The organism is Mucilaginibacter sp. UYCu711 (assembly GCF_050433825.1).
Taxonomy (GTDB): Bacteria; Bacteroidota; Bacteroidia; order Sphingobacteriales; family Sphingobacteriaceae; genus Mucilaginibacter.
The window spans coordinates 1-57,671 of the sequence record NZ_JBNPWM010000017.1 but is presented as its reverse complement, the minus strand read 5'-3'; the positions used below and the strand labels follow the sequence as shown (position 1 = coordinate 57,671).

Sequence of the window (57,671 nt, the reverse complement as noted above, 5' to 3'; positions counted from 1 at the left end):
TAACGGGTGGCACACCGCTGTTGATACTGGACAACGGCATCAATCCGCGTTTCTCTGCTGATGATAGTAAGATCTATTTCCAAAGCCGCGAGGCTGGCAAAAAAGCTTTTAAAGTGATGGATTTAAGTGGCGCTAATCAACGTACGTTGTATACGTCAACCTATACCACCCAGTTCGAGCCAAGCCCGGATGGCAAGTGGATGGCCTTTACCGAGCTGTTTAACTGTTACATAACCCCAATGGTTACTACCGGCAGCCCGCTTGATCTGTCTGCAACCAATAAATCTATCCCGTTAACAAGGTTAACCAAAGATGCCGGAACTTATTTACACTGGAGCAAAGACAGCCAAAAATTAAACTGGACCCTTGGCCCTAAATATTTTAGCCGCGATATTAAGAACGGGATCCCGTTTGTCGAAGGTGGTACTGATAAAGCTACAGGCTTGGATACCGCAGGTATTGATATCGGCTTAAAATTAAAAACCGATGTACCTGATGGCATGATAGCTTTCACCAACGCGCGCATTATCACCATGAAGGATGATGAGGTGATAGAAAAAGGGACCATAGTTATTGATCATAATAAAATAGTAGCTGTAGGTAAAAGCGAATCCATTGAAATACCTGCCGATGCTAAAGTTTATGATATTGCCGGCAAAACCATTATGCCGGGCATTATTGATGTGCATGCGCATTTACACCCCAGCCCTGATGGTGTTTCGCCACAGCAGGACTGGAACTATTATGCAAACTTATCCTACGGTGTTACCACCTCGCATGACCCATCAAGCAATACCGAGATGGTTTTCAGCCAGTCGGAGATGTTGAAAGCCGGCCGTATGGTTGGGCCGCGGGTATACTCAACCGGTAATATATTATATGGTGCAGATGGTGATTTTAAAGTGGTGATCAATAGCCTTGACGATGCACTATCTCACCTTCGCCGGTTAAAAGCAGTGGGCGCATTCTCGGTAAAAAGCTATAACCAGCCCCGCCGCGAGCAGCGCCAGCAAATTATTGAGGCCGCGCGCCAGCTGCAAATGGAAGTAGTGCCCGAAGGCGGCTCAACCTTCTTTACCAACATGAACATGATACTTGACGGGCAAACCGGCATTGAGCACGGCATACCTGTTTGGCCGATTTATAAAGATGTTAAGGCTTTATGGAACGATAGCAAAACAGCTTACACCCCTACCCTTATTGTTAGCTACGGCACCCAATTTGGCGAGAATTACTGGTATGACCGTACCGACGTTTGGAAAGACGAACACTTGCTTAGCTTTACCCCAAAAGCCATAGTTGACGCTCGCTCGCGCAGGGTAACTAAAGCTGAATATGGCGAATATGGCCATATTGAGGTATCTAAATATGTTAAAGCGATAAATGACGGTGGCACTAAAGTTAATTTAGGTGCTCACGGACAGCTGCAGGGCCTGGGCGCGCATTGGGAAATGTGGATGCTTGAACAAGGCGGGATGACACCGTTACAAGTGATCCGTTGTGCTACTATTAATGGGGCATCTTATTTAGGTATGGATAAAGAGATAGGATCATTGGAAAAAGGCAAGCTTGCAGATCTGATCGTATTAAATCAGAATCCATTGGATAATATCCGCTATAGCAACAATATTAAATATGTAATGATAAATGGCCGCTTATACGACTCTGACAGCATGAACGAAATAGGCAACCACGAAAAATTGCGTCAGCGTTTTTGGTGGCAGTTTAGCCGTGGTGACGGGGTTACGTTACCAATTGGTAACACCGAAACCTATTTATTTACAAGTGAGCATGGCGACTAATCGATCATAAATCACAACGCTATAAAACACCAACGCCCGGTTTCTTTCGATTCCGGGCGTTTTTGGTGCATTTAATCTACCTATCACTACTCACTATTCACTCACAATTATCTTTGATATGCCGGGTTAATTTGCATTAGCCGGTTATTAATAAAGCTTTACTATCATTACGTTTAGTATTGTAACGGGTTGTTTTCGTTTTTATTTTATTAACTGCAGGATTAAATCAAGGACTGCGATGTTTTGTTTCACAAAATAGTGGAACAAATGAAACAAGTGAAACAACATTTCGGATTAACTATTTGGTATATAGATATTTACTAAAAATAAGTGAAACAAAATGAAACAACTTTTAAGTCGGCTTATTTATGCAGGATAACTGGTTAATTTGTTAAAAATCAAACAATTGCAATTTATTAATTTTTGAGGGTGAAACACTTTGGGTTAAACAACATATTCTTCAGGAATTTTATAGTTTATATGTGTTTAATCTAATGATAATAAATAAGTTGAATTAATTGATCTGCACATATCCCCCCCACAATCGGGGCTTTTTAACTTTACCTGTCTGGTTAATGGTTAGCTCAAGGGTTATACAATAAAAATCCTTAAGCCAAAAAGGCACAAATTCCAGTTAAAGTTTGCGTTTCTCTAAATAAAAAAATATATTTATATAAGTTAACTATCTAATTAGCAATTAAATAGCAAGCGACTTGGCTAAACCTTTTATATATTTCACAATGCGAAAAAAAATTTCGTTTGCATTTCTGTTTTTAACTATTTCTTTTCGCTTATACAGCCAGGCCTACAAAATGGGTTGTATTGTAGATGATAAGTTAAAATCCGTTCAAACTCTCCCCGCTTTTAAGGGCCTCGGCGATAGTGGCCCACCAGATTCTTACAGCTTAAGAAAATATTGCCCTACCCCCGGCAACCAGGGTAATATTGGTTCATGTACTGCATGGACCCTTGGTTACGGTGTAATGTCTATTAAATATGCTATTGATCATAACATAACTAATAAAACTGATATAGACGATGCTACATTTTCAAGCATGTTTATTTTCAATTCAATTAAAATCACTTCCTGTTATCCGAACTCCAGGGATGTCTGCGGAGGTTGTGGCTCGTCATTTACTGACGGTATAGATTTTTTGAATATTTATGGCAATGTAAAACATAATGAGTTTGACGATTACTCGTGTAACGGCACGATAGCAAGATCTGTTGCCATGGCTGGGGTAAAGAATAAGATTGTAGGAGCATCTACCTTATTCTTTGATCGTACCTATATTTCACAAGAGGATAAAATATCAAAAATAATAGAGCAGCTTTATTATAACAATCCTGTTTTTACATCGCTGACACTTCCTATGATAAATAGTGAGGATAGCTACTTTGGGCTTGATCAATATTTTTATAAGGGCATTTGGACTCCACCCACTTACGCAAGGCCAACACCCGGTGCATCGCACGCATTAACTATTGTGGGATATGACCGTGTTAACCAATATTTTGAAATATTAAATAGTTGGGGAACACGATGGGGAGATCAGGGATTTTGTAAAATATCATTTCATGATTACTTAAAATATGCTTCCTACGCTGGTGTTGTTTTTACGCCGCCACCAGTTATGGATAACTATAGTAATTTAAAATTACAACTGGCAAAATACAAAAGGGTAGGCGGCATAGTACATGAGGACGGAGAAGTAGCTGCCAAATTTAATGGAAGTTATTATGAAGCTACTGCAGATAAAGGGCAGTTATTTAAAATAAACCTGGCGCAATTGCCCGGCAACTACTATATCTATGTAATGAGCTGCGACGAAAAGAATAATTATAATATTCATTTCCCATCAAAAAATGAAAGCCCATATATTTATAAAGGCAATTTAGGTTATAAGATCCCCCAATCATCTGTACTTGCTTTTAACCAGGAAGCCGACAACCTGATAATTTTGCTTTCAAAAAATCAAATACCCGATTTTGAAAATAAGTTTAACCATGCTGTACAGTATAGAAATAGACTATATGAGCATTTGATTGACGAGTTTAACGCCGATGTTGATGGTGCAAATTACAACTTTGATAAATCCAATATATCTATTAAAGTACCTAACGACGCACAGAAGCCCCTCCTATTATTTGTTAATATTAAACGCACTAAATCTTAATGCCATGAAAATACTTACACACTTTATCCTGTTTTTTTTACTCCCCTATGCAGTTATTGCGCAGTCGCAGCCTCAAAGGCTAAATGCCCTGCCTTTAGACCCGGAACTTGATTTTAAAGATATATGCATGATGGCCACCAGCCATCAATTTGCAATAAGCGAAACTGTGGCTAAAGAGGACTTGTCAAAAATTTTCAGCAGCCTTGGCATTGCCGCCAATAATATAGAAGTGATTAAATGCGACAAGCTAAAAAACTCGGCCCTGGCTTATTATGATGATAAAGAAAATCACTATTACATTTTAGTGAATGAAGACCGGCTGACAAACCTTACCGGTAATTACTATGCACATCTTTTTGTAGTAGCACACGAGTTGGGCCACATCATGAAAAAACACCTGGGCCAAAACACCGTAATTACCCAGCCTTACAGAAGAGCAATGGAACTTGAAGCAGATACATATGCTGCAAGTATTGTTAAGAAATTAGGGGGAACAGTTGACGCTTGCAATTACGCTTTACAGCAAATGATACACCCTGCAGACGATACCTATGCTGATCACCCCACGTTAGAGAAACGAATTGAGGCTGTAAAAAAAGGATTTGAAACTACAGACGCGCCGGTAATTAATAAAAATGGTAAAGATTATTTACCCGACCTTAATATTGTTGGGCTAATAGAATATGCCGGCAGCCCCAATATGTATGATATAAATGCTTACAGTAAAGAAACCGGATTGATACCAAGCTCTGTTGTTTATTTCAAGGATAAATATTGGATTTATTGGAAAAAGGATGAGGATGTACAAAATTACAGACTTTATTGGAATTATGACAAATACCCGGACGATACGCAAACTTATTTTGACCAGGGATACAATATAGAATTCATGGAAAAAGTGAATGACAAGTGGTTTTTAGTAATGTTTAAGCGCGCAACACAACTTCCCCAATATACCCGAATTTTACCCAAACAAAATTTGCAGGCTAATTTGAACCCTTATCTTGAAAAAGGATACGCAGTTCAGAATATAATTAATTATGATTTTAATAATTACATGTTTTTGTTGACGAAAAAAGATAATTATAGTTTAGCAGCCTGGACATTAAGCCCCACTTATGCTGATTTTGAAAAATGGTATAAACAAAAAAATAATGAAGGACATACCTATATGTATTGCATGAAATACATAAACAATTTATTTTTTTCGTTTATGACAAACATGCCCGAGGTGTCTAGTTGGTCGGTTACTGTATTCAACGGTTCTGATGCCAGCAATTTAACGGCAATGCTTAACCAAGGTTACAAGATTGACAACATTACCTGCGACGAGTGGATGCGCTTTACTTTACATAAATAACATTCATAATACCTAATCAAACCTCACAATGAAAAAAATCTTAACCATATGCAGCCTTGCGTTAGTAATGCTTGGCATTTGTTTTACTCCGGCAAAAGCGCAGGTACTTAATTTGCCGCCGCCTGTTGATTTAGGCATACAAAACATTTCGCAACAAGACCCTATGTGGTGTTGGGCCGCGGCGGCGCAGCAAGTAATTTATTGGAAAAAAGGCGGGGCTCCAAACCAATGCGAATTGGTTGCTGTGGCCAAAGGGTTTAACGCTCAGTATTGCTGCACGGGTGGCCAATGCAGCACACCCGGTACCTTCGATAATATACGCGGATTAATTTACAATTACGTCGGTACTTATTCAGCATTAGCGGCCCCGGCAAACCCGGACATTATTTATAGTACGTTACGTAATGGAAAAGCTATCATTCTATATCTGCAAACAAGCCCAACCATTGGGCACTTTATAGTTTTAAGGGGAATGGAGTGGATAAATACGCCTTATGGTGTACAAGCCATATTTTATGTAAACGACCCAATGGCCATATTTACAAAGCCGATACCTTTTAGTAACTTGTTAAGTATTTGGCGGGCTGCCATTGTTGTAAACTAACTATAGCTAAAAAGCCCTCCAACAATGGTTGGGAGGGCTTTCTTATATTATCATCAACGCTATCAGAAAATCATCCAATCAACGGTTCAGAATTATCTTTTATCGATAGCAACATATTCTCTATCCACAGCGCCGTTATAAATTTGGCGCGGGCGGCCAATAGGCTCCTTGTTTTGTTTCATTTCTTTCCATTGTGCTATCCACCCCGGTAAGCGGCCCAGTGCAAAAAGTACGGTAAACATATCAGTAGGGAAACCTAACGCGCGATAAATGATACCTGAGTAAAAATCAACGTTTGGATATAATTTACGCTCAACAAAGTATGGATCTTTTAATGCTACTTCCTCCAGGCGTTTGGCTATTTCCAAAACTTCATCATTAATACCCAGTTTTTCCAATATATCGTCGCAGGCTTTTTTAATGATCTTGGCGCGCGGGTCGAAGTTTTTGTAAACACGGTGGCCAAAGCCCATCAGGCGGAACGGATCGTTCTTGTCTTTAGCTTTGTTTATCCATTTATCGGTATCGCCGCCATCTTCTTTAATCTTCTCCAGCATCTCAATAACCGCCTGGTTGGCACCACCATGCAGCGGGCCCCATAAAGCAGAGATCCCTGCAGATACCGAAGCATAAATATTAGATTCGGACGAACCTACTATACGCACGGTTGAGGTAGAGCAGTTTTGCTCGTGGTCTGCATGCAGTATTAATAAGGTGTTCATCGCGCTAACTACAACCGGGTCTATCACTACTTCCTCGGTCAGCTGGCCAAAGGTCATGTTCAGGAAATTGGTTACGTAGTCGTATTTGTTTAAAGGATACATCACCGGGTGGCCCAATGATTTTTTATAAATCCATGAAACTATGGTAGCCATTTTACTAAGCATTTTAATAATGCTTTGGTTAAGCTCCTCTTTAGTTTGGTTTGGTTTTAACGATTCAGGATAAAATGCAGATAATGAACACACCAATGATGACAATTGCCCCATTGGGTGCGAGTTTGACGGGAAGCCGTCAAAAAACTTCTTCATATCCTCGTGCACCAGTGTATGGCGGCTTATCTCGTACTCAAAGTTCTTTAATTGCTCTGCAGTAGGCAGGTTACCGTATATCAACAGGTAAGCAACTTCAATAAAGGTTGATTTTTCTGCAAGCTCTTCAATAGCGTAGCCGCGGTATTTAAGCACTCCTAATTCGCCATCTAAAAAAGTAATACCGCTTTGGGTAGCACCTGTATTTTTATAACCGACATCAAGCGTTACAAAGCCGCTTTGATCTCTTAACTTAGAAATATCAATAGCTTTTTCGCCTTCTGTACCCTCAATAATCGGAAGATCATATGTTTTATCACCTATTGTTAACTGTGCTGTGCCTGACATAGAAAGAATTTTGTATATGCAACAAATATATGTAAATCTGCGTATAATTTTGTGGTACCTATGGTTGTGTAATTGTAAAAAAGTTGTCTTACAAAACTTATTTTTATTCAATAGTATGCATTTGGTATATTCGTACGTAAAATCTATCGCAAAAAACAACTATTAATGGCAGTAAAAGGCGGGCTATTTTTATTTATCGAAAATTATAGCATATACCTTTCATTAGCTATAACTGCACTCACAGCAGCTACAATGGGCATTTTTTATAAACGCAGTATCCGTAATGCGGTAAAGCGGCATACTGCTCAATTACCCAATACACCCCAACAACTTAACGCGCTTATCAACTCTTTAAATGATATTATTTTTGAGTTTGATGAAAATAAAATATGCCTGAACACCTGGTTTAATGATTTTACCCAACCTGTGGTAGACCCCCGCCAATTAATAGGTAAAAAAATTGAGGATCTTTTAGGCAAAGAACGTGCGCTTAAGTTTAACGACTCGCTGGACTATGTTATAGCCAACAGGAAACCGACGTCGATAGAATACCTGTCTGAACACGGCACAGGTAAGTGGTTAACCGCTAAACTAACACCTGTATTTGACCGGCAGGGTAACTACACTCACCGCATATCAGCCTCGATAAGCGATATATCCGCGCAAAAAAACTACGCCGAGGCTTTAAAAGAAAAAGAGCGTTTATTGCTGGAAGCCCAAACCGTTGCAAAAATTGGCAACTGGCTGTTTGACAGCGACACCCGCGAGACCGATCTATCGGCCAACCTGCTTGCTATATTAGGCACAGAATACATCCCCGACAATATTGAAAAGGTTGACTACTATTTAGGTCTTGTTCATCCTGATGACCGCGAGGCCTGTCATCAATTTTTATTTTCGATGGCTACCTCCGTTCTAAAAGAATTTGAGCACCGCATAATTACGTCTGCAGGCAAATTAAGATATATCAGGATTATATTGGGTAACAAAGTATTAAATGACGATGGTACCCTTAGGCGGATATTTGGGATTATACAGGATATCACCGAGAATAAACTATCAGAAAAAGCAATAAAAAAAGGCCGGGCCGAATTGATAGAGGCGCAAACAATAGCTAAGATAGGTAACTGGAGCCTTTATACCGATACCCGTAAATTAAAATACTCTGATGAGATCCGCGATATTTTTGAAGCAGACCCGGGCGTGCTGGTACACTTAGGTATAATACGCCTGCTTTTAACCTATGTGCATAAAAACGATAGATTTATTTTACAGCATTTATTTAAAAGCGCCACTACCATTGCCAATTATACCTGCGTTTTCAGGATAATAACACCCGGTGGCACCATAAAATATTTAAGTGTGATAATTGGCACCATCTTGAGAAATGATAATGGCGTACGCAAAATAATAGGCACGCTGCAGGATGTCACCGACCGCAAACAGGTAGAAATAGATTATAAACGCACCGAGAATAAATATAAGCTGGTATTGGAGACCATTAAAATGGCTGCAATATCATTAGATAGCACGGGCCACATTACTTTTTGCAACCAACACCTGGCTAATTTACTGGGTTATACCCAAAAAGAAATTTTGGGTATGCAATGGGTAGATAATTTTGTTCCGGACGAATTAAAAGAAAGTATTGGTGCTATGCTTACCAATAATGCCGTACCGCAGCAATACACCAACCCTGTTGTGTGCCGTAATGGCGAGCAACGCATAATTAGCTGGCAAATTACCATGAGCTTTGACGAAAATGGCTTATTAAAAGAAACCACAAGTATAGGCGAGGATATAACGGATCAGCAAAAAGCAACTTTAGAGCTGATATCGGCAAAAGAGCTTGCCGAAAAATCCTCACGGTTCAAATCGGATTTCTTATCCATAATGAGCCATGAGATAAGGACGCCAATGAACGCGGTTATAGGTACCACCAACCTATTGATAAGCGACGACCCGCGGCCCGAGCAAATGGAGTATTTGAATATCCTTAAATTCTCGGGCGAAAACCTATTATCTATTATAAATGACATTTTAGATTATAATAAAATAGAAGCCGGTAAATTAGAATTGAACGAGCTGAAATTTAATGTCCACACGCTCACAAAAAAAATAAACCAAACCTTTGCGGCTAAAGCTCTTGAAAAAGGGTTAACAATTGAGTTGAATATTAACAGCGACGTTCCGGAGTATTTAATAGGCGACCAGATGCGCCTGAGCCAGATATTAAATAACCTGATTAGTAACGCCGTTAAATTTACAGTGAAGGGCAAAATTACGATAGATCTGCGTACCGTACGGATGGACAGTAACCAGGTTACTATTAAATTTACCGTTGCGGATACGGGCGTAGGTATAGCGCCTGATAATATCGACATCATATTTGACCCATTTGTACAAGAACCCGCAATTAACAATCATAACAATAACGGCGGTACCGGCCTGGGGCTGGCTATAACCAAACGGCTGGTAAACCTGCACAAAAGCGATATCTCGGTAGTTAGCAAACCGGGAGAAGGCGCCACTTTTACATTTGCAATAGCATTTAAACTGCCCGAAGCCGAAATTAAAGGCGATTTGCTTGCCGATAACGCGCCAATGCTTAACCTGCATGGCATGAGTGTATTGATAGTTGACGATAATAAAATGAACCTGTTGATAGCATCAAGGTTCCTAAAAAAATGGCAGGCTACTGTAGACGAGGCATTGAACGGACAAATTGCCGTTGATATGGTTAATGAAAAGATTTACGACCTGATTATTATGGACCTGCAAATGCCTGTTATGGATGGCTTTGAAGCTACAGAGGTTATTAAAAAAACGCATCCGCTGGTGCCTGTAATAGCGCTCACGGCCGACGCGATGCCCGAAACCTATACTAAGGCATTAGCCGCCGGCATGAGCGATTATTTAACCAAACCTTTTATACCGGCTATATTTTTCGAAAAAGTGTCGAGGTATTATAAGGAGGTGTTTTGAGTTATGAGTGGTGAGTTTTGAGTGGTAGGCTTTTATTAACTCACCACTCACCACTCACTACTCACTACTAATTAGATCTTATCGCTTCAACCGGGTCAAGTTTTGAGGCGAACCAGGCCGGCACTATCCCTGATATTAACCCGATACCGATAGAGTAAACTATACCTATTATTATATTTTTGGCATACAGCACAATCTCCATATCGGCTGTCCATTTTATAATTAAAGTGCCGGTGTATACCATCAGGATCCCAATTATCCCCCCCATTAAACAAAGTATAATTGATTCGATCAAAAACTGCAATAATATAAAGTAGTTTTTAGCACCCAGTGATTTTTGGATACCGATGATATTGGTGCGTTCTTTTACCGATACAAACATAATGTTGGCAATACCAAAACCGCCTACCAGCATTGAGAACAAGCCAATTATAAAGCCGGCAACGTTAATTATCTTGAATACCATGTCTAATTGGTCAGAGAGCATGGTGCTTTCATTTAAAGCGAAGTTATCATCCTGGTTTGGCCTCAGGCTGCGGATTGAACGCATTAAGCCTTTTAGTTCGCCTTTAACATCTTCTATTGGTATGCCATCCTTACCCCTCACAACAATTGACGGGCGGTACCGCTCATTCTGCACATCAATTATATTATGGGCAAAGTTTAGAGGCAGCAATACTTCTTTATCTGCCGAGATGCCCAGCATATCTTTACCCTCTTTGGCAAACACGCCAATGATAGTAACATACCTGCCCATTACTTTTATTTTTTTTCCAACGCCTGTGCCACCCGGGAAAAGATTCTCGGCAATATCGTTACCAATTATAGTAACCGGCGCGCCCGTTTGCGATTCCATTTCGGTAAAATAGCGGCCGTCCTGGAAATCAAAGTTCCAGGTTTTGTTGTGTTCCTGGGTACAGGCATCAACCTGTGCGCCATCAACTGTATTACTTCCGTATTTTATGGTACGGTTGTCTATCCCTATTTCGTATGATATGGCCAGGGCAGTCTGGCTGCGTTGTTGCAGTTCGCGCCAGTCTTTTAGCTTGGCAACGGGGCGCTGCATAAATTTCCACCACGGGTATTCGCCGTCTGATACCCAAGGCCATTTTTCTACATATACGCTATTGCTGCCCAATTTATTAACGCTTTTTTGCAGGTTGTCACGCAAGGTGTCAACCGCCGAAAAAACCGCTATTATGGTAAATATACCAATGGTAACACCCAATAATGATAGCATTGTGCGCAGCTTGTTTTGCCTTAAAGCATCAAACGCAAATAGAAAGCTTTCCCTGAAAAGTTTTAAAAATATCATATACCGCGATTACACCGATTTTTGATTGATTTCACAGATGGCAAACCCAATCAGAAAAACATTGTTATACCTTAGATGTTTATACAGGCATTAAGTTACACCAATTAGTTAATAAGCCTAAAAATAAATCAGTTTACTTAAATCAGTGCAATCAAATTCAACAATCGGTGCAATCGGCCAAATAATCGGTGCAATCCACAATAATTATTTGTACATTTGCGCCCTGAAAATTCATATATATAAGCATGAAATTATCTCAATTTAAATTCAATTTACCCGAATCATTAATTGCACATTCGCCCGCTGCTACCCGCGATGAATCCCGTTTAATGGTATTACACAAAGATTCAGGCAAAATTGAACATAAGGTTTTTAAAGACGTACTGGATTATTTTGATGATAAGGATGTTATGATCCTTAACAATACCAAAGTATTCCCGGCCCGTATGTACGGTAATAAAGAAAAAACAGGAGCTACTATTGAAGTATTCCTGCTAAGAGAATTAAATAAAGAATTACGTTTATGGGACGTGCTGGTTGACCCTGCACGTAAAATACGCGTGGGTAACAAACTATATTTTGGCGACGACGACTTGTTAATTGCCGAAGTTGTTGACAATACGACCTCGCGTGGCCGTACTATCCGCTTTTTGTTTGACGGCACAGAAGAAGAGTTCCGCCGTAATGTAGAGATATTGGGCGAAACGCCACTACCAAAATATATTAAACGTAAAGCTACTGCCGAGGATAAAGAGCGTTACCAAACCATTTTTGCTAAACACGAAGGCGCTGTTGCAGCACCTACTGCAGGTTTACATTTTAGCCGCGAGCTAATGAAACGCCTTGAATTAAAAGGTGTTGAGTTTGCCGAAGTTACACTGCATGTGGGCTTAGGTACTTTCCGCCAGGTTGAGGTGGAGGATCTGACCAAACATAAAATGGACTCTGAGCAGATCATCATCGAGCAAAAACAAGCCGACATTGTGAACCGTGGCCTTGAGCATAAAAGACGTATTTGTGCTGTAGGTACAACCAGCATGCGTGCTATCGAGTCGGCTGTATCAGCTGCCCATACATTAAAACCGGTTAACGATTGGACCAGCAAATTCATATTCCCACCATACGAGTTTAGCATTGCTAACTCAATGATCACCAATTTCCATACACCAGAGTCGACTTTATTGATGATGGTTTCGGCTTTTGGCGGTTATGAAAATGTAATGAACGCGTATGAGGTAGCGATAAAAGAGAAATACCGCTTTTACAGCTACGGTGATGCGATGCTGATAATATAGTTTTGAGTAATGAGTTTTGAGTATTAAGTTTACATTGATACTCAAAACTCATCACCCATCACTCAAAACTAAATGAAAAACTACGCCATTATAGTAGCCGGTGGTTCGGGTAGCCGTATGTTATCCGCGGTGCCTAAACAGTTTATGCCGTTAAAAGGGGTGCCTGTGTTAATGCATACCATGCTGGCCTTTTATAATAGTAACGCTAAACCGGCAATTATTGTGGTATTGCCCGCCGCCTACCATAACCATTGGACGAAATTATGCGAGATGCATGATTTTACTATTCCCTACCAATTAGTTGCCGGTGGCGATACGCGTTTCCATTCTGTTAAAAAAGGGTTGGATTGGATACCTGATGGTGAGGATGCTATAATTGCAGTGCAGGATGCCGTACGCCCGCTTACCAGCCCCCAGATAATTGATGAGTCATACCAACATGCTGCAACAAATGGCAATGCCGTGGTGGCCGTTAAAAGCCGCGACTCGATAAGACAATTAAAAAATGATGTTTCGGTAGCTTTAACCCGCGATGAGATCTACCTGGTGCAAACCCCGCAAACATTTCAATCAGCGCAGCTAAAAAAAGCCTATCAACAACCTTTCGACCCTAAATTTACTGATGACGCCAGTGTTGTTGAAGAAACGGGGATCAAAATCCATTTAATAACAGGCAGCTACCAGAACATTAAAATAACTTTTCCTGAAGATATCGCTATCGCAGAATTGTTGATGAAAGGTTAGGGTTAATCCTTAGGCGTATCATAATAAACCAGCTTGCCGGTTTTAGAGCCCGCGGCGGCCCAGGTATTTGTATTAAATTCTATTAACGCTACGGCACCCGGCGGCACATCACGTATTTCGCCTGTAAGATAATAAAGCACCTGCCCTATCCCGGGGTTATGGCCAACCAACCCTATAAAATCGTAAGCATCGTTTAACCCGCTAATAATATCAACTAATTGGTTTTGGCCGGCATCATAGATCCCTAAAATTTCTTCGGCAGCCGGTAGCTCCAGGTGCTGCGACAGGACATTAGCTGTGCTTAGCGTACGCAATGCCGGGCTGGCTACCAATAATTGCGGTACATGGCCTGTTTCTTTTAAACGCCCCGCCATTATAGCGGCATCCTGTAAACCCGATGGTTTTAACGGCCGTTCAAAATCAACAAACCCAGTTTCGTGTGTGGCTTTAGCGTGCCTAACCAATAGTAGCTTTTTCATAAAAATCGAATTATTTAAACAGGTAGCCTAAACCGATAGAAAACTCCCTGTTTCTTACAACACTTGTCCCCGTATCTTGTTGCGTGGTTGATGCAATATTATTTAACCCCAATGCAAAAGCCATATTAAAGGTCACCCTGTTGCGAAACTCAAACCCGGTTGTGAAATTAAGCCCGGTATCAAACCTGGTAACATCATCACTTTTGCCGAATTTAATTTTATCTGCAGTGTTTGTGCCCGGTGTTTCGTAATCAAGGGTTCCTCCTATGCCACCCGCCACATATCCGCCTGCGCCTAAATAAAAAATCCCGAGATCTGTAAAGGTAAACTTGCGCAACACGTTAACAGGAATTTCGACATAAGTTAAGTGCGTGGTGGTTGTTAAAGCGTCGTTATACACTCTCGAGCCCTTACCCGCGATACCCAGGCCGGCTTCCAGCCAAAACCTGTTTCCGATGGGCATTTGTGCAATCCCCCGTATGTTAAATGTGGTGATAGAACTGGTTGACAGGATCTCCTTATTTTCTATTTGCTGATAAGCAAAGCCACCCGAAATTTTGAACCCATAGTTTAATTTTTGTGCATTAGCATATAAGCTGGCAACAGCTATAAACAGGGTGATAATTATTGCTTTTTTCATGACAGCTAATTATTTACAAATTGGGTGATACCCTGTTCGGGGATATCATGCATACATTTAAAATGGCCCAGCGGGCAAGCCGGTAATCCAAATTTTGAACATGGCCTGCAAGGCAGCTCAATAGCGGCTACCAATACTTCTTTTACTTTATAAGGTTGTACACCTAATAACTCCGGAACGGTGCCACCCCATATAGATACTATCGGCACGTTAAACGCTTCGGCGATATGAGTTAACCCAGTATCAAAACCAATTACTTTTGCAGCTTTTGATACCAAAAATACAGATTCATCCAATGATGTTAGTCCACAAGCGTTATAAATTTTAGCGCCTATTGCTCTCGCAATAATATCGCCGTTATCTTTCACATCGTTACCCCCTAATAATACAATCGGCTTATCTATCGCATTACATATACTGATGATTTTGTCATTAGGCATCCGCTTGGTAAAATGCGTAGCGCCAATAACAAAAGCAACAAAATTTTCCTGGTGGGACAGCGGCAATAGTTTATTAAGCTGATGATCTGCCTTTATATAATAATCTATCGGCTGGTTATCGTTTGTAACTTTTAAAAATGCTACTGTCTGTAAATACCTGTCAACCAAATGCACGGGCGGCACCAGTTTTAAGTTAAACTTCAGGCTTAACCACTTGCGGATGGTTTGCTTTTTATAGGTTGATGATTTAACACCCGTACGCAATTTAATTACAGCAGTACGCAGATTATTATGCAGATCGATAATATAGTCGTAGCCTTCCGCCTTAATATCGTTTATGGTTTCAGATAAATTTGGTTTTAATAGAAGCAGTTTATCAACGTAAGGATTATTGTCGTATATGTATTTAAAGGCTGGTTTGGTGATGAAATGTATTTCGGCACCGTTTAGCTGTTTTTTAAGGCATCGCACAACGGGTGTTGTGTATATGATATCGCCCATCGAGCTAAAACGGATAACCAGTATCTTCATTTTCTTCTCCCTATGTCTCCTGATTTTTGATGCGTTGTATAATAGATGTTGACGAGTAGCCTTCAACCAAATCAATTGTTAGCACTTCGCCGCCGTTTGCAATTACCTCTTTAGCACCAACTATGTTATCAACGGTATAATCGGCCCCCTTAACTAAAATGTCGGGCAGTAAAGCTTTAATTAAATCTAGCGGTGTATCCTCTTTAAAAACAACAATACCGTCAACAAAAAACAAGGCCGCCAATAATGCCGCGCGATTGGCTTGATCGTTTATCGGGCGATCAGGGCCTTTAAGCCGTTTTACCGAGGCATCGGCATTTAAGCCAATTATCAGTTTGTCGCCTAAATTAGCCGCTTTTGCCATGTAGGTAATGTGTCCTATATGCAATATGTCGAAAACACCATTGGTAAAGACAACTTTTTCTCCCTCACTTTGCCAAAAATCGACTTTACTTTTAAGGGTTTCCAGACTGCATACCTTGGCTAATAACGCGCGTTCAAAATCAATTCCTATCGGCATAACATGTTAATCAAAAAGGTCGTCTACGGCCTGACATAAAATATGGCCGATAAGTATGTGCATTTCTTGTATACGCGCGGTAACTTGTGCCGGCACAATAATATTCAGGTCGCATAAACCATTCATTTTACCACCATCACGACCCGAAAGACCCAATGTTTTGCAACCTATCTCCTGTGCTGATTTGAATGCTCTTAAAACAACCTCGCTGTTACCGCTGGTTGATATACCTATAAACAGGTCCCCCGGCTGAGCCAAAGCCTCCAGCTGGCGGGCAAATACATAATCATACCCATAATCATTAGCAATAGCGGTTAGTGCAGATGTATCGGTAGTTAACGCGATACCTGGTAACGCTTTGCGGTTTTTAACATACCGGCCGCTTAGCTCGGCTGCAAGGTGCTGGGCATCGGCGGCGCTGCCGCCGTTACCTGCAATTAAAACTTTATTGCCGGCTTTTAAAGTAGAAGTCATCATTTCGCAGGCCTTTTCAATATCAGGCACCAGCGTATCAATTACTTTTTGTATGGTATTTTGATGATCTTTAAGTTCTTCAATAATCATTGACTTATTTTTTCTTTGCCTTAAAAACTTCCGTTATTTCCTGCAATGATAACGCATTCAAACATCTTTCTTTGTATAACCCGCCTTTACGGGCTACTATTACGCCATAATGCATATCTAAAAAACCTTCGTTGCGGTGTGCATCGGGGTTAATAGAGAGCCGGCAACCCTTCGCTAAAGCATATTGGTGCCAGCGCCAATCCAAATCAAGACGCAACGGATTAGCATTTATCTCTATAATAACATTGTTAGCCGCGCAGGCATCAATCACCTTTTTATAATCAAGCGCATAACCATTGCGGCTTAATAACAAACGCCCGGTTGGGTGCCCAAGTATGGTGGTGTATGGATTTTCTATAGCTTTTATCAAACGTTCGGTAGCCTTCGCTTCACTCATTTTTAAATTGGTGTGGATTGATGCTACTACAAAATCAAATTTCTTCAGGATCTCGTCCGGGTAGTCCAGCGAACCATCATTTAAAATATCCGATTCTATCCCTTTAAAAACATGAAAACCATCCAGCTTTTTATTTAGGTGATCTATCTCTTCCTGTTGTTGTAAAACCCGCTCTATGCTTAAGCCTTTTGCATAGAATGCGCTCTTGCTGTGGTCGCACATGCCCAGGTATTCCAGTTTTAATTCATCACGACAGTACAGCGCCATTTCTTCAACGGTATTAACGCCATCGCTCCATGTACTGTGATTATGTAGAGTACCTTTCAGATCGTGATAAGATATTAGCTGCGGCAATTCATTTTTGACTGCCCGTTCTATAAACGTTGTGCCTTCGCGCAACTCCGGCTTCATGAACGCCATAGCAGCTTTTTGGTAGATCCTTTCCTCACTCTCCGGCTGGTCTGCATCCTCACCACCACGTGCTAAAACAGCTTCAACATGTTCGTCGTTGCCGGTTTTAATGAATAGGGTTTTGATATAATCTTTTCTGTCAACCACCCATATCACAACCTTTAAACCGTTAGGTGTTTCGCCAACCAAATGACCATCCTCGGTAGCCAGGTTATCCAATATTTCGGATTGCAGTATTGTTTGAAAAGCCACCTCACAATCGCGGCTCCCCACAACTACTTCCAATTGATTAATGATCTCGCACAGTCGTCGGTATTCGCCTGCAAATTCCATCAAGCCGTTCGGGAAAGTATCCTTTAGCTTATCCATTAGCCGGTCGGCCGTTTCTTCTACCTGCGCGTACAAGAACTTGCCGGTGCTGGCCATTTTAAACTCAATAACCTTACGGATCTCGTCCTGGGTTTTAAGTCCAAAACCTTTAGCTTCTATCAGGCGATTCTCGTTACAGGCATAGTAAAGCTCGCCAACGGTTTCTATACCCATTTCACTCCAGATGGTGGCTACCTTTTTGGCTCCTATGCCTTTAATGCCCATCATCTCTACAACCCCGGCCGGTGTGGCAGCTAATATCTCCTCCAGTTCCACCATTGTACCGGTTTGCACCAGCTCAATTATTTTGGTAGCTACGCTTTTACCAATCCCGCTTATTTTCTCTAATTCTTCGAAAGATTTAGACGCAACGGGGTAAGGCAGCTTATCGACATTAAAAGCCGCGTTAGCTATTGATTTAATTTTAAAGGGATTAACCTCATGCAGTTCCATGAGTTGCGATAGCAAGCGAAGTTTACGGGCTATGGGTTTATTTTCCATAATTAGATTAAGAAATCTTAAGCTGAATGTTTATAATGATAAGGCTTCAAATTAAGTTCTTTCGTCTTTTCGGCGGCTAAGTGAAGATTAAACTTAGTCTGCATATTAGCCCAAATATCAGCTGTACCACCAAATACTTTGGCAATTCTAAAAGACATTTCAGGGGTAATGTCTGATTGTTCATGAATAATTTTATTTAAGCTTTGGCGAGATATGCCCAGCATTTTAGCGGCAGCAGTTACAGTTAAGTTATTAGCCGCAATTACTTCTTCCCGCAAAATTTCACCGGGGTGAATATGTCTCATCTGTCTTTTCATAGCTTTATTTTAATGATAATCAATATAATCTACATCATGCACATGCTGTCCATCAAATCGAAAGATAATACGATAGTTCTTATTAACCTTAATGCTCCAAAAATCTTTTAAATCACCAGAAAGTTTATGAATGTTCCAATTTTGATAGGCTCCAAAATCCTCGGGGACCCGCTGTACACTATCAATAATATCCAACATTCTTTCGATCCTATTTATTTGATCAGCAGGCAACTTACTACTATTACCCTGCTCCCATAAAAGCCGAAGTCCTTTGTGCTTAAAACCCTGGATCATGTTAATTGTAAACTGTAAATTTACACTTGTCAAATGAAAAATACAACTTTCCTACAAAAAGAAGTTACAGATTACTTCACCACCACATCATATTCCATCCGCATCAGCGGGGTGCGCATCATGGTGGTAACGTTTTTTATCTGCTCGTAAACTTTGTAGTTTTCGCCAAGCTCTGATTGCAGTATGCGGGTTTTCACGTCGGCGCTAAAGCTTGCGCCCAGTTTGTTTAACACACTTTTTTGCTCGGGATAAGCAACCAGCTTGTAATCTTTTAAACCAGCCTTTTTAGCCGCTGCTTTTATAGCATCGTCAATGTTGCCTAAACGGTCAACAAGGCCAATTTTAACTGCTTGTGCACCTGTCCATACCCGGCCCTGGCCAATGCTGTTAATATAGGTTTGCGTTTTATGACGGCCCGTGGCAACTGCTTTTGTAAAATCGTCATAACCATGATTGATCTCACTTTGCAATATCGCACGTTCTTCGGGGGTTAACGGGCGGCTGGTATTACCCAGGTCGGCAAACTTTCCGGTTTTAACACCATCAAAAGTTACACCTAACTTATCGTTAAATAACTTTTGCATGTTAGGCAAAATGGCAAAGATGCCTATAGAGCCGGTAATAGTATTTGGTTGTGCAAAAATAGAATCGGCCGCACATGAGATATAATAACCGCCTGATGCTGCCACATCCCCCATTGAAACAATAATAGGTTTTACCTTTTTGGTTAGCATAACCTCGCGCCATATCACATCACTGGCTAATGAGCTGCCACCCGGCGAGTTAACCCGTAGCACAACCGCTTTTATTTTTTTATTAAGCCTTACCTTACGCAATGCTTTTGATATGGTTTCAGAGCCTATGCTATTATCATCGCCGGTACCGCCCGCAATATCGCCTGATGCGTAAACCACAGCAATACTATTGCTTGAAACACTTTTAATATCCTCGTCGGTGCTTTTAGTATATTCGGCTATTTCAACAGCGCTTATATCATCGGTTTTCTTGATCTTCAACCGCTCTTTAAGCTCATCTAACAGCTCATCTTTATATTTCAATCCATCTACCAGCTTATACTTCAAAGCGTCCTGGGGCTCTTTAATTCGCATCTGGTTGGCATAGTTAAACAGTGAGTCTTTATTTATGCCACGGCTTTTAGCAATGCCTGTTAAAAAATGATCATACAACGAACCTAAGTAGGAAGTAACCTGCATGCGGTTAGCATCGCTCATTTTAGTTAGCACCAATGGCTCGACAGCGCTTTTATAAGTGCCCACTTTAATAATCTGGGCCTCAATACCCAATTTATCTAACGCGCCTTTTAAAAACGTTACCTGCGAACTAAAGCCGCTAAACTCAATAAAGCCTTTAGGATTAATGTATACTTTATCAGCAACCGATGCCAGGTAATAAAAACCCTGGGTGTATATTTCTGAGTAAGCTATTATGAATTTATCTGATTTTTTAAAGTCGATCAGCGCGTTACGGATCTCTTCGGTAGTGGCCTGCCCGGATAGCATATAGCTTTCGTCCAGGAAAATGCCTTTTATATTATCATCGGTTTTAGCCTTTTTAATGTTGGCTAAAATATCTTTTAAACCAATGGATTTATCGCCGTCAAAACCTAAAAAACTTAAATTTGCCAATGGGTTATTGGCAGTACGTTCTGCAATTGGGTATTTTATATCGATATGTAAAATTGAATTGGCATCAACCACAACATCCTTATCACTCCCCGCCGCGGCTATAATACCAACAATAACTAAAATAATAATTATGGTTGATAAAAGTATGCCGACAACAGTTGCCAACACAAATTTGAAAAATTGCTTCATTTACTATTATAAATATTTATATCTATGCAAACTTAATAAAACCATATGGTATAATATTAAGAGCATAGTCTATAATATTTGTTACAACAATGAATAACGTTTTTTTACTATTGGGCAGTAACCTGGGCGACAGAAAGTTATTTCTGCAGCAAGCTATCCTGCATATTGCTTATGATATTGCTCCTACCCAAAAAATATCATCGGTTTATGAAACACAATCATGGGGAAAAACCGATGAGCCCGATTATTTAAACATGGTAGTTGAATTAAAGACCGAACTATCGGCCCAGGCAATTTTAACTAAAATACTGGCTATAGAGCAGGTTATGGGGAGGGTAAGGGAAGAGAAGTGGGGATCGCGGATTATTGATATCGATATTTTATATTATAACGATGCTATTATTAATGAGCCGGGGCTGCATGTGCCCCATCCGCAATTACATAACCGCCGCTTTACTTTAGAACCGCTTGCAGAGATAGCGCCCGACTTTATCCACCCTGTTTTGAAAAAGAACAACCTGTGGTTGAAAAATGAGCTTAAGGATAGCTTAATTGTAAAAAAGTTATAAATTTGGATATATAACTTATAAAAAATGTCTGTTGATTTAACAAACCTGGATCTTGACCTTACGCTGTTACAAGAAATTGCCGATGGCAGCGACGAGTTTATTGTTGAATCGATAGATATGTTTTTACAGCAAACGCCACCTGCCTTGCTGGATATAAGCACTGCTTTTGACGAAATGGATTGGACCACCGCCGGCGCTGCTGCACATAAGTTAAAAGCTACATTAGGTTTTTTTGGCATGCTTAACTGCCAGGCCTTAATTCAACAAATTGAATTAAGCTGCAAAACGGGCGCGCCCAATGTTATGGATTTAGTAAACAAGCTTGACCAGGTACAAACCTTAATAGCGGCTAACACCGTAGCCTTGCTGCAAATAAAAGATGAAATAGCTGCTAAGCTTTAAACCTGATCTTTTACAGGAGGCTCCGCCGGAGCCGAAGAATCATGTTTTTATTCCTATAAACAGGCGACTCCTCCGGAGTCATCGCTTTGATGTTAACCTTCAGCAGCTCCGGAGGAGCTACGTGTTTATAGAAAAATAAAGGAAGACAGGCTCCAGCGGAGCCTCCTAAAGTACGGTAAGTAAAACTAAACCTGCGCTATTTTAAAGGTATAGCTCTCCATAATTAAATTAGCAAGTAAATTTTTACAGGCCAACTCAACTTTTTCATGAGCTATTGTTTCGCTATCGGCCTCAATTTGCAGGGTGATGTGTTTACCAATACGTATGTTTTGAATTTCGGCAAGGCCTAAATTTTTCATACTGCCGGTTACGGCTTTTCCCTGCGGGTCAAGGATTTCTTTTTTTGGCATTACATCTATTTCGGCGTGAAACGTTTTCATGGAGCGGGTTGGTTTTATAAAGCTATTATAAACAGTTAAATGTTTTCTTTTTGACTGCCTACAATATTATTATTATTAGCTGTTTTAAGTTGAATAATGGATAAGGTGATATAGATAAATATAACCACCGGTATAGCGGCAAATTTAAAAAATAGAATCAATATTGCTGCAAACAGCAACAATAAATACCGATAAAGATTTCGGGGATCGCGATTTTTAAACTTCAGCGACATTAAGGGAAGTTCTGCAACCAATAAAGCACACATTACAATTACCAGCACCAATAAAGTATATTGGTTTAATATGTATTGATTAAGTAGCGGATGTTGTTCTATTATAAATGGCAACGAAGCAATAAGCACACCATTTGCCGGCGTCGGCAACCCGATAAATATATCGGCCTGCCGTGTGTCTGTGTTAAATTTGGCCAAACGCAATGCCGAGAAAACAGCAATGGCAAACGCCAGGAAGCAAACATACGGGCCTATTTTTTCTATCTGCGGCGATTTTAAAAAAAGCTCATACAAAATAGCGGATGGTAATAAACCAAAACTCAATACATCGGCTAACGAATCAAGATCTTTACCTATACCCGAAAAAGACTGCAATACACGAGCCGCAAATCCATCAAAAAAATCAAATATCGCTGCCAGGAAAAGGGCGTAAGCCGCAGTAATCAGGTCGCCTTTAAATGCAAAAGCAACGCCTACGCAACCACTAAACAGGTTGAAACAAGTTATGGCATTTGGAAGATGTTTTTTTACCCGCTTCTTCATTTTAGGTTTGAAGGTATCAGTATTAGCTTAATAAATCAATAACTGGTGGTTAAGTTATTGATTAAGTGAGTGATTAATTAAGTTGATTAAGTGGTGGTTAAAGTATTTACACTACAACCACCCACTTAATCAACTCAATCAACTAATAACCATCACTACGAATTCATCGATATTAAGAATTCTTCGTTAGTTTTTGTACCTCTAACCTGGCTCTGCAAGAACTCCATAGCCTCTATCGAGTTCATATCGGCCAGGTGGTTACGTAATATCCAGATACGTTGCAGGGTTTCCTTGTCTAACAGTAAGTCGTCTCTACGTGTACTTGAAGCGGTGATATCAATAGCCGGGAACACACGTTTGTTTGATAGTTTTCTATCCAATTGCAACTCCATGTTACCGGTACCTTTAAATTCTTCAAAGATAACCTCGTCCATTTTAGAACCGGTTTCTGTTAATGCAGTCGCGATGATGGTTAATGAGCCGCCATCCTCGATATTACGGGCCGCACCAAAAAAGCGTTTAGGTTTGTGCAACGCGTTAGCATCAACACCACCCGATAATATTTTACCTGACGCAGGTGCTACCGTGTTATAAGCACGCGCCAAACGGGTAATTGAGTCTAACAGGATAACAACATCATGGCCGCACTCAACCATACGTTTTGCTTTTTCTAAAACAATGTTGGCAATTTTTACGTGGCGCTCGGCAGGCTCATCAAATGTTGATGAAACAACTTCGGCGCGTACACTGCGGGCCATATCGGTAACCTCCTCCGGGCGCTCATCAATTAATAAGATGATCAAATAAACTTCGGGGTGATTTTTGGCTATGGCGTTAGCCACATCCTTTAATAACATGGTTTTACCGGTTTTAGGCTGCGCTACAATTAAACCACGCTGGCCCTTACCTATCGGCGAGAAAAGGTCCATGATACGTGTTGAATAATTACCCGGATCAGTAAACAAGCTCAATTTCTCTGACGGGAAAAGCGGTGTTAAGTGATCAAACGGAACACGGTCACGCACTTCGGCAGGGATGCGGCCGTTAATGGCTTCTACACGTACTAACGGAAAATATTTTTCACCTTCTTTTGGAGGGCGGATGCTACCGCGCACGGTATCGCCGGTTTTTAGGCCGAATAATTTTATTTGCGACTGCGATACATAAATATCATCAGGCGAGGTTAAATAGTTATAATCAGACGAGCGAAGAAAACCATAGCCATCAGGCATGATCTCTAATACGCCTTCGTTTACAATAACATTATCAAAATCTAAATTTACAGCAGGTTCCTGCGTTTTTTGCTGCGGCACACGGCGCTCAAATTTTGGCGTGCGGCCTTCGGCAGCAGGGTCGGCAGCGGTAGTTGCAGTTAGCTCGCCTTCCTGCTCTGGTGATTCAGCAACTGGTGCGATAACTATTTCCTGGTCATCGCTTTCTTCAGTTTGCGGCTCGTCGTCCTGCAGGTCAAATAAATTTGTATCGTCTAAAGGCACCTCAACGCGTGGCGCATTGGTGTTTTTAACGGTACGTATCCGGTTACGGGTTTTCTTTTCGCCGGTGTCGGCTGTATTGGTGGCGCCTATTGGGGCGTAATTATTTTCTACTACTTGTTGTTGTGCACGCGCAGCTTCAATAAGTTGCTGCATTTGTACAATATTTGATATTAGCTCTGGCTTCCTTAAGGTGTCAGCGTCGGCAATACCTAAACTTTTAGCAATTTCGCGCAACTCAGAAACGAGTTTGTCGTTCAATTCGGTTGTATCAGACATGATATGAATTATGGTGTCAAAAAGGGGTTTTTATTACGATATTATTCGTGAATCTTAAATGTATTTTGCTCGGATGTTTGAAAGAAATTTGTTTGCAGCTTATTTGAAATGTTTAAACCCAGGTAAACTAATTTAGATAATTAAACGTGGATTTTAAAATTCTTTCTTTAGTGCAAGAAAAATTCAAAGGATAACGCTGCAATTGTAGTCAATTATTTTAATATAACAAACTTTTTAAAAAAATATCTTATAACAGGCTAACACTTCAGCTAATTTTTAGTTTTTTTGGGCATTCAAAAATCTCATACTTCTCATCAATGATATCACGCCGACAGCTTATAGACCAGATCAAACAAAAAAAATCATTTCTATGCGTTGGGCTAGATACAGATATTGATAAGATCCCGCAGTTTTTACTACAATACCCCGACCCTATCCTTGAGTTTAACAAGCGTATTATTGATGCTACCAAAGATCTTTGTGTGGCTTACAAACCAAACTCGGCCTTTTACGAAAGCTATGGAGTTAGGGGCCTTCAAAGCTTAATTGCCACATGGAAATATTTACCAACCGACTGTTTGAGTATTATCGACGCCAAGCGTGGCGATATTGGTAATACATCTGATAAATACGCCCGCGCGTTTTTTGACGAAGCTACCTCGGGTATGAGCTTTGATGCGATAACCGTTACCCCTTATATGGGTAATGACAGCGTAACGCCTTATTTAAAGTATGATGGCAAGTGGGTTATTATATTGGCGCTTACCTCATCAGTAGGAAGCAAAGATTTTCAATACCTGCCAACAGATGACGGCCACCTATACGAGACCGTTATCAAGAAAGCCAATGCCTGGGCCGGTGCCGATAGGATAATGTATGTAGTAGGCGCCACCAAAAGCACTGAGTTTACCGCCATACGTAAGTATGCTCCTGATAACTTTTTACTTGTACCCGGCATAGGCGCACAAGGCGGCAGTTTGCAAGATGTTTGCCAATACGGTATGACTAAAGATTGCGGCTTATTGGTTAACTCATCACGATCTATACTTTATGCAAGTAACGCCGAAGATTTTGCTGATGCGGCCCGTGCGGAGGCACTGAAATTGCAAAAGGAAATGCAAGTGGAGTTGGAGAAAGCGGGAATTATTTAGTTATGAGTGGTGAGTTTTGAGTGATGAGTTATAAACCTGTTTACTCAAAACCCACCACCCATAACTCAAAACTTAAATTTCTATTTTCCCCTCAACAGAATCATCCAAAGTTTTACCAATAGCTGCGCCTGCTAATTGTTTAATAAAAGCTACAGCGTTGCCATGTTTGTTATCCCAATAGTAGGCTTCAGTAGGTTCTAATTTTACTACAGCTATACGTGGGTCGCCCTCCCCCTCAGTAAACCAAACTTTTAATATTGGTTTCCAAAACTCTTTGATCTTTTCTTTATCGGCGCTTAGCGTGGTTATGCCGTACACATTCAGGTAATCAGAATATTTTGATCCCTGGAAGAATAGTTGGGCCAGAGGCTCTGCCTTCAATTCGTGGTAGGTTTCGCTGTCGTTAGCCATTAAAAACCACAAATTACCTTCGTCGTCTACGTCCTGTACTGTCATTGGGCGGGCGGATGCAGGCAGTCCTGTTTTAATATTAGTGGTGAAAAAGCAGGTTTTGGCATCCTCGGCCAGTTCTTTTAATTTGGTGATCGCCTCAGTGCCGTTAAGGTCTTTAAAATTATCTTCGGGTTGATTTTGATTGATGCTGTTCATAATTTTAGCTGTTTTAATAGATGTATTAAAACTCACCAATTATGATGCCGATTTAAAAGGTTAATTAAACCTGCGAGGAATAAAATCTGTTTGTAATTGTGAGCGATAGTGTGGCAATCGCACGCTGCAAAGTTGGCGATTGGCACGCTCCGCTCGCAATCACAGTAAAAAACTTTACGCAAACACCACCTTACGCTGCGGAAACTTCTCTGCGTAGTTAGCAACCATATTTTTAATATAGTCGTTGCCGGGATATGGCGTAATATAGTTTTTAAGCTGCTGTAAGCTCTCTACATCAAAATATTGCGAGATATAACCCATGCCATAAAATTTTCCTTTCTCGACAAGGATACAGCTATGCTCGTCATCAGTACGGCCATCATCACGGATTGCGAAGGTTGGCAGCGCCTGGTTCAGCTCATCAAGCGCCAGTTGTACTTTTTGGTTATAGCTTTCGGCAGTTTCTATACCGGTGCAGGCGCATTGGTCTTTAGCTGTACCGATACAGGGCTCCGCGTTATTTTGAATAAAGCAAAGTTTAGGGCACAGTGCGAAGGTATCTATCAATTGATTTAATATCGCCCTACCCTCAAGCATGGTATTGCAGGTATATATTGCCCCGGTATATTTTCTATGCTTATCAACTGCCAGGCGCATATACCCCCGCTGGTCTTCAAACATATATAAGCCATAAGCATGCTCAAACCGCTTAAGCGACCGGTTATATTTTGGCCAAAGGCGCTTTATCTCGACAGCTTCAAGTACAAACGCTATCAGCTCGGTTCCGCAAGCCTGGTGGGTTATCTGGTGGATCTCCTTTAAAAATCCCTGGCGTTGTGACCCGGGGTTGTTGCCGGTAAAGTGACTGCTTACACGTTTCTTAATATTCTTGGCTTTGCCTACATATATCACCTTTCCTTTATGATCGTGGAAATAATATACCCCCGGGCTATTGGGTAATTCCAGCACAGTTTTTTTAGGTAAATGCGGTGGTAATACCTGCTCTTTCGAATTTGCCTTTAACGCTTGTTTAATATGGTCGTCCTTATCATTACGCAGCAGCAGGCTAAATAGTTCGGCAGTTGCCTCGGCATCGCCCATAGCGCGGTGGCGGCTCTCGTTATCAATACCTAAATGCCGGCAAAGCTTGCCTAAACTATATGATGGCAGTCCTGGTAATATTTTTCGGCCCAGCCTTACGGTACATAGTTTATTGGTTTGCAGATCGTACCCGGCAGCGGCCAGATGGTAGCGCACAAAAGAGTAATCGAAATTAACGTTATGGGCGATGAAAATTTTGCCATGCAGCATGTGGTAAATATCAGCAGCCACATCTTCAAACGGCGGCGCTTCGGCAACCATTTCGTTGGTAATGCCCGTGAGGGCCCGTATGTAGATAGGAATATCCCTGCGGGGATTTACAAGCGTGCTAAAGCGTTTAGTTACCTTTTTACCATCGTGTAAACAAATAGCAATTTCGGTTATACCGTTTGCGCTGGCATGCCCTCCCGTGGTCTCAATATCTACAATTGCATACATATTTCAAATGTAGTAATTTACTAATATTTTTAGTTGATTATTGAAAATAAATTTTGATGTCATTTCGAAACGAGGGACGAGTGAGAAATCTTATACTACGATCTGTAGCGTGGCGTTTAAGATTTCTCGCTACGCTTCGAAATGACAGATTGGGATAACAAAAAAGGCCCGCGATAAATCGCGGGCCTTTACTAATCTCTAATCTCCAACAACTATTTCCCTTTCTTAGCCTGCACCTGTTGTTGCGCACGCATCATTTCTTCCATTTTAGCGCTGAAGCCTGATTTCTTCTTTTTATCCTCAGGTTTCTTTTTGTTTTCCTGGATCTGGGCATGGATCTTCTTATCATCAACCATTAACTTAATAACGTATTGTTGTAAGAAAGTAAGCATGTTAGCCAAGAAGTAATAATAGTTCAAGCCTGACGGATAACCGTTTAATGCGCCTAAGAAAATTATCGGGGTGATATAGCCAATATATTTCATCTGGCCGCTTACACCCGAGATCTGGTTGTTAAAGTAAGTATAGATCAGGGTGGATACCGTCATCAACAAACACATTAAACTTAAATGCTCGCCAATGAACGGGATATTAAAACCAAAGTTTATAACTGCATCATAGGTCGACAAATCATGCATCCAAAGGAAGCTTTGACCGCGCAACTCAAACAAACCCGGGAAAAACCGGAAGAATGCGATAACAATCGGCATCTGTAACAATAAAGGCAAACAACCACCTAATGGGTTTACGCCCGCCTTTTTATAGAGCTTCAGGTATTCCTGCTGTAATAAGGTTGGGTTATCATCGCCTACTTTTGCTTTAATCTCATCCATCTCAGGCTTTAACACACGCATCTTGGCCATTGACAGGTAAGATTTGTAAGTAAGCGGCGATAAAACTAATTTAAGGATAATGGTTAATGCCAGTATAATGATACCATAGTTCCAATTAAACTGGGTTAAGATATTAAATACCGGCTGTACGGCGTAACGGTTAATGAATTTTAACGGCCCCCAGCCCATGTTAATTTGCTTCTCGAGACTATGGCCCTGTGCCTGCAATGTTTTAAAGTGGTTAGGGCTAAAGTAAAAATCAAGCGGGAAGGTACCGTCAGCATTACGTGCTAATACCAGGTTAGCTTTAAGCTGTTTAATATCAGCGTGATTTGAAGTATCTGTACTTATAGTAAAACTTGATTTGCTGAAGCCATCTTTTGATATTAATACGCTCGAAAAGAAGTGTTGCTTAAACGAGACCCATTGCATTTTTTTATCAGCAATGTCCTTTTGATCGTCTTTGGTGTCGCCAATAAAATCATAATTACGTTCAGTATCAAAGTACCCTATATAAGAGTTTTGATGATCAAGCGTATGGCCTTGCTCTAATTTATGCAGGCTGCTTTCCCAGTTTAAAGTAATGCTGCTGCTGTTAGCTATTACATTATCCAGGCCAACTGCTTTAATGGTAAAGCCTACTTTATAGCCCTCGCCTTTCAAGTTGTATATATAATCAATATACTGCGTTGGGCTGTAGGTTAAACGCATGGTTATGGATGATGAATCTTTGCCCGTAACCTGTAAACCTTCGGCGCTTGGGGTAAAATATCTTTCGTTGGTATTTACATTGGCTGATCCGGCGCCGAAGCTGAAACCAAATTTGTTGGCATCACCATCAAATAACACCAATGGCTTTTTATCAAACGTTTTAAAGTTTTTTAACTCGACAGAGTAAATACGGCCACCGCGGGTACTTAATTTGATGCGCAGGTCCTTATTCTCTAAGGTTATTAGTTTTTCTGTACCGTTTATAGTAGCACCAAACGGGCTTTTTAAAGCAGCCGAATCAACAGTTGCGGCTGCAATTTTGGCTGTGGTATCAAATTTAGCTGTTGTGGCACTTGTTCCTAATTTCTTTAACGAGTCTTGCTTTTTTAAATTGGCTTGTAATAAAGCCTCTTTTTTTAATTGCGCGTCGCTTGGTTTTAAAAACCAAACCGAACCGGCAATAATGATCATGATCAGGAATAACCCTGTAAACGTATTTCTATCCATTTCTATCGTATCGTACTCAAATTAACTATTTCTTGCGGGCGTAAGCCATCGAAGCGGCGACAAAGTTAATAAAAAGTGGGTGCGGATTAGCAACTGTTGATTTTAATTCGGGATGGAACTGCGCGCCTACAAAAAACGGGTGGCTTTTAAGCTCAACTATCTCCACCAAATTATTCTCGGGGTTAAAGCCTGACGGGATCAAGCCTGCCGCTTCGTATTGCTTTAAGTACTCGTTATTAAACTCGTAACGATGGCGGTGACGCTCCGTAATATGTTGCTGGCCGTATATGGCAAAGGCTTTGCTTCCCTTCTTCAGGTCGCAGGCGTATGAGCCTAAACGCATGGTACCGCCTTTGTTTACAACTTTCTTTTGCTCTTCCATCATAGCGATAACCGGGTTCGGGGTGTCCGGGTTCATCTCTGTACTGCTGGCATCTTTAAGGCCCAACACGTTACGGGCATATTCAACCACGGCACACTGCATACCCAAACAAATACCAAAGAACGGAATATTATTTTCGCGCACATAACGTATCGCTTCTATTTTACCTTCAAAGCCACGCTCGCCAAAGCCAGGTGCAACCAGCACCCCATGCAAGCCCTGCAGCTTATCAATAGCGTTGCCCGGGGTCAATGATTCTGACGGGATATACACCACCTTTACCTTGCACTCGTTTTTTGCACCGGCGTGGATAAACGATTCGATGATTGATTTATAAGCATCAGGCAACTCAACATATTTACCTACCAGGCCAATTTTAACTTCGGATGTAGGATTTTTAAGGCGGCCCAAAAAGTCTTTCCAGTTTGTTAATTCCGGATCTATTTTATGTGGTAGTTTAAGCTTGGTTAGTACTGTTTTGTCCAACTGCTCTTTAAGCATCAGCAATGGCACATCATATATGGTTGAGGCATCGATAGACTCGATAACCGCGTTAATGTTAACATTACAAAACAAGGCTATCTTTTTACGGATATCCATATTTAAATGATGCTCTGTACGGCAAACCAAAATATCGGGCTGAATTCCATACTCCAACAACATTTTAACCGAGTGTTGAGTTGGCTTGGTTTTCAATTCGCCTGCCGCTGCAAGGAAAGGGATCAGGGTTAGGTGGATAACCAATGAGTTACCTGATCCTATCTCCCACCTAAACTGGCGCACAGCCTCAATGTAGGGTAATGATTCGATATCGCCTACGGTACCGCCTAATTCGGTTATTACAATATCATATTTGCCATCCTCGCCCAATATGCGGATGTTGCGTTTTATCTCGTCGGTAATATGCGGAACAACTTGTACGGTCTTGCCTAAAAAAGCGCCTTCGCGTTCTTTGTTAATAACGTTTTGGTAGATACGGCCGGTAGTAATGTTGTTGGCTTTTGATGTTGGCGTATTTAAAAAACGCTCGTAATGGCCTAAATCCAGATCTGTTTCGGCCCCATCCTCGGTAACGTAGCATTCGCCATGCTCGTAAGGGTTCAATGTTCCCGGATCAATGTTGATATAAGGGTCGAATTTTTGAATGGTTACGCTGTATCCGCGCGATTGTAGTAATTTGGCTAATGAAGCCGATATAATGCCTTTCCCTAACGAAGAGGTCACACCGCCCGTAACAAATATGTATTTAGTCATGATATTTTTTGAATTTTGATGCCGGTTTTAAGCCTGCATCAAATGTTTGTGTACGGGATACAAAAGTAAGAATATTTTTGGTGTTTGGGTTTTAAAAATTTAATTGTTGATAAGGCGCTGAATGTTAATTGCTACGGTGATTTTATTTTAAACAAAACAAGAAATATTTTCTTACTACATAATTATAAGTCTGCACAATTATGAAGAAAGTACTTTTGTTTATTGCCTTTTTATTTATTGCTGATACTAATTTTGCACGTGATAAGCCCCGGGACGCGTACCAAAATTACCTGTACTCTTTAAACCTGGTATCTAAATTATTTTCAACACTAACCGAGAATGCCCAACGGATAACCCACAGTCCCGACAGGATAAAATTTGCAAACTTTGCAGTTATGTTTAATAAAAAAGCGAAGGTATTGATCATCAATCAAAATAACCTTATAAACCTTATCAACAAGGGTGGTTTTAAAGATCATCACTTTCCTAATTCGTTACGCGTAATGCAAACCAATGTAGCCGATCTTGAAAAAATATTACTGGCTAACCGTCCGCTGGTAGATCATCTAAGCATCCCTAATTTTAATAGTGCCGAGGTATATGATAAACTAAACTTCCGCATTTATGAAAATGATGAATTGATAAGTCAGGCACCTAAAAACAAGGGCAACAAAGCGTTTAAGCGTAAAGTGCTTGATAATTTATCGCAATCAGTTGTGATATTGAATGAGTGCCATGGTAAGGTTGCAGCGTTATATAGTAAGATTAAATAAGTTGTAATTTATAGTTACCGGCTTGCTAAACTAAATTATTAAGCTATTTTTAGCGTCGAATATTTAGTGATGCGCGTTTACCTACTCCTGCTTTCTTTTCTTTTTTTATCTACTGGAGCTTATAGCCAGCAGGATATGGACCTGCATGTAAATCAAACTTTTTTAGCAGGCAAAAACATACTCAAGGTTAAGAGAGATGTCAGTGACCCATATTTATGGGTACTTGCGCAAAATAACGAGGTTTACCAGATAAATAGTTTAAGTTTTGAAGTGGTGGATTTTACCGGAACCTTTAGCACTTACAACAACCTGCAGTTTATTGATATAGTAGGTCAAAATAAAGACACTGTTTTTATAGCCACAAGCACTTCAAATGTTATCGCTTACAGAAAAGGCACAATTAGGCTCTTAGGCGTTTCGGATGGTATAGTAGGTACGATTACATCCATGGCAGTTACTACTTATGGACAAAACGCCCTTGGACTTGTCAGTGCCCATGTTTTAGCTATAGGGACATCCCATGGTGTTTGCCGTTATGATTATCAAGTGGACATCATGTTACCGGCAAGCAGAGATATAGACTTCCATATTTATGATAGTAGCTATCGTGGAGTTATGATGACATCGATTTCTAACTGCTGCTCCGCCGATACAGTCGAACACCGTGCCATATCTACTTTTATAAATTACGGCGAATATGTAGGCCACATTTATTTGGGTGGTAACAGCTTTGGAAATACGCTTAAATCTGCATTTTTTACTTCCGGAGAACCTTATTTTCCAGCCGGACAATTTTCTGTGTCCGGTATTCAATTTTGGGCTACGGAAAACGGACTGTTCGAGAATTTACATAATTACTCCCATTTTATTTCCGGTTATTATCCTATACGGCATTATTTAAAGGGAACTGATATAACTAAAATAACGTCTATTTATGGCCTCGTCCCCTTTGGCGGTTTTTTTATAAAGGGCCTTGTACAGGAAAACTTATTGATCGGATCATCACAAGGACTATATTTTAGTAATTCTCAATATAGAAATGGGTTAACTGAATATACCTTTTTTCATTTGGATGAATTTGGCAACAAGCCAGTTAACGACATATGTGTAAATGCTAATTCATACGATATAATCAATCCCGGTCCAAAAAACAGAAGCAATTCAAATGGTGGCACTTCAATTGAAACTGCAACGGGCTATGTTTGCGAAAACGGGATTTGGGTTGCCGCCAACGATGGGTTATATTTTTTAATTCCGGATTATTTACCATTTGTAAACACTTCGCAAAAATTATCTTCAGCGATAAGTTTTGATGGGGCAAATTTTTCATTAAATGAAATCCAAACCTGCTCAGGCGCATCTGTAAATATTAATATCCATTCGGGTTATTACGGTTCTACTTTTGTGCAATGGTACAAAGACGGAGCAGCGGTGCCTAACGAAACAAACACCACACTGAAAACAACCCAACCCGGCGAATATTATGCGATTTTGTATGATCCATGCACACCTATCCATTTCGAAACAAATCGTTTAAAAATAACAACTGTCGCCGCACCTATCTTCACATTTAACTATCCCGATAAAATAACTTTCTGCGATGGCACAAGCGCAACACTTAAAACAGAAACAAATGTCGCCTATCAATATCGTTGGTATAAAGATGGTGTATTAAACGGTAATACAACCGCTACCCTCAATACCACCCAGGCTGGCAAATACAAACTGGAAGTGAGTAATTGCGGAACGAACTGGATAGGTACCAAAGAGGTACAAATAGATTTTATTAAAATAACCAAACCAATTATAGCTGCCGATAAAGCAGCCTATTGTATTGGCGACCAGGCAACTTTATCTATCCCGTTTGTTAATGATGGTACATATATAATTGATTGGTTTAAAGATGGCGCAGTAATGAGTACTAACCAGAATAAAACCACTATCATAACCAATGAGCCAGGTAACTATACAATTACCTTAAGCAGTAATTTAACTACCTGCAGTCAAACTTCCGCAGCTTATACATTAAGCTTTGAAGCCGCACCAATCATCAATATAGAAAAACTAACTACATTAACTTTGTGTGATGGACAAACAGTCGATTTAAAAGCGACTTACTCCGGTGGTACATTAAAATGGTCGACAGGAGAATCAACGGCGCAAATAAACGTTAAACAATCTGCCACTTACACTGCAACCGTGAAAACAGCAGCCGGTTGCGAGGTTTCAAAAGATATTGATATTAAATTTTTACCCAATCCAACTTTAAGTGTTCCGGATGCTGCTTTATGTCAGTTTACTAACGAACAAATTACCCTAACAGCACCTACCGGGTTTACAAAATACGAATGGAACGGACAATCAGGTACTTCGACCTATCACACAAACAAACTGGGTAAAGTAACCTTAACTGTTACTGCCGCCAATGGCTGCACAGCAACTCAAGTGATCAATATTACCAGCCATTGTGCCGATATCCACGTCCCCAACGCTTTCACACCAAACGGCGATGGTATAAACGATAGCTGGGTAATTGCCGGCTTAGAAGGCGATTTATCAACAACAGTAAAAGTTTATAACCGGTACGGCGATATTGTTTTTCAAAGTATAGGCTATACAATACCCTGGAGTGGCTTAGTAAGCAACAAGAAGGTACCTGCCGGGGTTTATTATTATGTTATTAGCGGCCATGCCGGTAGCCAAACGATAAGTGGAAACCTGACCATAATTTATTGAACTTACGAAAACGCTAACGCTTACAAGAAGTTTAAGTTTAACAAATCCTCCGGCGTATCCACCGCATACGTTTCCAACTCCGTCTCTGCAACTTTAATTCGGTAGCCGTTCTCTATCCAGCGCAATTGCTCCAGGCTCTCGGCTTTTTCTAAGGCTGATATAGGTAACTTGGTTATCTCCTGCAAAACATCAGCCCGGTAACCGTATATGCCGATATGTTTAAAGAAAGTATAAAACTCCAGCCAATTTTGCGGCTCCTCGCCACGGATATGTGGTATTGCCGAGCGTGAAAAATAAGCAGCCTCGCTTAGTTTGTTTACAATTACCTTGGGTGTATTGGGGTTATGCAGCTCCTGATCGGTTTTTACCTTTTTAACTAAAGTAGCTATCTGGGTTTCGGGGGTTGCAAAACAGGAGGCAAGCTTGGTTATTTGTTCAGGGTCGATATAAGGTTCATCGCCCTGAATATTTATTACTACATGATATTGAGGATGCGCCCGGGCCACTTCGGCACAACGGTCGGTACCGCTTTGATGATCGGCGCTGGTCATTACCGCTACGCCGCCAAAGGCCGTTACATGGTCAAATATCCGGTCGTCATCGGTAGCAACAATAACCTCGGTTAAATCAGTGCACTTTTTAGCCTGCTCATAAACACGTTGGATCATGCTTTTGCCGGCAATATCAACCAATGGCTTACCGGGAAACCTTGATGATGCGTAACGTGCGGGAATGATTCCGAGGATCTTCATTATTTGAGTGATGAGTGGTGAGTGATGAGTGGCGAGTTAAATAATATGTTGTACTTAAAACTCATAACCCAAAACTCATGACCTAAAATAGTCCGTTTATCTCCCGTTCAACCAACTGGATAATATTTGACAAGTCCTCGGTATTATTAGCGAAATCCAGGTTATCTTTATCCAGTATCAATAGCTTGCCCAGCTTATAGTTGTTTATCCACTTATCGTATTTCTCGTTAAGTTTTGAAAGATAGTCTATACGGATCCCTATCTCATACTCGCGGCCACGGCGCTGGATGTTATTTACCAGCGTTGGTACAGAAGCTTTCAGGTAAACCAGCAGATCGGGTGGCTTTATATACTCAGTTATATTATTAAATATCGATTCGTAGTTATCGTAATCGCGGCTGGTCATCAGGCCCATATCGTGCAGGTTCTCTGCAAATATGTAGGCATCCTCATAAATGGTACGATCCTGTATAATATTACGGCCGCTTTTTTGAATATCGATGATCTGGCGATAACGACTGTTCAGAAAATAGATCTGCAGGTTAAAGCTCCAGCGCTTCATATCGCTGTAAAAATCTTCCAGATACGGATTATTATCAACGGCTTCGTATAAGGGATCCCAGCCATAATTCTTGGCCAGCAGTTCGGTGAGCGTGGTTTTACCGGCTCCTATATTACCAACAACAGCTATATGCATATTCGCTAAGATAGAATTAGAATGTTAAATGTCAAAATGATTTTAGTTCATGATCAATTGTTAATCGTTCATGGCTATGAACTATCAACCATGAACCATATAAGCCATCTAAAAGCTCCTGAACCCAATTATCTCCCTAACCTCTTTAATGGTTTTAGCGGCGCTTTCGCGGGCTTTAATGGCGCCGTAGCGGGCCACCTGGCGCAGGTAGGGTGCGTCGTTGGCAATATCATTTATCTTTTCGCGGATTGGCGCAGTAGCAATGATCATGTCCTCGGCTAACTGTTTTTTCAGGTCGCCGTAACGGATCTGCATAGTATTATACAGGTTGTCAAAATGCGCAATAGTATCGGGTGCCGAAACCACTTTCATCAGGTCGAACAGGTTTTGGATCTCTTCGGGTTTGGTTTGATTTTCGGTAGTCGGGCCGCTATCCGTAACCGCGCGCATTACTTTTTTGCGGATAACCTCGGGCGAATCTGACAAGAAAACAGCATTCCCCTCTCCTTCTGATTTACCCATTTTACCCTTGCCGTCAAGCCCCGGTATTTTTACCAGGTTGCTGCTAAAATTAAAGGCATAAGGCTCCGGGAAATACTCGTTATTATATAAACGGTTAAAGCGGTTGCCAAAAGTGCGCGCCATTTCCAAGTGTTGCTCCTGGTCTTTACCTACGGGTACTTTGGTAGCTTTGTGGATTAAAATGTCGGCAGCCATTAAAACCGGGTAGGTTAAAAGGCCGGCGTTTACGTTATCAGGGTTGGCGCGTACTTTATCTTTAAATGAAGTGCTGCGTTCAAGTTCGCCCATGTAGGCGTTCATATTCATGTATAAGTACAGTTCAGAGATCTCCTGCACGTCTGATTGCACGTAGATGGTTGCTTTCTCCGGATCAATGCCCGCTGCCAAATATTCAACCAATACATTTTTAACATTGGTGTGCAGGTTTGCAGGCGTAGGATGTGTGGTGAGCGAGTGCAGGTCAGCAATAAAAAAAAAGCAGTTATACTCGTGCTGCATTTTCACAAAATTCTGTATTGCACCGTAATAATTACCTAAATGTAAGTTCCCGGTCGATCTGATACCACTAACAACAGTTTCCATAGCGGCGAAAGTAAGTATTTTTTATATTTTTGGAGACGATGAAAATAATATTGAGGAAACTGCATTGCTATTTATATATAGTTTCTGTTGCCTTAACTTATGCCGTAGCCTTCCCGTTTTTATACGTGTTATCGCGTAATACGCGCAATTATAAGTACATGAATGCCATCCGTCGTACCTGGGGATTTGTAAGTTCATTACTGGTGGGTATTCTTTATAGTTTTGAATATGCTGAGCCAATCGACTGGAACAGGACCTACATCATCTGCCCTAACCATACCTCTAATCTCGACATTACCGCCATGACAATCATGGTTAAAAACAACAACCATTGCTTTATGGGTAAGGAAGAGTTGCTGAATAATATGGTAACCCGCCTGTTTTTTAAAACCGTTGATATCCCGGTAAATCGCGATAGCAAAATGTCGTCATACCGTGCGTTTAAAAAAGCATCGGAGGTTTTGGCCGGGGGCCAGTCGGTGATCATATTCCCGGAGGGGCGGATACCTGATGACTACCCGCCGCAATTAAATGATTTTAAGAACGGCCCGTTCCGTATGGCGATTGACTTGAAAGTACCTATAATCCCCGTGTCATCTATAGATACCTGGAAAGTTTTATGGGATACCGGCCTTGACCATGGCAGCAAACCGGGAATTTGCCATATATTTGCACATAAGCCTATTGAAACGGCAAATTTAACACCTGATGATGCCGATGCCCTGCGCGACCAGGTACACACCATCATCAACCAAAAATTAGTATAATGACCATTGACAGCGAAACCGTAGATAAGATAGCCCACCTTGCCCGCCTTGAACTGGCCGAAACCGAAAAAACGGAAATGATTGGCGATATGAACAAGATCCTGAGCTTTATGGAAAAGCTAAACGAGATTGATACATCAGCCGTCGAGCCGTTGATCTACTTGTCTTCCGAAGTAAATGTTTTCAGGGAAGATGTAGTTAAGCAGGAAGTTACTGTTGAAGAAGCTTTACAAAACTCGCCTAAGCACGATGATAAGTACTTTTTGGTGGCAAAAGTTATTGGGTAGATTTAAGTTTTCAGTAACGGTGTTTGAGTTTTGAGTGGCTTATACAACTCAAAACTCACCACTCAAAACTCAATACTAAAAAGATTGTAACAAAACATCCCCTGCCACAGTCAAAGAACAAAAACAAGCATGGAGCCATTAAAAGACAAGCCATTAATCACCATTAAAAATATAGGGCGTAAATACGTTATAGGCAGCGAGGTTATCCACGCGCTTAAGGATGTAACGTTAACTATAAACAAAGGTGAGTTTGTGGCGCTGATGGGTCCGTCTGGTTCGGGTAAATCAACTTTGATGAATATTTTGGGTTGTTTGGATACACCTACCAAAGGCGAATACATTCTTAACGGCATCAACGTTAGCCACATGAGCGACAACGATTTGGCCGAGGTGCGTAACTCCGAGATCGGCTTTGTTTTCCAGACATTTAACTTGTTGCCCCGTAATACAGCGTTAGACAACGTGGCCCTGCCTTTAATATATGCCGGCGTTAATAAAGAGGGCCGCCAGGCACGTGCCAAGAAAGCGTTAGAGAATGTAGGTTTGGGTAACCGTACCGATCACCGCCCTAACGAATTATCGGGTGGCCAGCGCCAGCGCGTGGCTGTAGCCAGGGCTTTAATTAATGATCCTTCTATTATCCTTGCCGATGAGCCTACCGGTAACCTGGATACCAAAACATCTATAGAAATAATGAGCCTTATGGAAGATATCCATGCCAAAGGCAACACCATAATATTAGTAACGCACGAGGAAGATATTGCCATGCACGCCCACCGTATTGTGCGGATGCGCGATGGTTTAATTGAGCGCGATTACGCTAATACCAATATCCAGATAGTGGACCGCAGCGGGATAGTTTAACCGTTTGTTTCATTTCACGTAAATGTGAAACAATTGAAACAGATGAAACACGATTTCGTGATAATCCATTGTCTGTTAACTGGTTACGAAAAACCGGTGAAACAAAATGAAACAACTTTTACGTCAGGATTTTCATACAGCGATATGATATAAGCTACTGAAATACAGCTAATTGATTTTTTAAGCGTTTTTGTTTCATAAAAACGGTCAAATGAAACACCCCGGGGCTAAGAATATTAAAAATTCTTTACGTTTTCGGGAGTGATGTAATGCAATAATTCTTCATCAGCACCATTGATAACACACTCCAAATTGCCTCTTTCAATGATGTTTAGCTTTGCATATTCAACGGCGGCCTTTACATCATCAAATATATTGTAAGGTTCCTGATTTTCTTTGGTAACTACTACAAAGTTATTATCCAAAATATGGCCGGTTTTGAAGTCGGCCCATACCAATGCGACCTGGGGTTCTGATATTTGTGGGAATTTTTTCATACACCTTGTTGTTAATCCTAATCATTACACGCCGACGCAATCCGCTCCACAAACTCCGCTATATGCAGTGATTTTTCGGCAACGATAGGGTCGTAATTACCGATGATCAGCGTATGGTCTACTATTTCTATCATAAAATCATTATCACGGATATCCATCACCGCGTTGCGGAAATCCCGGTTCATACCGGCGGTAGCTTTTGCATGGTCGTTAACCAATACGTAAAAGGTATTACTAAATGGCTTGTCCTCATCAAAATCCAGCTCGTGCGGGTGCATTAATTCCAGTATTTTATCGGTCAGCGTTTCGCGGCGGATAACTACCCCGCCAAAATTCGGTTTTAAGTAAGTTAGCCCCCAAACCTGGAACTCCTGGTGAGCAGTGACATGCTTGTCGCCTATTTTATAGTGCACTTCCACAAACAGGATATATGAATCGCCGCAATCGCGTTTGATCACATACGATCCCCTTAAATTAACATCAAGGCAGTTCCTGAAAACTTTAAACTGGTGCAGGTCGAAATCAATATGCCCGGTAGGCTGGATCCTGAATTCTTCGTTAAGTGTATTATAGGTTTCGGTGAACCTTTTTATGGTATCGTAGCTTAAACCTGTGGCATCAAAAGGGTGTTCTTCCATGAGTTGGGTTGGTGTTTGTTAAAAGTAGGAAACGTTAAAGTAATAAGCAAATTTAACCTCATACGTTCACCAATACGTCATTGCGAGGAACGAAGCAATCTCTGCATAGGACATTCAATTAGTTGGATCCCATTTGGCGATAGCCAGCACGATCATTACGAACATTGATAAGCAAGTGTAGAGATTGCTTCGTTCCTCGCAATTGTAAAGGTTTAGTAATTCTATTACCGAATTACTAAACCCTAACAGCAATGACGCCGCTAATTAAAATGCTTTCATCCTTCCGCAACTGCACACACAGTTTGGATCACTTGCTCCCAGCTGTTTTAAAAAGTGCTGGTAAAAGCCTATCCTGTCCAACATGTTGGGGTTTTCGCCCTGGCCGCATTCAACCGCGCCGTTTATAATGTCTGTAACCATGCCGAAGCCGTTAACACGGCCGGCAGCTTTATCAGCGGCGTTAAGCTTCCACTTCCCTATTATCACATCATGTGCCGATGGTTTATGCGTTTGCGGGGTCATCCAAAAATAAATGGCTGCTTTAAAAGCTATAACCGGGTCGGTAGTCAGCAGGTCGGGGTTGTTGAGCAGTATTTTATGATCGCCAAAAATACAATCGGACGCGTAACCATAATTACCATTATAGCTTAACTGCATGGGCCCGCGGCCATAATATTTTTTGCCTTTAACCGGCGGATATTCATCGCTATCGCCAAAATAATCAAGCGAAGTATTATCCTCATGCCTTAACATCAGGCCGTCGGTATAGGAACCATTCATGCCATGGCGGGTTTCGTGGGCCACGTTGGCAAAAAAGGCGGCCAGCTCCTTTTTATTGCTCAGCAAATCGCTCTCCGTACAAAAAGCGCCATAATCAACAGTATAAGTACTGTCGGGTTTTACTTTGGCCCAGGCTTCGTTCCAATCCACGTCCTGGCGTACTATGGTGCTTTTGCCGGTAGCTTTATCGGTACGGATAAACTGGTAAACCGATACCGCGCGACGGGTGATCTTAACTTTTATCTGCGCCAGGTCTTTTATGGCTTTAATAAACGAGGCATATGTGTAAAATGGGTCGCGTTGCGGGAACAGGGCGTTAAACTGTTTTTCGGTGATCAGGTTAAACGCGGCCGCTTTAGCTATGTTTGTTGATGCACTGCCACACTTAAAACTTAACAGCATTAAGGTTGTAGCAAGCAGCAGGAAAAACTTTGTTGACAATATAACAGGCTTCATAAGCGTATAAAGTTGTGTATTATTTATTGATTGTAAAGATAGACGCAAGTTTAACGCAACCCATAAAATATTGCCGATTTATTAACAAAGTTTAAATCGATATTTATAAATTGCCGCATAACACTGTATGAAAATATATACCAAAACAGGCGATAAAGGTTTTACATCCTTAATTGGCGGTACGCGCGTACCAAAGCATCACCTGCGTATTGAAAGCTACGGAACGGTTGATGAGCTGAATAGTTTTATAGGTTTGATACGCGACCAGGAGATCACCCAGCACGATAAAGACTTTTTAAAAGAGATCCAGGACCGTTTGTTTACCATTGGTTCATCTTTAGCGGCCGATCCGGAAAAATCAAAAATGGTGATACCTGATCTGCACACCGAAGATATTGAATTGCTGGAAACAGAAATGGATACCATTAACCTGCAAATACCCGAATTAAAGCATTTTATATTGCCGGGGGGTAGCACAACTATATCTTACTGCCATATAGCCCGCACCGTATGCCGCCGTGCAGAACGCCTTACAGTACATTTAGCAGACGAAAGTATTGTAGACGATAAGGTTATTATTTATTTAAACAGGCTAAGCGATTACCTTTTTACCCTGGCACGCAAAGTGGCAAACGACCATAACATCCCTGAAAATGAATGGATACCGAGGCTTAAAAAAATTTAAAAAAATATATTGATTATCAACATAAAAATATTATACTTTTGCAGAAATTGAAAATTTAAAAATTAAACTTAATTATAGATTAAAATATGTACTGGACACTCGAATTAGCATCTCACCTGGAGGATGCACCATGGCCCGCAACTAAAGACGAATTAATTGATTATGCTATACGCTCAGGAGCACCGGTTGAGGTGATTGAAAACCTGCAGGCATTAGAGGATGATGGTGAGCCGTATGAAAATATTGAAGAAATATGGCCTGATTACCCTACAAAAGATGACTTCTTTTTTAACGAAGACGAGTACTAATCTCGCTTAAAACAATATAAAAACCCCGTTTATGCGGGGCTTTTTTGTTTTCAGACCTTTTTGGAATGGTTTTAGTAAGTAGTGATTTATCATTCACTATTAAAACTTTAAAACAATGAGAGGTTTACTTTACATTATCGCCGTTATCCTTATTATAGGTTGGGCATTTGGCTTTTTCTATTATTCTGCTGGCGGAATAATTCACGTATTATTGGTTATAGCTATTGTAGCTTTACTATTGGGTGTTATCAGAAGAGCGTGATAAATGAGTTGTGAGTTTTGAGTAGTGAGTTCTGGATATATTCCTGCTCACCACTCAAAACCCATAACTCACAACTCAACTAACCCTATACATCTTCCCCGGCAAACTCCGGATAAAACCCTGCATCTCCATATTTAACAGGTTCATGGCCAGCTGGCTCATGGGCATATTGGTTTTTATAGTCAGGTCATCAATTGCAAGCGGCGCGTTATGCTGCTGTATTACATTATATATTGTACGTTCATCGCCCGTCAGGTCAATAGGTAGCATAAATTGTTCAACCGGTTTGGCATCGTCGGGCTTTTCCCAGCCAAGGCTGTAAGCCAGGTCGGCTACGCAGGTAAGCAGGGCGGCTTTATTATTCCTGATCAAAAAATTACACCCTTCAGAATACGTATCCCCCAACCTTCCCGGGAACGCAAATACATCTCTATTATAAGAATTAGCAATCTCGGCAGTTATTAATGCACCGCCTTTTATACTGGCCTCTATTACTATAGTAGCATCGGCCATGCCGGCAACAATGCGGTTACGCTCGGGGAAGTTTCCGCTACCCGGGACGGTGCCCGATGGATATTCGGTTAACCAGCCGCCATTCTCCAGCATTTTATCGGCGGTGCTTCTATTCGCTACGGGATAGATCCTGTCCAGCCCATGCCCAAACACCCCTACTGTGGCAACATTATTTTTAATACATTCTTTGTGTGTTATTACATCTATGCCGTGCGCCAGCCCGCTTACTACTAAAACATCATACTGTTGCAGTTCGGCAACCAGGTCGGCACAAAGCTGGCGGCCATAGTCGGTAGCGTTGCGGGTGCCTACTATGCTTACTATTTTACGCGCGTTAAGGTCGGCATTGCCTTTACTATATAATAGTATGGGTGCATCAATACAATTCTTTAACCGTTTGGGATAGTTGGCATCGGTGTAAAACAGCACTTTGATGTTGTTCTTTTCTATAAACTTTAATTCTTCGGCAGCTCTTTTCAGGGCTTCGTCAAAGTTTAGCTCGCGTACGCGCTTTTCTGCTATGCTTGGTATGCTTAATAATTTATTGGGCGAAGCATCAAACACAGCCCCGGCACTGCCTAAATGGCTAACCAGCACCTTACCCAGGCCATGACCAATATTTTTTAAATACGTTAATGCTATTTGATGGAGTTGCGACATAAAGTTTACGTGCAACTAAAATAGAAATTTTACTATAATTTTTAGCAAAAACATAGAAATTAAAAAAAAATGAAATAATCACTACCTTTAATTAATCCTTTAAAACCTATCGCACATGAAAAAGATCATCACTTGTATTCTTCCGGCTTTAATATTGTCTGCGAACGCTTTTTCGCAAAAATTATCCAATAAACAAGAAATCAGTTTGCGGGCGCCGTCTACTATTAAAATTGACGGTAAGGCTACCGAATGGGATAATAAATTACAAGCTTATAATAAGGCTACAAATGTGTCTTATACTTTATCTAACGATGAAAAATACTTATACCTTACCATACAAACCAAATATCACGACATCGCAGACAAAATATTGAGAGGTGGCATTACGCTTAATATAAACCATACCCTGCAAAAGAAAGATGCCAAACAAGTATCTATAACATACCCGGTATTGCGCGGGGGTGATATGTCGGCAGTTGCAAATATGTATGCGCGTGCATCTACATCGCAACCTGATGGAATAGTGACACCCTATAATGACCTAAATACCGTATTAGGATCGAAAGATAAAACCATTAACGTATCGGGCATCGAAAGTATAACTGATTCTTCAATAGCCATATATAATGACCTGGGCATTAAAGCAGCGTCGTTATTTGACGATAAGCTGACCTACACTTGCGAAATAGCTATCCCGCTTAAATATTTAAACCTGCCAAACAATGGGACGGATGCCTTTAGTTATCAAATTAAAGTTAATGAGGCAGAGCAGATGCACCGCCCTACAACAATTAACAGCTCAACCCCAGCACCACCACCACCAATGGCGATGACAGCATTATCAACTACAGATTTTTGGGGCGAGTACACTTTGGCAAAAAAATAGTTTATTGCCTGTCGGCGTCGACTCACCCCGACTACGCTACGCTGGTCGACCCTCTCTTCACCTTCGGTGGAAAGAGGGTTAAGGAATATATTTTAATATTTTTATTTTAGTTCGTGCAAGAAATAAACCCTCTTTCCACCGAAGGTGAAGAGAGGGTGATCGAGCGAAGCGTAGATCGGGTGAGTCGACGCTGACGGGTTAACGCCCGCCGCGTTAGTGATAGTAGCGATACCGGCCCTGCGCCTAACGCCTGTGCGCGTATAAGCGGATAGCACAGGCCGCAGGCAACGCCATAAATATCACCCCGCTCGCCTCATTTCCTGTTCAAAAAAAATATTTTTAAAAAACTACAAAAATAGTTTGCAAACTATAAAAATAGTTGTACCTTCATTCTATTAAACTACAAAAATAGTTCAACTATGAAGATGATTAAAGAATTAACCAAAGCAGAAGAACAGGTAATGCAAATATTATGGCAGTTAAACGAAGCCATTGTAAAAGACATTATCGAAAAAATGAACGAACCTAAGCCTGCTTACAACACCGTGTCTACAGTTGTAAGGGTTTTAGAAGGCAAAGGCTTTATCGATCATAAAGCGGTGGGTAACTCGCACATTTATTTCCCGCTGATATCAGAGGCGCAGTACCGCAAGTTTACTTTCGATAAAATGATGAGCAGCTATTTCAGCAACTCGTACGAAAGCCTGGTATCCTTTATAGCTAACGAGAAGAAATTGGGTATAAAAGAGCTTGATGAGCTAACCAAATTGATTGACGAGCTGAAAAGTAAAAAGAAATAAACCACCTAAACCTTATCAAAAAACCTAACATTATGAATTGGTTGTATTATCTCGCGGAAGCCAACATTTACCTGGGGGTATTTTACCTGGCCTACTGCCTTTTTTTAACTAAAGAAACCTATTATCAGCTAACACGTGCTTACTTGCTGTTTGCCTGCGTGGTATCGTTTATACTACCTGTTTTACAAATTGGTGCATTAAAACCGGTAGAAGCCGCGGTAAGTACAACCATTAATTATGCCGCTCCTTCTGATACAGCACCTGATGAATTTATACAACCTATCGGTCCGGTACATATCAAATCGCCTGCTATACCGCATGCAATTATTACACAAGCTGTAACTACTACACCGGCTGTAACAACACCTAAATTGGCGGCTGTGGCAGTATATCATTTAACGCCGCAGGATTATTTAATGTATGCTTACTTAATTGGTGCAGGCGTAGTGTTTTTAATGTTGATGATTAAACTATCGGCCCTGTTTAAGCTGATACGGAACGCAAAAAAGGTAGACAAGGACAACTATAAACTGGTGTATCTGCCCGAAACTAATGCAGCTTTTTCGTTCTTTAATTACCTTTTTATTGGTGCCAACGCGCACGGTGCCGATACCATTATCAGGCATGAGCTGGTGCATATCCGCCAAAAACATTCGGCTGATATTATCTTCCTTGAGTTGTTAAAGATAGTTAGCTGGTTCAACCCGTTTACTTATCTATTACAAAACAGCTTAAAGACCGTACATGAGTATATAGCCGACGAGCAAACCGCAGCGTACGAAGCGGATGCAATCGCCTACTCATCATTTTTGGTTAGCAATGCTTACGGAGCCGGTAACTCGTCCATCACCCATTCATTTTTTAATTACAACCTACTTAAAAAACGTATTATCATGTTAAATCAACAACGCTCTGGTACTTTAGCAAGGCTAAAATACCTGGTAACCATACCTATTTGTGCAATACTACTTTGCGCCTCGACGCTGGCATTCAGTAAAACTTATGCTTTGTTGGATTTAGACCCGGCAAAAGTAAATCCTGTTACCAAAACCACTTCGAACAAATTAACCCACAGCAGGCCTGCAACTATTGCAAGCGCCGAATTGCCGGTAGCCGGCGAGATCAAACCGTCAGATACTGTTGGTGCAAATACTGACAAAGTAGTTCCTATCCCTGTTGATGAAACAAAACCGACAACAACTGATAGCCCACGTGTTGCTATTGATGCTACCGGCCATTTAATATTGCCGGCAGTAAATTATAGCGGTTACCAACTGCTTGACCGTCACCTTTACAAGAATATTCATTACAGCTATGGCCCTGATGAAAAAGGCGGCGTGGTAGGAGTTAGTTTTAAGCTTAATAATGACAGGCAGATAACCGATTTAAAAATAGAACAAAGCGCCGGCGATAAACTGAACGCGCTTGCACTTGATGCCTTTAAAAGCTACAAAGGGGTGGTTAATGATGACGCGGGAAAAACCCTGAAAATGGCCATATATTTCTTTGCAGGCGATTATTCGATATTTAGAGAAGCACCTGGAAATGAAGTGGCATATTCGGGCGGATTGATCATCACTAACTATCCGCATAAATTTGCTGTAACCAGCAAAGGATATGAGTATGACGAAAGTAGCGGCGGCAGGGAACCCGTTTTCAAAGTTGTTATTTATGATAAAAACGGCGGCTCTAAATGGTACTTTAGTGATAGCGTTACTCCTGCAGATGTACTGATGCTAAAGGATAAATACGGTTACACCTTCCCTACCAACTCATACCTTGCTATGGAATCTATTACCCCGGGAAAGGGCTATGGTAATTATATGATAAGTGGTTTGGGCGTTAACTCATACCTGGATGAGCCATACACAAAAACATTTTACGACCATGTGTATAATGAATTGCAATATCCCGAAAAAGAAAAAGCAGAACTTAAGGCAAGCGTAGTATTGGTGAAGTTTAATGTTGACGATAAAGGAGCGATCAATAACGTTGCCGTAGCTAAAACAGGCGGTGCCAATTTTGACGAGGCCGCTGTTGCCGCAGTCAAATCATTCGATGGAACAATAAGCGATGATGCCGGCCAGCATACTATCGCGATTGTGTTTTGCCTGGCTCAAAACCAATCACGGCCAACCGTTAGCGACAGTTTTAAGAAAGCCGGTTATGTAGGCGAATTAGCACGTGCCGAGAAGAAATCGCCGTTTACTTTTTCAAAAAAACAATAGCGGGATACCACAAAAACCCAACCTAAAAACCTACTAAAACCTACTTTATGACCTGGTTGTACTATATAGCAGAAGCCAACATTTACCTAGGGGTATTTTACCTGGCCTACTGCCTTTTTTTAACTAAAGAAACCTATTATCAGCTTAGCCGGGCGTACCTGCTATTTAGCTGCGTGATATCATTTATACTGCCGGTGTTACAAATAGGGGCGTTAAAGCCGGTAGAAACTGTAGTTTTTACAACGGTAAACTATACCTTACCCCAGTACACCGCGCCGGTCGACTATGTTCCTACAACTATCGCTCAACCTATAGTTACCGCACAGCCTTTAACAACATATGATTATTTTGTTTACGCCTACGTTATCGGCGTTTGTGTGCTATCTTTTATACTGATCATTAAATTGTTTACGCTAATTAAATTGATGCGTAACACCCAACGTATTGACCAGGGAAAGCATAAGCTGGTGTACCTGCCCGAAACTAACGTAGCTTTCTCATTTTTTAATTACCTGTTTATAGGTAAAGACGCAGCGGGTGCCAATACCATTATCAGGCATGAGCTGGTGCATATCCGCCAAAAGCATTCGGTTGATATTGTTTTTCTGGAATTATTAAAAGTTATCAGCTGGTTCAATCCGTTTATTTACCTGCTGCAAAGCAGCCTTAAAAGCGTACATGAATATATAGCCGACGAACAAACCGCCGCTTTTGAAACTGATGCACTTACCTACTCATCCTTCCTGGTTAATAATGCGTATGGTGCGGGAGGCTCGTCAATTACCCATTCATTCTTTAATTATAATCTGCTTAAAAAACGTATAATTATGTTAAATCAACAAAGGTCGGGTAATTTGGCAAGGCTAAAGTACCTAATAGCTTTGCCTGTTTGCGCGGGCTTGCTTTGCGCGTCGACATTGGCTTTCAGCAAAACTTATGGTTGGGTTGATATTGACCCGGCGAAGGCTGTCCCTGAGGTTTTGGCTACACCAAAAAATGAGTTGTCGGTCACACAACCCGCCGCAAAAACTAAACCCAAAAAACGTAATAAGTTCCCAATTCCAAGTTCTACAACGCCTGGTTATGAATACTTAAACCATTATGTAATGAAAACGGTAACCTATAATCCTACCGAAAACGATAACGGCAGTTTTGTAGTAGTTGGTTTTGATGTAGTTAAGAATGGCAAACTGACCAATATTAAAATAGAGAAAAGCGGCGGTAAGAAATATGATGCGAAAGCTTTAAAAGCATATACAAACTTTAATATGCCTGTTAAGGATAAACCGGGGCATCGCAGATCGGTAGTGATATTTTATAACGGCCAGCCAACCAAAGACTCGGAGGCTTTCGGTTTGGCTCCTGATTGCATCAGCTCATGGGTAATACCAGGCTGGGCCTATAAAATTACTCGCACAGGTAAAGGATTTGAGTATGATGAATATTCAGAATACCTTGACAATAAGTTTAATACCCGCGTAGTAGTTTATGACGCAAACGGCAAGTATGTAAGTGTATCATTAAACAAAGCTACTGCAGGCGAATTAGCTTTACTAAAAAATAAATACGGTTATACTTTTCCGCCATTGCCTGTTGATCACCTTAAATTACCGTCGGCTGCTCCTAAACCAGCTTTTCGTAAAAAAGATAAAAATGGTGCCTACGTTAGCGAGGGTAGGCTAAACAACGGTGCCGTACCCATACAAACCATAGCACCTAAAGGCACTAAAGCTTTGTTTATTGTAGATGGTAAAAAATATGAGTTTACGCCTCAAAGCCTGGCCAAATACAATTCAAAGTCGCTTTTATATATGTCGTGCGATAAAATCTTAGTGTATGAGCAAGGCAATGCTTATGCTGAAAAAACCTGGGGGAAGGGTTATGGTAAAGTTGCGATACTTAGCGGCAACGCGTCGATCAGAATCGTAGCAGATCCATTTAGCGATTACAAGGTAACCCCAGTCGCTAATGTATCTAACGAAGATCCTGCAGGGCCGGTTACACCAAGCGGTTATAAAAAAGGCTATGAAAGCCTAAGCCACTCGTTTACAAGCGATCAGACTTTCAGAACCGGATTAGACTATTATCAGCAATTGCGCCGTACTAACACTACAATTAAAGACGCGGTAGTTGTTGTTGGCTTTAATGTAGGTGCCGATAAAAAACTGTCAAACGTAAAAGTAGTTAAAGGCTCGGGTTCTGTAATGGATAACGCGATATCAGGTGCTTTCAGCGCCTTTAAGGGTGACGTTACTGACAAGCCCGGCTTTCATACCTACCTTGTGCATATCTCAACCCGTGGCCATACAGAAAATGAGGACGCTGTTGTTTGTAAAAAGAATGGCTATGATAATCATTACACCATAGCCGTCGGTTCATATCTACCGGTTAAAGATAATGACCCTAACTCAAGTAACGCCCGTAACCCGGATGCCCTATTCAGGTCAGACCTGGATAAGTTTTATAAAAACTTGACAAGCACTATTAAGTACCCTGCCGAAGAATTGGAAAAAGGCAAATCCGTAATAGTTAATGCTTTATTTTCTGTTAATGCCAGCCATAAAATTCAATATGTACAAATTATAATGAGCCCTTCAGAATCATTAAGTAATGAAGTGATAAATGCACTAAAGGGTAGTGCATCCTTAAATATTTTTAAGCCCGGGTCGCAATATATTGTGCCTGTATTTTTCAAAGTAGGCAACACAAGTCCGCAGTTTGCTGTAACTGGCAAAGTAGTTACTTATAATCCGGCAAATATTGATATCCCCGACAACCAGACGGTCTGGACTATGGATGTGGTGTCAATAAACGAGAGTGCAAAAAAACAATAAACCTCTACCTTATCAAAACTAAAAGCCGGGCAATTGCTCGGCTTTTTTTGTATCTTCAATTGCCGTAACAACCAAAATCATGAAGATAATTTTCCAGATTGTTTTACTTACCCTGATCATAAATGTTAGCAGGCTTAATGCACAAAAGCGCAATGTTAAACTAAGCGCTGCGGATACTATACCCAAATTGGAGTTGGATAACTTTTATAAATATATTGCTACTCATGTAAAATATCCTAAAACCGTGGTTGAAGATCAAATTAAAGGTGTGGTGATAGCAACTTATAATATTGATGTTAATAACAAAATAAAGAATATAAAAATACTTAGAAGTATCGACACTTTATTAAGTATTGAAGTGATAAAAGCCTTGCAAGGCAGTTCGCCGCCATCAATAAAAAAGCAAGGCATTGTGTATGTATTGCCTGTTTATTTCGACATGCAAACTGATAACGATTTAGGTCGTGACGTAGAAAAGTATCATTTACCAGTATATGATGCCGGCTTAAGTAAAATACTTTCGGCAACCTGCGTCAGACTAACGGAGGTTAGAAAACTGGGTTATAAAATTCGGTATCGACAACGTAAATGACTTTATTTAAACCAAAAACCAATTTAACCCGTTATATTTACATCATTCACTTTTTAAACTAAACTATCATGCGGTCAATTAAAAAAAAGTTATTTAAAAAGTCGGCAGTAAAGATATTGTTGGCCGGGGTATTAAGTTTTGGTGCCGGTACTGTTTTCGCGCAAACGCTACCCCCTCCACCACCTGCTCCGCCATCGCCGGCAAAGCTTTGGAAAAAGATTAATCCATTTAAAAAAGGAAAACTTAATCTGCCGCCAAAGCCAAAATCGAACGTAAAACCACCGCCAAACCCGGTTGATGTTGTTAAAAAGATAAAATTGCCCAAACCGCCGCCACCACCAACGCCGGCGGGATAGTTTTGAGTTATGGGTATTAAGTAGTGAGTTTCATTACTCATAACTCATAACTCCTTTACCCCTTTACATATATCACCTGCTTGGTTTCAAAAAACTCTTCGGTGAAATAATCCTTCAGGTAATACTGGTGCACTTTAAGGCCCGATTCTTTGATCTCTTCGGCAAGGTCGCCGCCTTTTAGATAGAGTATGCCGCTTGGCAGGCCATTGTTTGATGTGCGGGTAAACTTACCCTTTATCCACGGATAAAAGTCGCCCAGGCGGGTTACAGCGCGCGATACGATGAAGTCAAACTTTTCATCAATCTGCTCGGCACGCAGGTGCTCCGCGCGAACATTTTTAAGGCCCAGTGCTTTGGCAACTTCCTGCACCACCTTTATTTTTTTGCCGATAGAATCAACTAAATAGAACCTGGTGTCCGGAAACAATATCGCTAACGGGATGCCCGGGAAACCGCCGCCGGTACCTACATCCAGCACACTTTCGCCCGGTAAAAAAGGCATCACTTTAGCTATCCCTAACGAGTGTAGTACGTGGCGCTCAAAAAGCTGGTCGATATCCTTGCGCGAGATAACGTTGATCTGGTTGTTCCAAAACTCATACAGTGCAGGCAATTGTTCAAACTGCTGTTGCTGGATAGGTGTAAGATCTGGGAAATAAGTAAAAAGCTGATCAGATGTCATCTCTGTCAAATCGGTTCATAATATTACCAAGCAGGTACCTGGCCCTGAATAATTGCGCCTTAACTGTGCCTAAAGGCAGGTCAAGTTGCTGGGCAATTTCTTCGTAGGATAATTCATCAAAATAACGCAGCGTAATTAAGTTACGGTAGCGGGCCGGTAAGCTTTGTATCAATAGCCTTAACTCCTCAGTCTGCTGCTTTTTTATAGACGTTTCTTCGGGGTTTAAAACATCAGCCTTTATCTGCAGTTGTTTCTCTTCCCCGTCTTCATCCGTTAGCCCGTGTATAGAGGTAGTATTTAATTTTTTCTTGCGGATAAAATCGATACAGTTGTTGGTAGCCACCCTAAACAGCCAGGTACTAAAGGCATACTCAGGCTGGTATTTTTCCAGTTTCTCAAATGCCTTGGCAAAGGTTTCAACAGTAAGGTCCATAGCGTCCTCTTTGTTGTTAACCATTTTAAGCACCATAAAATAGATGGAATCTTTATAGCGCTGCATCAGGTCGGCATACGCCCTTTGGCTCCCGCCCCTGGCTTTAACTACCAGGTGGAAATCATTCTTAGCATTCTCGGTAAAATTGGAATTTATTTCCATTGGGTAGTTTTAACAAAAGTGCCAATCACTCCAAAAACATTTATATAAATGTAGTAAACAAAATCTAAAAACGGCAAGTACCACAATTGCGATGCCGCATTTAACTTTTTAAAAGTTTTTCGGTAGATGAGTATTTGTATGATCCATCTAAAAACAAACAAGCCTAATGCCAATACAGGCTCGAAGTAAACCGCTAAGCAGCAAATAAATGAGGCATAAAATAATAACCCGCTCAAGGCATCAAAACTTAACATGCGGCGATGGCTGTTGCGGTATAATTTACCCACACCCATGTGCCGCTTTTTTTGCCGGTATAATGCAGCAATGCCGGTTTTAGCATGGGTATACATAAATGTTTGGGGATGAATTTCTACTTCGGTATTGTTTGCCGTGCCGTTTTGGTTCACAAACAGATCGTCATCGCCTGATAATACGTGCATGTGCGACGCGAAACCTTTATTTGAAAAAAACAGGGTTTTGGTATAGGCCATGTTACGGCCGATGCCCATATAAGGGTCGCCGTTTAACGCTGCCGACAGGTAGTTTATAGCGGTTTTTAACGTCTCAAACCTGATGAGCGCATTTAAAAAATTACCGCTTTTATAATAAGGCGAATAGCCTAACACCAGCTGCACATTATCTTTATTAAAGTGCGCGGCCATACGTGTTATCCAGTTGGTTGATGATGGCATACAATCGGCATCGGTAAATAACAGGTGCTCGTTTTTTGCAGCCTTTATACCTAAGGTAAGCGCGAATTTTTTCCCGGTTTTAAAACGGGCATGCTCTGTTATGGTAACAATTTTCAGGTGCGGATAAGTATCCTTAAGTGCTTCCAATACCTCGTCCGAGTTATCGTACGAGCAATCGTTTACCACTACTACTTCAAAATCAGGGTAGTCCTGCTGTAATATGGCGGGTAAGTATTCTGATAGATTTTTTGATTCGTTACGGGCGCTGATAATAACAGATATGGGTATTTTAACTTCGGGCAATTCATCGTCAACCACATAAGCAGAAAGCGATTTATGATTGCTGATGAGGTAATATAACTGGACAATAAATACCAGTAGGAAAAGAACAAAAAAAGCCAGCCGTATATAAGTTTCCAATACCGATTAAAATATGGCGCAAATTTGGTGAAAAAATCGGAGATTTTAGTGATTAGTTGATCAGTGATTAGAGATTGGTCTATCTAACTGAAAGACGGGCATCTAATCTCTGATTAACTAATCTCTAATCACTGAGTTATTCCGATCTCAGGCTTCTGATTGGATTTGCCAGGGCTGCTTTTATTGATTGGTAACTTACCGTTAATAGTGCTATTACTATTGATAAAGCACCCGCCAATGCAAACACCCACCAGTTTATACTTACGCGATAGCTGTAACTCATTAGCCATTTACTCATGGCCCAGTAAGCTACCGGTGTGGCTACAACCAGTGATACAACAACCAGCACTAAAAAATCTTTTGATAATAAAGTAGTGATCTCGGCTACCGAGGCGCCCAATACCTTGCGTACGCCTATTTCCTTGATACGGTTTTCGGCAGTGTAGCTGGCTAAGCCAAACAAACCAAGGCATGATATAAATATGGTAAGCCCGGCAAACAGGGCCGCTAAAGTGCCCTGGCGTTTTTCGTTATCAAATTTTTGAGCATAACTTTCGTCAACAAACTTATAATCGAACGGATACTGCGGGTTATATTTCTGAAAGATAACCTGTGCTTTCTTCAAGTTATCAGCCAATGGGTTTTGGCCGTTAAACTTCATTTGTACCACGTTAAACTGCATAAAGCTGGGTTTGGCGCCACATATTAATATGGGGCGTGTTGGCTCGTAAGGGTTGGTCAGGATAAAATCTTTTACCACACCAACAATATGCCAGTTAACACCAAGGTCACTAACCACTTGCCCAATCGGGTTTTTAAACTTCATTATTTTTAATGACGACTCGTTAATGATCAACCCGGTCGAGTCCGTCGGAAACTGCTTCAAATCCAAATCGCGGCCCTGTACAAATTGCAATCCTGCAGTTTTTCCCAGGTCTTCATCTTCTAAAAAACGGTCAAACGAAGTCCTGTCATTGGGGTCCTTCCCCTTCCAGTTCTGTCCCCAGCCATCGCTCCACCTGTCTGTAAGCGGCGAGTTTGTTTTGGTAACAGCTATTGCAACACCCGATTGTAACAGTTCGTTTTTTATCAGCATATAATTTTTAGGGATATCGCCGGTCATCATGTGGTAAACCAGGTTATCTTTATTATAGCCCATTTCGCGGTTGCGGGCATAATCAATCTGCTGCTTAACTATAATAGTACATATTATTAATACAATAGCGAAGCTAAATTGCAGTATCACCAGCGCTTTGCGTGGGGTAACCAAAGCGTCGGCTTTTTTAAATGTGCCTTTTAACACCTTAACCGGCGTGAATGATGACAGGAAGAACGCCGGGTAACTACCCGCCAGTAACCCGGTGAAAAGTATAAACCCGATAAACAGCAGCCAGGTATTAATATCACTTATATCTACTGCCAATTGTTTCTCGGTAAACCGGTTATAATCCGGCAGGCATAGCAGTACAATTACTATAGCGATGATACCGGCTAAAAACGAAAGGAAAACAGACTCGCCGATAAACTGCAAAACAAGCGACGCTTTTTGCGCCCCTACCACTTTTCGTATACCTACTTCTTTGGCCCGTTTCTCGCTGCGGGCCGTGCTCAGGTTCATAAAATTAATACAGGCTATTAATAATATAAAACCGGCAATAATGCCAAATAGCTGTATAAACTTGCTGCGGCCATTGTTGTCCTCTACCCCATTGGTAAAGCTGGCATATAAGTACGATCGTTCAAGCGGGTATAAAAACAGCTCCCACTTCATTTTCCTTGCCTCGTCGCTATACTTTTGTTTGAGGCCTTTCATTTTAACGTTGGCCGATGCAATACTTGCGTTCTGCTTTAGCATCACATAGGTGCGGGTGCTGTTATCATTCCAGCCTAAATCCTGTTTTTTATCTAATTTGATGTATGACCATGGTAATAAGAACTCAAAGTTGAATACCGTATTATTTGGCAGGTCTTTCATAACACCGGTAACGGTGAAATTAGCCTTATTATCCAGCAAAATTGTTTTACCCATCGGGTCGTCATTGCCGAATATACTTTTAGCAGTTTTTTCGGTAAGCACTACCGAATGCATATCGTTGAGCGCTGTATTAGGGTCGCCTTTCAGCAGCGGGAAACTAAACATTTGCAGGTAGCCTGTATCAACAATCCCTCCTGTCTTTATTATTTTTTTATCCCCAACCGAAAAAAGCATGTTATTGGCGCGCGTTACCCGTACGGCGCGTTCCACCTCCGGCAGGTCTTTCTCTACAGCACGGGCCGTAGGCGCCGACACAGTGGACGTGCATTGGATCCCCCCATCTTCTACAACACGGTTCCATACCCTGTATATCCTGTCAGTATTTTTATGGAACCTGTCTACGCTTACTTCGTTCTGTATCCATAATAAAATCAATATCGCGGCAGCCATACCTATGGCAAGGCCGGTTATATTTAAAGCTGAAAAACCTTTGCTGCGAATAAGGTTACGGTAAGCTATTTTAAAGAAATTACGGATCATAAAGCGCTGTTATTCAATGATACATTTATAAATAGAATTCCAAAAATGCACCAACCTACATGCCGAATAACTATAATATTGATTTAAAGATAGTTATAAATAAATCAGCTATTAAACCCGTTCGGTTTTGATACAAAAAACGTTCGGTATTGATACGTATCATTAATTATTATTACATTTAGTCTTTGCCGCCCCGGCAAAAGTGTACACCAATATATAACCTGTATGAAAAAGTTTATACTAACCAGCACTGTATTATTTATACTTATCACCAATGTTTTTGCGCAAAAAGCATTAACCCGCGATGAGCGTATGAAATGGTGGCGCGAAGCCCGTTTTGGTATGTTTATCCATTGGGGCGATTACGCGCAATGGGCCGGTTTATATA

General features: G+C 41.0%; 54 protein-coding genes (1 of these 54 running past the window's edge). 24 read left to right on the top strand and 30 right to left on the bottom strand.

Features of this window, described 5'->3' with window-relative positions; all coding sequences use genetic code 11:
* From ABIB50_RS26005 to ABIB50_RS25990, 4 genes are all read left to right on the top strand, one after another.
* Positions 1–1,802, top strand: partial view of an amidohydrolase family protein gene (locus ABIB50_RS26005; RefSeq protein WP_429384846.1) — the 3' portion only. 1,432 nt of this gene lie to the left of the window's left edge; 1,802 of the gene's 3,234 nt are visible here — the last part of the coding sequence; its start codon lies off the left edge, out of view; its stop codon occupies positions 1,800–1,802.
* A 740-nt stretch (positions 1,803–2,542) separates the two neighbouring features.
* The gene (locus ABIB50_RS26000; protein ID WP_429384844.1) at positions 2,543–3,979 is read left to right on the top strand and encodes a C1 family peptidase; all 1,437 of its coding nucleotides are present in this window, start codon (positions 2,543–2,545) and stop codon (positions 3,977–3,979) included.
* 4 nt (positions 3,980–3,983) lie between these two features.
* Positions 3,984–5,339 (top strand): M48 family metalloprotease, encoded by a 1,356-nt coding sequence (locus ABIB50_RS25995; protein ID WP_429384841.1) that lies wholly within the window; start codon positions 3,984–3,986, stop codon positions 5,337–5,339.
* Positions 5,340–5,367: 28 nt separating this feature from the next.
* The gene (locus ABIB50_RS25990) at positions 5,368–5,943 is read left to right on the top strand and encodes a papain-like cysteine protease family protein (protein WP_429384838.1); all 576 of its coding nucleotides are present in this window, start codon (positions 5,368–5,370) and stop codon (positions 5,941–5,943) included.
* 92 nt (positions 5,944–6,035) lie between these two features.
* Here the strand turns inward: ABIB50_RS25990 and ABIB50_RS25985 are convergent, their stop codons facing one another.
* Complete coding sequence (locus tag ABIB50_RS25985; RefSeq protein WP_429384836.1) at positions 6,036–7,322, bottom strand: citrate synthase; 1,287 nt, start codon at positions 7,320–7,322, stop codon at positions 6,036–6,038.
* Between the two features lie 165 nt (positions 7,323–7,487).
* On the opposite strand from ABIB50_RS25985, the gene ABIB50_RS25980 reads away from it, so the two are divergent.
* Positions 7,488–10,307 carry a PAS domain S-box protein gene (locus ABIB50_RS25980; RefSeq protein ID WP_429384834.1) on the top strand — a complete coding sequence of 940 codons (2,820 nt, stop codon included), beginning with the start codon at positions 7,488–7,490 and terminating at the stop codon, positions 10,305–10,307.
* 67 nt (positions 10,308–10,374) lie between these two features.
* Here the strand turns inward: ABIB50_RS25980 and ABIB50_RS25975 are convergent, their stop codons facing one another.
* On the bottom strand, positions 10,375–11,622 hold the full coding sequence (locus tag ABIB50_RS25975) for an ABC transporter permease (protein WP_429384832.1): 1,248 nt from the start codon (positions 11,620–11,622) through the stop codon (positions 10,375–10,377).
* Between the two features lie 245 nt (positions 11,623–11,867).
* Between ABIB50_RS25975 and queA the strand changes: the two genes are divergently transcribed.
* Both queA and ABIB50_RS25965 read left to right on the top strand, forming a co-directional pair.
* Entirely contained in the window at positions 11,868–12,917 is a 1,050-nt protein-coding gene (queA, locus tag ABIB50_RS25970) for a tRNA preQ1(34) S-adenosylmethionine ribosyltransferase-isomerase QueA (protein WP_429384830.1), read from the top strand.
* A gap of 72 nt (positions 12,918–12,989) precedes the next feature.
* Positions 12,990–13,661, top strand: a complete 672-nt coding sequence (locus tag ABIB50_RS25965; RefSeq protein ID WP_429384829.1) for a 2-C-methyl-D-erythritol 4-phosphate cytidylyltransferase — start codon at positions 12,990–12,992, stop codon at positions 13,659–13,661.
* 2 nt (positions 13,662–13,663) lie between these two features.
* On the opposite strand, the gene ABIB50_RS25960 is transcribed toward ABIB50_RS25965, so the two are convergent.
* The 9 genes from ABIB50_RS25960 to sppA form a co-directional block, all read right to left on the bottom strand.
* The gene (locus tag ABIB50_RS25960; RefSeq protein ID WP_429384827.1) at positions 13,664–14,140 is read right to left on the bottom strand and encodes a SixA phosphatase family protein; all 477 of its coding nucleotides are present in this window, start codon (positions 14,138–14,140) and stop codon (positions 13,664–13,666) included.
* Between the two features lie 10 nt (positions 14,141–14,150).
* Positions 14,151–14,780 carry a porin family protein gene (locus ABIB50_RS25955; protein ID WP_429384825.1) on the bottom strand — a complete coding sequence of 210 codons (630 nt, stop codon included), beginning with the start codon at positions 14,778–14,780 and terminating at the stop codon, positions 14,151–14,153.
* Between the two features lie 5 nt (positions 14,781–14,785).
* Entirely contained in the window at positions 14,786–15,751 is a 966-nt protein-coding gene (locus tag ABIB50_RS25950; RefSeq protein WP_429384823.1) for a glycosyltransferase family 9 protein, read from the bottom strand.
* A gap of 10 nt (positions 15,752–15,761) precedes the next feature.
* Entirely contained in the window at positions 15,762–16,271 is a 510-nt protein-coding gene (gene rfaE2 / locus ABIB50_RS25945; RefSeq protein ID WP_429384821.1) for a D-glycero-beta-D-manno-heptose 1-phosphate adenylyltransferase, read from the bottom strand.
* A gap of 6 nt (positions 16,272–16,277) precedes the next feature.
* Entirely contained in the window at positions 16,278–16,835 is a 558-nt protein-coding gene (gmhA, locus tag ABIB50_RS25940; protein ID WP_429384818.1) for a D-sedoheptulose 7-phosphate isomerase, read from the bottom strand.
* Positions 16,836–16,839: 4 nt separating this feature from the next.
* Positions 16,840–18,513 carry a helix-hairpin-helix domain-containing protein gene (locus ABIB50_RS25935; RefSeq protein WP_429384815.1) on the bottom strand — a complete coding sequence of 558 codons (1,674 nt, stop codon included), beginning with the start codon at positions 18,511–18,513 and terminating at the stop codon, positions 16,840–16,842.
* A 17-nt stretch (positions 18,514–18,530) separates the two neighbouring features.
* Positions 18,531–18,830, bottom strand: a complete 300-nt coding sequence (locus ABIB50_RS25930) for a HigA family addiction module antitoxin (RefSeq protein WP_429384812.1) — start codon at positions 18,828–18,830, stop codon at positions 18,531–18,533.
* 9 nt (positions 18,831–18,839) lie between these two features.
* Positions 18,840–19,124: a type II toxin-antitoxin system RelE/ParE family toxin gene (locus tag ABIB50_RS25925; RefSeq protein WP_429384810.1), complete on the bottom strand. Its 285-nt coding sequence runs from the start codon at positions 19,122–19,124 to the stop codon at positions 18,840–18,842.
* 71 nt (positions 19,125–19,195) lie between these two features.
* Positions 19,196–20,959, bottom strand: coding sequence for a signal peptide peptidase SppA (sppA, locus tag ABIB50_RS25920; RefSeq protein WP_429384808.1), 1,764 nt, complete (start codon positions 20,957–20,959; stop codon positions 19,196–19,198).
* An 89-nt stretch (positions 20,960–21,048) separates the two neighbouring features.
* On the opposite strand from sppA, the gene folK reads away from it, so the two are divergent.
* Together folK and ABIB50_RS25910 are read left to right on the top strand one after the other, a co-directional pair.
* Complete coding sequence (folK, locus tag ABIB50_RS25915) at positions 21,049–21,528, top strand: 2-amino-4-hydroxy-6-hydroxymethyldihydropteridine diphosphokinase (protein ID WP_429384806.1); 480 nt, start codon at positions 21,049–21,051, stop codon at positions 21,526–21,528.
* A gap of 24 nt (positions 21,529–21,552) precedes the next feature.
* A complete protein-coding gene (locus ABIB50_RS25910) occupies positions 21,553–21,930 on the top strand; it encodes an Hpt domain-containing protein (protein ID WP_429384804.1) in 378 nt (125 codons plus the stop codon).
* 185 nt (positions 21,931–22,115) lie between these two features.
* Here ABIB50_RS25910 and purS read toward each other — a convergent pair whose 3' ends face one another.
* The 3 genes from purS to rho form a co-directional block, all read right to left on the bottom strand.
* Positions 22,116–22,370, bottom strand: a complete 255-nt coding sequence (gene purS, locus ABIB50_RS25905; protein ID WP_429384802.1) for a phosphoribosylformylglycinamidine synthase subunit PurS — start codon at positions 22,368–22,370, stop codon at positions 22,116–22,118.
* 35 nt (positions 22,371–22,405) lie between these two features.
* Complete coding sequence (locus tag ABIB50_RS25900) at positions 22,406–23,146, bottom strand: CDP-alcohol phosphatidyltransferase family protein (protein ID WP_429384800.1); 741 nt, start codon at positions 23,144–23,146, stop codon at positions 22,406–22,408.
* Positions 23,147–23,301: 155 nt separating this feature from the next.
* Positions 23,302–24,918 (bottom strand): transcription termination factor Rho, encoded by a 1,617-nt coding sequence (rho, locus tag ABIB50_RS25895; protein WP_429384798.1) that lies wholly within the window; start codon positions 24,916–24,918, stop codon positions 23,302–23,304.
* Between the two features lie 320 nt (positions 24,919–25,238).
* On the opposite strand from rho, the gene pyrF reads away from it, so the two are divergent.
* Positions 25,239–26,069 carry an orotidine-5'-phosphate decarboxylase gene (gene pyrF / locus ABIB50_RS25890; RefSeq protein ID WP_429384857.1) on the top strand — a complete coding sequence of 277 codons (831 nt, stop codon included), beginning with the start codon at positions 25,239–25,241 and terminating at the stop codon, positions 26,067–26,069.
* A 72-nt stretch (positions 26,070–26,141) separates the two neighbouring features.
* Here pyrF and ABIB50_RS25885 read toward each other — a convergent pair whose 3' ends face one another.
* The 4 genes from ABIB50_RS25885 to ABIB50_RS25870 all read right to left on the bottom strand — a co-directional run bounded on the left by ABIB50_RS25885 (position 26,142) and on the right by ABIB50_RS25870 (position 31,904).
* Positions 26,142–26,678 carry a pyridoxamine 5'-phosphate oxidase family protein gene (locus ABIB50_RS25885; protein WP_429384796.1) on the bottom strand — a complete coding sequence of 179 codons (537 nt, stop codon included), beginning with the start codon at positions 26,676–26,678 and terminating at the stop codon, positions 26,142–26,144.
* 174 nt (positions 26,679–26,852) lie between these two features.
* Complete coding sequence (locus ABIB50_RS25880; RefSeq protein WP_429384794.1) at positions 26,853–28,217, bottom strand: exonuclease domain-containing protein; 1,365 nt, start codon at positions 28,215–28,217, stop codon at positions 26,853–26,855.
* 212 nt (positions 28,218–28,429) lie between these two features.
* Positions 28,430–30,268 (bottom strand): membrane protein insertase YidC, encoded by a 1,839-nt coding sequence (gene yidC / locus ABIB50_RS25875; protein ID WP_429384792.1) that lies wholly within the window; start codon positions 30,266–30,268, stop codon positions 28,430–28,432.
* A 25-nt stretch (positions 30,269–30,293) separates the two neighbouring features.
* Positions 30,294–31,904 (bottom strand): CTP synthase, encoded by a 1,611-nt coding sequence (locus ABIB50_RS25870; protein ID WP_429384790.1) that lies wholly within the window; start codon positions 31,902–31,904, stop codon positions 30,294–30,296.
* A 200-nt stretch (positions 31,905–32,104) separates the two neighbouring features.
* Between ABIB50_RS25870 and ABIB50_RS25865 the strand changes: the two genes are divergently transcribed.
* Together ABIB50_RS25865 and ABIB50_RS25860 are read left to right on the top strand one after the other, a co-directional pair.
* A complete protein-coding gene (locus ABIB50_RS25865; RefSeq protein WP_429384788.1) occupies positions 32,105–32,677 on the top strand; it encodes a hypothetical protein in 573 nt (190 codons plus the stop codon).
* 69 nt (positions 32,678–32,746) lie between these two features.
* Entirely contained in the window at positions 32,747–35,413 is a 2,667-nt protein-coding gene (locus ABIB50_RS25860) for a gliding motility-associated C-terminal domain-containing protein (protein ID WP_429384785.1), read from the top strand.
* 20 nt (positions 35,414–35,433) lie between these two features.
* On the opposite strand, the gene kdsB is transcribed toward ABIB50_RS25860, so the two are convergent.
* The 3 genes from kdsB to trpS all read right to left on the bottom strand — a co-directional run bounded on the left by kdsB (position 35,434) and on the right by trpS (position 37,966).
* The gene (kdsB, locus tag ABIB50_RS25855) at positions 35,434–36,165 is read right to left on the bottom strand and encodes a 3-deoxy-manno-octulosonate cytidylyltransferase (protein ID WP_429384783.1); all 732 of its coding nucleotides are present in this window, start codon (positions 36,163–36,165) and stop codon (positions 35,434–35,436) included.
* An 82-nt stretch (positions 36,166–36,247) separates the two neighbouring features.
* Positions 36,248–36,862 (bottom strand): deoxynucleoside kinase, encoded by a 615-nt coding sequence (locus ABIB50_RS25850; protein WP_429384781.1) that lies wholly within the window; start codon positions 36,860–36,862, stop codon positions 36,248–36,250.
* Between the two features lie 108 nt (positions 36,863–36,970).
* Positions 36,971–37,966: a tryptophan--tRNA ligase gene (gene trpS / locus ABIB50_RS25845; RefSeq protein ID WP_429384779.1), complete on the bottom strand. Its 996-nt coding sequence runs from the start codon at positions 37,964–37,966 to the stop codon at positions 36,971–36,973.
* 38 nt (positions 37,967–38,004) lie between these two features.
* Between trpS and ABIB50_RS25840 the strand changes: the two genes are divergently transcribed.
* The 3 genes from ABIB50_RS25840 to ABIB50_RS25830 all read left to right on the top strand — a co-directional run bounded on the left by ABIB50_RS25840 (position 38,005) and on the right by ABIB50_RS25830 (position 39,884).
* A complete protein-coding gene (locus ABIB50_RS25840) occupies positions 38,005–38,733 on the top strand; it encodes a lysophospholipid acyltransferase family protein (RefSeq protein ID WP_429384777.1) in 729 nt (242 codons plus the stop codon).
* Complete coding sequence (gene gatC, locus ABIB50_RS25835) at positions 38,733–39,020, top strand: Asp-tRNA(Asn)/Glu-tRNA(Gln) amidotransferase subunit GatC (protein ID WP_429384774.1); 288 nt, start codon at positions 38,733–38,735, stop codon at positions 39,018–39,020. Before ABIB50_RS25840 ends, gatC begins: the two co-directional genes overlap by 1 nt.
* A gap of 129 nt (positions 39,021–39,149) precedes the next feature.
* Entirely contained in the window at positions 39,150–39,884 is a 735-nt protein-coding gene (locus ABIB50_RS25830) for an ABC transporter ATP-binding protein (protein WP_429384771.1), read from the top strand.
* Positions 39,885–40,120: 236 nt separating this feature from the next.
* Here ABIB50_RS25830 and ABIB50_RS25825 read toward each other — a convergent pair whose 3' ends face one another.
* From ABIB50_RS25825 to ABIB50_RS25815, 3 genes are all read right to left on the bottom strand, one after another.
* Positions 40,121–40,381: a hypothetical protein gene (locus tag ABIB50_RS25825; RefSeq protein ID WP_429384769.1), complete on the bottom strand. Its 261-nt coding sequence runs from the start codon at positions 40,379–40,381 to the stop codon at positions 40,121–40,123.
* Between the two features lie 17 nt (positions 40,382–40,398).
* A complete protein-coding gene (locus tag ABIB50_RS25820; RefSeq protein WP_429384766.1) occupies positions 40,399–41,019 on the bottom strand; it encodes a hypothetical protein in 621 nt (206 codons plus the stop codon).
* Positions 41,020–41,283: 264 nt separating this feature from the next.
* Complete coding sequence (locus tag ABIB50_RS25815; protein ID WP_429384763.1) at positions 41,284–42,255, bottom strand: chitinase; 972 nt, start codon at positions 42,253–42,255, stop codon at positions 41,284–41,286.
* 127 nt (positions 42,256–42,382) lie between these two features.
* Here ABIB50_RS25815 and ABIB50_RS25810 point away from each other — a divergent pair, with 127 nt between their 5' ends.
* The 3 genes from ABIB50_RS25810 (at position 42,383) to ABIB50_RS25800 (ending at position 43,510) form a co-directional block, all read left to right on the top strand.
* Positions 42,383–42,940 (top strand): cob(I)yrinic acid a,c-diamide adenosyltransferase, encoded by a 558-nt coding sequence (locus ABIB50_RS25810; protein ID WP_429384761.1) that lies wholly within the window; start codon positions 42,383–42,385, stop codon positions 42,938–42,940.
* A gap of 86 nt (positions 42,941–43,026) precedes the next feature.
* Positions 43,027–43,248 carry a DUF2795 domain-containing protein gene (locus ABIB50_RS25805; protein ID WP_002996718.1) on the top strand — a complete coding sequence of 74 codons (222 nt, stop codon included), beginning with the start codon at positions 43,027–43,029 and terminating at the stop codon, positions 43,246–43,248.
* Positions 43,249–43,363: 115 nt separating this feature from the next.
* On the top strand, positions 43,364–43,510 hold the full coding sequence (locus ABIB50_RS25800) for a lmo0937 family membrane protein (RefSeq protein WP_299357560.1): 147 nt from the start codon (positions 43,364–43,366) through the stop codon (positions 43,508–43,510).
* A 75-nt stretch (positions 43,511–43,585) separates the two neighbouring features.
* On the opposite strand, the gene dprA is transcribed toward ABIB50_RS25800, so the two are convergent.
* Entirely contained in the window at positions 43,586–44,683 is a 1,098-nt protein-coding gene (gene dprA, locus ABIB50_RS25795; protein WP_429384758.1) for a DNA-processing protein DprA, read from the bottom strand.
* 115 nt (positions 44,684–44,798) lie between these two features.
* Here dprA and ABIB50_RS25790 point away from each other — a divergent pair, with 115 nt between their 5' ends.
* The 5 genes from ABIB50_RS25790 (at position 44,799) to ABIB50_RS25770 (ending at position 52,023) form a co-directional block, all read left to right on the top strand.
* Positions 44,799–45,569, top strand: a complete 771-nt coding sequence (locus tag ABIB50_RS25790) for a hypothetical protein (RefSeq protein WP_429384756.1) — start codon at positions 44,799–44,801, stop codon at positions 45,567–45,569.
* Positions 45,570–46,030: 461 nt separating this feature from the next.
* Entirely contained in the window at positions 46,031–46,369 is a 339-nt protein-coding gene (locus tag ABIB50_RS25785; RefSeq protein WP_429384854.1) for a BlaI/MecI/CopY family transcriptional regulator, read from the top strand.
* A 32-nt stretch (positions 46,370–46,401) separates the two neighbouring features.
* Entirely contained in the window at positions 46,402–48,597 is a 2,196-nt protein-coding gene (locus ABIB50_RS25780) for a TonB family protein (protein WP_429384754.1), read from the top strand.
* Between the two features lie 47 nt (positions 48,598–48,644).
* Positions 48,645–51,431: a M56 family metallopeptidase gene (locus ABIB50_RS25775; protein ID WP_429384752.1), complete on the top strand. Its 2,787-nt coding sequence runs from the start codon at positions 48,645–48,647 to the stop codon at positions 51,429–51,431.
* A 79-nt stretch (positions 51,432–51,510) separates the two neighbouring features.
* The gene (locus ABIB50_RS25770; RefSeq protein ID WP_429384750.1) at positions 51,511–52,023 is read left to right on the top strand and encodes a hypothetical protein; all 513 of its coding nucleotides are present in this window, start codon (positions 51,511–51,513) and stop codon (positions 52,021–52,023) included.
* A gap of 58 nt (positions 52,024–52,081) precedes the next feature.
* Here the strand turns inward: ABIB50_RS25770 and ABIB50_RS25765 are convergent, their stop codons facing one another.
* The 5 genes from ABIB50_RS25765 to ABIB50_RS25745 all read right to left on the bottom strand — a co-directional run bounded on the left by ABIB50_RS25765 (position 52,082) and on the right by ABIB50_RS25745 (position 57,283).
* Positions 52,082–52,420 carry a hypothetical protein gene (locus ABIB50_RS25765; protein WP_429384748.1) on the bottom strand — a complete coding sequence of 113 codons (339 nt, stop codon included), beginning with the start codon at positions 52,418–52,420 and terminating at the stop codon, positions 52,082–52,084.
* A gap of 14 nt (positions 52,421–52,434) precedes the next feature.
* Positions 52,435–53,061, bottom strand: a complete 627-nt coding sequence (gene rsmG / locus ABIB50_RS25760; protein ID WP_429384745.1) for a 16S rRNA (guanine(527)-N(7))-methyltransferase RsmG — start codon at positions 53,059–53,061, stop codon at positions 52,435–52,437.
* Entirely contained in the window at positions 53,051–53,656 is a 606-nt protein-coding gene (locus ABIB50_RS25755) for an RNA polymerase sigma factor (RefSeq protein ID WP_429384743.1), read from the bottom strand. The genes rsmG and ABIB50_RS25755 overlap by 11 nt, the downstream gene beginning before the upstream one ends.
* Positions 53,647–54,768 (bottom strand): glycosyltransferase, encoded by a 1,122-nt coding sequence (locus ABIB50_RS25750; protein ID WP_429384741.1) that lies wholly within the window; start codon positions 54,766–54,768, stop codon positions 53,647–53,649. The genes ABIB50_RS25755 and ABIB50_RS25750 overlap by 10 nt, the downstream gene beginning before the upstream one ends.
* Positions 54,769–54,904: 136 nt before the next feature.
* Positions 54,905–57,283, bottom strand: a complete 2,379-nt coding sequence (locus ABIB50_RS25745; protein WP_429384738.1) for an ABC transporter permease — start codon at positions 57,281–57,283, stop codon at positions 54,905–54,907.
* A 225-nt stretch (positions 57,284–57,508) separates the two neighbouring features.
* On the opposite strand from ABIB50_RS25745, the gene ABIB50_RS25740 reads away from it, so the two are divergent.
* A partial coding sequence (locus ABIB50_RS25740; protein ID WP_429384851.1) for an alpha-L-fucosidase occupies positions 57,509–57,671 on the top strand: 163 nt, incomplete at its 3' end.

Bases quoted from the DNA above. Each gene is read 5' to 3' on its own strand.
- ABIB50_RS26000 (WP_429384844.1), top strand. From the start codon at position 2,543: ATGCGAAAAAAAATTTCGTTTGCATTTCTGTTTTTAACTATTTCTTTT.
- ABIB50_RS25995 (WP_429384841.1), top strand. From the start codon at position 3,984: ATGAAAATACTTACACACTTTATCCTGTTTTTTTTACTCCCCTATGCA.
- ABIB50_RS25990 (WP_429384838.1), top strand. From the start codon at position 5,368: ATGAAAAAAATCTTAACCATATGCAGCCTTGCGTTAGTAATGCTTGGC.
- ABIB50_RS25985 (WP_429384836.1), bottom strand. From the start codon at position 7,322: ATGTCAGGCACAGCACAGTTAACAATAGGTGATAAAACATATGATCTT.
- ABIB50_RS25980 (WP_429384834.1), top strand. From the start codon at position 7,488: ATGGCAGTAAAAGGCGGGCTATTTTTATTTATCGAAAATTATAGCATA.
- ABIB50_RS25975 (WP_429384832.1), bottom strand. From the start codon at position 11,622: ATGATATTTTTAAAACTTTTCAGGGAAAGCTTTCTATTTGCGTTTGAT.
- queA (WP_429384830.1), top strand. From the start codon at position 11,868: ATGAAATTATCTCAATTTAAATTCAATTTACCCGAATCATTAATTGCA.
- ABIB50_RS25965 (WP_429384829.1), top strand. From the start codon at position 12,990: ATGAAAAACTACGCCATTATAGTAGCCGGTGGTTCGGGTAGCCGTATG.
- ABIB50_RS25960 (WP_429384827.1), bottom strand. From the start codon at position 14,140: ATGAAAAAGCTACTATTGGTTAGGCACGCTAAAGCCACACACGAAACT.
- ABIB50_RS25955 (WP_429384825.1), bottom strand. From the start codon at position 14,780: ATGAAAAAAGCAATAATTATCACCCTGTTTATAGCTGTTGCCAGCTTA.
- ABIB50_RS25950 (WP_429384823.1), bottom strand. From the start codon at position 15,751: ATGAAGATACTGGTTATCCGTTTTAGCTCGATGGGCGATATCATATAC.
- rfaE2 (WP_429384821.1), bottom strand. From the start codon at position 16,271: ATGCCGATAGGAATTGATTTTGAACGCGCGTTATTAGCCAAGGTATGC.
- gmhA (WP_429384818.1), bottom strand. From the start codon at position 16,835: ATGATTATTGAAGAACTTAAAGATCATCAAAATACCATACAAAAAGTA.
- ABIB50_RS25935 (WP_429384815.1), bottom strand. From the start codon at position 18,513: ATGGAAAATAAACCCATAGCCCGTAAACTTCGCTTGCTATCGCAACTC.
- ABIB50_RS25930 (WP_429384812.1), bottom strand. From the start codon at position 18,830: ATGAAAAGACAGATGAGACATATTCACCCCGGTGAAATTTTGCGGGAA.
- ABIB50_RS25925 (WP_429384810.1), bottom strand. From the start codon at position 19,124: ATGATCCAGGGTTTTAAGCACAAAGGACTTCGGCTTTTATGGGAGCAG.
- sppA (WP_429384808.1), bottom strand. From the start codon at position 20,959: ATGAAGCAATTTTTCAAATTTGTGTTGGCAACTGTTGTCGGCATACTT.
- folK (WP_429384806.1), top strand. From the start codon at position 21,049: ATGAATAACGTTTTTTTACTATTGGGCAGTAACCTGGGCGACAGAAAG.
- ABIB50_RS25910 (WP_429384804.1), top strand. From the start codon at position 21,553: ATGTCTGTTGATTTAACAAACCTGGATCTTGACCTTACGCTGTTACAA.
- purS (WP_429384802.1), bottom strand. From the start codon at position 22,370: ATGAAAACGTTTCACGCCGAAATAGATGTAATGCCAAAAAAAGAAATC.
- ABIB50_RS25900 (WP_429384800.1), bottom strand. From the start codon at position 23,146: ATGAAGAAGCGGGTAAAAAAACATCTTCCAAATGCCATAACTTGTTTC.
- rho (WP_429384798.1), bottom strand. From the start codon at position 24,918: ATGTCTGATACAACCGAATTGAACGACAAACTCGTTTCTGAGTTGCGC.
- ABIB50_RS25885 (WP_429384796.1), bottom strand. From the start codon at position 26,678: ATGAACAGCATCAATCAAAATCAACCCGAAGATAATTTTAAAGACCTT.
- ABIB50_RS25880 (WP_429384794.1), bottom strand. From the start codon at position 28,217: ATGTATGCAATTGTAGATATTGAGACCACGGGAGGGCATGCCAGCGCA.
- yidC (WP_429384792.1), bottom strand. From the start codon at position 30,268: ATGGATAGAAATACGTTTACAGGGTTATTCCTGATCATGATCATTATT.
- ABIB50_RS25870 (WP_429384790.1), bottom strand. From the start codon at position 31,904: ATGACTAAATACATATTTGTTACGGGCGGTGTGACCTCTTCGTTAGGG.
- ABIB50_RS25865 (WP_429384788.1), top strand. From the start codon at position 32,105: ATGAAGAAAGTACTTTTGTTTATTGCCTTTTTATTTATTGCTGATACT.
- ABIB50_RS25860 (WP_429384785.1), top strand. From the start codon at position 32,747: ATGCGCGTTTACCTACTCCTGCTTTCTTTTCTTTTTTTATCTACTGGA.
- kdsB (WP_429384783.1), bottom strand. From the start codon at position 36,165: ATGAAGATCCTCGGAATCATTCCCGCACGTTACGCATCATCAAGGTTT.
- ABIB50_RS25850 (WP_429384781.1), bottom strand. From the start codon at position 36,862: ATGCATATAGCTGTTGTTGGTAATATAGGAGCCGGTAAAACCACGCTC.
- trpS (WP_429384779.1), bottom strand. From the start codon at position 37,966: ATGGAAACTGTTGTTAGTGGTATCAGATCGACCGGGAACTTACATTTA.
- ABIB50_RS25840 (WP_429384777.1), top strand. From the start codon at position 38,005: ATGAAAATAATATTGAGGAAACTGCATTGCTATTTATATATAGTTTCT.
- gatC (WP_429384774.1), top strand. From the start codon at position 38,733: ATGACCATTGACAGCGAAACCGTAGATAAGATAGCCCACCTTGCCCGC.
- ABIB50_RS25830 (WP_429384771.1), top strand. From the start codon at position 39,150: ATGGAGCCATTAAAAGACAAGCCATTAATCACCATTAAAAATATAGGG.
- ABIB50_RS25825 (WP_429384769.1), bottom strand. From the start codon at position 40,381: ATGAAAAAATTCCCACAAATATCAGAACCCCAGGTCGCATTGGTATGG.
- ABIB50_RS25820 (WP_429384766.1), bottom strand. From the start codon at position 41,019: ATGGAAGAACACCCTTTTGATGCCACAGGTTTAAGCTACGATACCATA.
- ABIB50_RS25815 (WP_429384763.1), bottom strand. From the start codon at position 42,255: ATGAAGCCTGTTATATTGTCAACAAAGTTTTTCCTGCTGCTTGCTACA.
- ABIB50_RS25810 (WP_429384761.1), top strand. From the start codon at position 42,383: ATGAAAATATATACCAAAACAGGCGATAAAGGTTTTACATCCTTAATT.
- ABIB50_RS25805 (WP_002996718.1), top strand. From the start codon at position 43,027: ATGTACTGGACACTCGAATTAGCATCTCACCTGGAGGATGCACCATGG.
- ABIB50_RS25800 (WP_299357560.1), top strand. From the start codon at position 43,364: ATGAGAGGTTTACTTTACATTATCGCCGTTATCCTTATTATAGGTTGG.
- dprA (WP_429384758.1), bottom strand. From the start codon at position 44,683: ATGTCGCAACTCCATCAAATAGCATTAACGTATTTAAAAAATATTGGT.
- ABIB50_RS25790 (WP_429384756.1), top strand. From the start codon at position 44,799: ATGAAAAAGATCATCACTTGTATTCTTCCGGCTTTAATATTGTCTGCG.
- ABIB50_RS25785 (WP_429384854.1), top strand. From the start codon at position 46,031: ATGCAAATATTATGGCAGTTAAACGAAGCCATTGTAAAAGACATTATC.
- ABIB50_RS25780 (WP_429384754.1), top strand. From the start codon at position 46,402: ATGAATTGGTTGTATTATCTCGCGGAAGCCAACATTTACCTGGGGGTA.
- ABIB50_RS25775 (WP_429384752.1), top strand. From the start codon at position 48,645: ATGACCTGGTTGTACTATATAGCAGAAGCCAACATTTACCTAGGGGTA.
- ABIB50_RS25770 (WP_429384750.1), top strand. From the start codon at position 51,511: ATGAAGATAATTTTCCAGATTGTTTTACTTACCCTGATCATAAATGTT.
- ABIB50_RS25765 (WP_429384748.1), bottom strand. From the start codon at position 52,420: ATGAGTAATGAAACTCACTACTTAATACCCATAACTCAAAACTATCCC.
- rsmG (WP_429384745.1), bottom strand. From the start codon at position 53,061: ATGACATCTGATCAGCTTTTTACTTATTTCCCAGATCTTACACCTATC.
- ABIB50_RS25755 (WP_429384743.1), bottom strand. From the start codon at position 53,656: ATGGAAATAAATTCCAATTTTACCGAGAATGCTAAGAATGATTTCCAC.
- ABIB50_RS25745 (WP_429384738.1), bottom strand. From the start codon at position 57,283: ATGATCCGTAATTTCTTTAAAATAGCTTACCGTAACCTTATTCGCAGC.